This is a genomic window from Streptomyces sp. NPDC003327, assembly GCF_053589515.1.
The window spans coordinates 1-57,671 of the sequence record NZ_JBSFSA010000042.1 but is presented as its reverse complement, the minus strand read 5'-3'; the positions used below and the strand labels follow the sequence as shown (position 1 = coordinate 57,671).

Annotated in this window: 53 protein-coding genes and 1 pseudogene (1 of these 54 running past the window's edge); 27 read left to right on the top strand and 27 right to left on the bottom strand. The window is 67.9% G+C overall.

The genetic code is table 11. From position 1 onward, the window contains the following. A protein-coding gene (locus tag ACWDVG_RS25845; protein ID WP_451702331.1) for a hypothetical protein crosses the window boundary here: on the bottom strand, positions 1 to 2 show a 2-nt sliver of it. The gene continues 292 nt to the left of window position 1, outside the view; only 2 of the gene's 294 nt are visible here; only part of the start codon is in view: it crosses the left edge, with 2 bases visible at positions 1 to 2; the stop codon falls past the left edge of the window. Between the two features lie 879 nt (positions 3 to 881). Between ACWDVG_RS25845 and ACWDVG_RS25840 the strand changes: the two genes are divergently transcribed. After that, entirely contained in the window at positions 882 to 3,548 is a 2,667-nt protein-coding gene (locus tag ACWDVG_RS25840; RefSeq protein ID WP_451702329.1) for a Helicase associated domain protein, read from the top strand. A gap of 42 nt (positions 3,549 to 3,590) precedes the next feature. Here ACWDVG_RS25840 and ACWDVG_RS25835 read toward each other — a convergent pair whose 3' ends face one another. The 3 genes from ACWDVG_RS25835 to ACWDVG_RS25825 are packed head-to-tail and all read right to left on the bottom strand — an operon-like array spanning position 3,591 to position 5,712. Then, positions 3,591 to 5,084: a ThiF family adenylyltransferase gene (locus ACWDVG_RS25835; RefSeq protein ID WP_451702326.1), complete on the bottom strand. Its 1,494-nt coding sequence runs from the start codon at positions 5,082 to 5,084 to the stop codon at positions 3,591 to 3,593. Beyond that, a complete protein-coding gene (locus ACWDVG_RS25830; protein WP_451702324.1) occupies positions 5,081 to 5,452 on the bottom strand; it encodes a hypothetical protein in 372 nt (123 codons plus the stop codon). Before ACWDVG_RS25830 ends, ACWDVG_RS25835 begins: the two co-directional genes overlap by 4 nt. Then, entirely contained in the window at positions 5,449 to 5,712 is a 264-nt protein-coding gene (locus ACWDVG_RS25825; protein WP_451702321.1) for a hypothetical protein, read from the bottom strand. Before ACWDVG_RS25825 ends, ACWDVG_RS25830 begins: the two co-directional genes overlap by 4 nt. A gap of 328 nt (positions 5,713 to 6,040) precedes the next feature. Here ACWDVG_RS25825 and ACWDVG_RS25820 point away from each other — a divergent pair, with 328 nt between their 5' ends. Both ACWDVG_RS25820 and ACWDVG_RS25815 read left to right on the top strand, forming a co-directional pair. Then, positions 6,041 to 6,418: a hypothetical protein gene (locus ACWDVG_RS25820; RefSeq protein WP_451702318.1), complete on the top strand. Its 378-nt coding sequence runs from the start codon at positions 6,041 to 6,043 to the stop codon at positions 6,416 to 6,418. 59 nt (positions 6,419 to 6,477) lie between these two features. Then, complete coding sequence (locus ACWDVG_RS25815; protein ID WP_451702315.1) at positions 6,478 to 7,614, top strand: ImmA/IrrE family metallo-endopeptidase; 1,137 nt, start codon at positions 6,478 to 6,480, stop codon at positions 7,612 to 7,614. Positions 7,615 to 7,834: 220 nt separating this feature from the next. Here the strand turns inward: ACWDVG_RS25815 and ACWDVG_RS25810 are convergent, their stop codons facing one another. Genes ACWDVG_RS25810 through ACWDVG_RS25800 form a run of 3 tightly spaced genes read right to left on the bottom strand, consistent with a single transcriptional unit; the run spans position 7,835 to position 9,245 of the window. Then, the gene (locus tag ACWDVG_RS25810; protein ID WP_451702313.1) at positions 7,835 to 8,473 is read right to left on the bottom strand and encodes a hypothetical protein; all 639 of its coding nucleotides are present in this window, start codon (positions 8,471 to 8,473) and stop codon (positions 7,835 to 7,837) included. After that, positions 8,470 to 8,994, bottom strand: a complete 525-nt coding sequence (locus ACWDVG_RS25805; RefSeq protein WP_451702310.1) for an RNA polymerase sigma factor — start codon at positions 8,992 to 8,994, stop codon at positions 8,470 to 8,472. Before ACWDVG_RS25805 ends, ACWDVG_RS25810 begins: the two co-directional genes overlap by 4 nt. Then, positions 8,991 to 9,245, bottom strand: coding sequence for a hypothetical protein (locus tag ACWDVG_RS25800; protein ID WP_451702307.1), 255 nt, complete (start codon positions 9,243 to 9,245; stop codon positions 8,991 to 8,993). The genes ACWDVG_RS25805 and ACWDVG_RS25800 overlap by 4 nt, the downstream gene beginning before the upstream one ends. A gap of 426 nt (positions 9,246 to 9,671) precedes the next feature. Here ACWDVG_RS25800 and ACWDVG_RS25795 point away from each other — a divergent pair, with 426 nt between their 5' ends. The 4 genes from ACWDVG_RS25795 to ACWDVG_RS25780 all read left to right on the top strand — a co-directional run bounded on the left by ACWDVG_RS25795 (position 9,672) and on the right by ACWDVG_RS25780 (position 13,096). Then, on the top strand, positions 9,672 to 11,063 hold the full coding sequence (locus ACWDVG_RS25795) for a DNA-binding protein (protein WP_451702304.1): 1,392 nt from the start codon (positions 9,672 to 9,674) through the stop codon (positions 11,061 to 11,063). Positions 11,064 to 11,267: 204 nt separating this feature from the next. Continuing rightward, the gene (locus ACWDVG_RS25790) at positions 11,268 to 12,077 is read left to right on the top strand and encodes a TnsA-like heteromeric transposase endonuclease subunit (RefSeq protein ID WP_451702338.1); all 810 of its coding nucleotides are present in this window, start codon (positions 11,268 to 11,270) and stop codon (positions 12,075 to 12,077) included. 77 nt (positions 12,078 to 12,154) lie between these two features. Further along, the gene (locus ACWDVG_RS25785; RefSeq protein WP_451702301.1) at positions 12,155 to 12,490 is read left to right on the top strand and encodes a hypothetical protein; all 336 of its coding nucleotides are present in this window, start codon (positions 12,155 to 12,157) and stop codon (positions 12,488 to 12,490) included. Positions 12,491 to 12,622: 132 nt separating this feature from the next. Beyond that, the gene (locus ACWDVG_RS25780) at positions 12,623 to 13,096 is read left to right on the top strand and encodes a hypothetical protein (RefSeq protein ID WP_451702298.1); all 474 of its coding nucleotides are present in this window, start codon (positions 12,623 to 12,625) and stop codon (positions 13,094 to 13,096) included. A gap of 16 nt (positions 13,097 to 13,112) precedes the next feature. Here the strand turns inward: ACWDVG_RS25780 and istB are convergent, their stop codons facing one another. The 7 genes from istB to ACWDVG_RS25745 all read right to left on the bottom strand — a co-directional run bounded on the left by istB (position 13,113) and on the right by ACWDVG_RS25745 (position 25,482). Further along, a complete protein-coding gene (gene istB, locus ACWDVG_RS25775; RefSeq protein ID WP_451702296.1) occupies positions 13,113 to 13,904 on the bottom strand; it encodes an IS21-like element helper ATPase IstB in 792 nt (263 codons plus the stop codon). Between the two features lie 11 nt (positions 13,905 to 13,915). Then, positions 13,916 to 15,532 (bottom strand): IS21 family transposase, encoded by a 1,617-nt coding sequence (gene istA, locus ACWDVG_RS25770; protein WP_451702336.1) that lies wholly within the window; start codon positions 15,530 to 15,532, stop codon positions 13,916 to 13,918. A gap of 547 nt (positions 15,533 to 16,079) precedes the next feature. Continuing rightward, entirely contained in the window at positions 16,080 to 16,805 is a 726-nt protein-coding gene (locus ACWDVG_RS25765; protein WP_451702293.1) for a hypothetical protein, read from the bottom strand. Positions 16,806 to 17,073: 268 nt separating this feature from the next. Next, positions 17,074 to 18,642 carry a zinc-ribbon domain-containing protein gene (locus tag ACWDVG_RS25760; protein WP_451702291.1) on the bottom strand — a complete coding sequence of 523 codons (1,569 nt, stop codon included), beginning with the start codon at positions 18,640 to 18,642 and terminating at the stop codon, positions 17,074 to 17,076. Positions 18,643 to 18,846: 204 nt separating this feature from the next. Continuing rightward, a complete protein-coding gene (locus ACWDVG_RS25755; protein ID WP_451702289.1) occupies positions 18,847 to 24,249 on the bottom strand; it encodes a hypothetical protein in 5,403 nt (1,800 codons plus the stop codon). Between the two features lie 95 nt (positions 24,250 to 24,344). Then, positions 24,345 to 24,524, bottom strand: coding sequence for a hypothetical protein (locus ACWDVG_RS25750; protein ID WP_190216024.1), 180 nt, complete (start codon positions 24,522 to 24,524; stop codon positions 24,345 to 24,347). Positions 24,525 to 25,182: 658 nt separating this feature from the next. Next, a complete protein-coding gene (locus tag ACWDVG_RS25745) occupies positions 25,183 to 25,482 on the bottom strand; it encodes a hypothetical protein (RefSeq protein WP_451702286.1) in 300 nt (99 codons plus the stop codon). Here ACWDVG_RS25745 and ACWDVG_RS25740 point away from each other — a divergent pair. Further along, complete coding sequence (locus tag ACWDVG_RS25740; RefSeq protein ID WP_451702284.1) at positions 25,481 to 25,816, top strand: hypothetical protein; 336 nt, start codon at positions 25,481 to 25,483, stop codon at positions 25,814 to 25,816. The genes ACWDVG_RS25745 and ACWDVG_RS25740 overlap by 2 nt on opposite strands. Before the next feature lie 161 nt (positions 25,817 to 25,977). On the opposite strand, the pseudogene ACWDVG_RS25735 reads toward ACWDVG_RS25740, so the two are convergent. Both ACWDVG_RS25735 and ACWDVG_RS25730 read right to left on the bottom strand, forming a co-directional pair. Then, positions 25,978 to 26,752: pseudogene (locus ACWDVG_RS25735) on the bottom strand (transposase). 86 nt (positions 26,753 to 26,838) lie between these two features. Next, positions 26,839 to 27,222, bottom strand: a complete 384-nt coding sequence (locus tag ACWDVG_RS25730) for a hypothetical protein (protein ID WP_451702282.1) — start codon at positions 27,220 to 27,222, stop codon at positions 26,839 to 26,841. Positions 27,223 to 28,004: 782 nt separating this feature from the next. Here ACWDVG_RS25730 and ACWDVG_RS25725 point away from each other — a divergent pair. After that, positions 28,005 to 28,481, top strand: a complete 477-nt coding sequence (locus tag ACWDVG_RS25725) for a hypothetical protein (RefSeq protein WP_451702280.1) — start codon at positions 28,005 to 28,007, stop codon at positions 28,479 to 28,481. Positions 28,482 to 28,582: 101 nt separating this feature from the next. Here ACWDVG_RS25725 and ACWDVG_RS25720 read toward each other — a convergent pair whose 3' ends face one another. After that, positions 28,583 to 28,768: a hypothetical protein gene (locus ACWDVG_RS25720; RefSeq protein WP_451702279.1), complete on the bottom strand. Its 186-nt coding sequence runs from the start codon at positions 28,766 to 28,768 to the stop codon at positions 28,583 to 28,585. 806 nt (positions 28,769 to 29,574) lie between these two features. On the opposite strand from ACWDVG_RS25720, the gene ACWDVG_RS25715 reads away from it, so the two are divergent. Beyond that, positions 29,575 to 30,870, top strand: coding sequence for a PIN domain-containing protein (locus tag ACWDVG_RS25715; protein ID WP_451702277.1), 1,296 nt, complete (start codon positions 29,575 to 29,577; stop codon positions 30,868 to 30,870). Positions 30,871 to 32,042: 1,172 nt separating this feature from the next. Further along, positions 32,043 to 32,993, top strand: coding sequence for a hypothetical protein (locus ACWDVG_RS25710; protein ID WP_451702276.1), 951 nt, complete (start codon positions 32,043 to 32,045; stop codon positions 32,991 to 32,993). 57 nt (positions 32,994 to 33,050) lie between these two features. Here the strand turns inward: ACWDVG_RS25710 and ACWDVG_RS25705 are convergent, their stop codons facing one another. Together ACWDVG_RS25705 and ACWDVG_RS25700 are read right to left on the bottom strand one after the other, a co-directional pair. Continuing rightward, entirely contained in the window at positions 33,051 to 33,593 is a 543-nt protein-coding gene (locus ACWDVG_RS25705; protein ID WP_451702274.1) for a flavoprotein, read from the bottom strand. After that, positions 33,590 to 34,873, bottom strand: coding sequence for a helix-turn-helix domain-containing protein (locus ACWDVG_RS25700; protein WP_451702333.1), 1,284 nt, complete (start codon positions 34,871 to 34,873; stop codon positions 33,590 to 33,592). Before ACWDVG_RS25700 ends, ACWDVG_RS25705 begins: the two co-directional genes overlap by 4 nt. 251 nt (positions 34,874 to 35,124) lie before the next feature. Here ACWDVG_RS25700 and ACWDVG_RS25695 point away from each other — a divergent pair, with 251 nt between their 5' ends. From ACWDVG_RS25695 to ACWDVG_RS25665, 7 genes are read left to right on the top strand one after another with little or no spacing between them, the layout of a single operon-like run. Beyond that, on the top strand, positions 35,125 to 35,496 hold the full coding sequence (locus ACWDVG_RS25695) for an ATP-binding protein (protein WP_451702272.1): 372 nt from the start codon (positions 35,125 to 35,127) through the stop codon (positions 35,494 to 35,496). 29 nt (positions 35,497 to 35,525) lie between these two features. Then, complete coding sequence (locus tag ACWDVG_RS25690; RefSeq protein WP_451702270.1) at positions 35,526 to 36,806, top strand: UDP-N-acetylglucosamine 1-carboxyvinyltransferase; 1,281 nt, start codon at positions 35,526 to 35,528, stop codon at positions 36,804 to 36,806. After that, positions 36,803 to 38,017, top strand: coding sequence for a bifunctional metallophosphatase/5'-nucleotidase (locus ACWDVG_RS25685; RefSeq protein ID WP_451702267.1), 1,215 nt, complete (start codon positions 36,803 to 36,805; stop codon positions 38,015 to 38,017). The genes ACWDVG_RS25690 and ACWDVG_RS25685 overlap by 4 nt, the downstream gene beginning before the upstream one ends. After that, positions 38,014 to 38,553: a dCTP deaminase gene (gene dcd / locus ACWDVG_RS25680; RefSeq protein ID WP_451702265.1), complete on the top strand. Its 540-nt coding sequence runs from the start codon at positions 38,014 to 38,016 to the stop codon at positions 38,551 to 38,553. The genes ACWDVG_RS25685 and dcd overlap by 4 nt, the downstream gene beginning before the upstream one ends. Next, positions 38,550 to 39,086, top strand: coding sequence for a dCTP deaminase (locus ACWDVG_RS25675; RefSeq protein WP_451702263.1), 537 nt, complete (start codon positions 38,550 to 38,552; stop codon positions 39,084 to 39,086). The genes dcd and ACWDVG_RS25675 overlap by 4 nt, the downstream gene beginning before the upstream one ends. Further along, entirely contained in the window at positions 39,083 to 40,186 is a 1,104-nt protein-coding gene (locus ACWDVG_RS25670) for a glycosyltransferase family 4 protein (protein WP_451702262.1), read from the top strand. Before ACWDVG_RS25675 ends, ACWDVG_RS25670 begins: the two co-directional genes overlap by 4 nt. Before the next feature lie 54 nt (positions 40,187 to 40,240). Continuing rightward, on the top strand, positions 40,241 to 41,281 hold the full coding sequence (locus ACWDVG_RS25665) for a serine hydrolase domain-containing protein (RefSeq protein ID WP_451702260.1): 1,041 nt from the start codon (positions 40,241 to 40,243) through the stop codon (positions 41,279 to 41,281). Positions 41,282 to 42,055: 774 nt separating this feature from the next. On the opposite strand, the gene ACWDVG_RS25660 is transcribed toward ACWDVG_RS25665, so the two are convergent. The 3 genes from ACWDVG_RS25660 to ACWDVG_RS25650 all read right to left on the bottom strand — a co-directional run bounded on the left by ACWDVG_RS25660 (position 42,056) and on the right by ACWDVG_RS25650 (position 44,381). Next, complete coding sequence (locus ACWDVG_RS25660; protein WP_451702257.1) at positions 42,056 to 43,609, bottom strand: ATP-dependent nuclease; 1,554 nt, start codon at positions 43,607 to 43,609, stop codon at positions 42,056 to 42,058. 63 nt (positions 43,610 to 43,672) lie between these two features. Then, positions 43,673 to 43,936: a hypothetical protein gene (locus ACWDVG_RS25655; RefSeq protein WP_451702255.1), complete on the bottom strand. Its 264-nt coding sequence runs from the start codon at positions 43,934 to 43,936 to the stop codon at positions 43,673 to 43,675. Positions 43,937 to 44,174: 238 nt separating this feature from the next. Continuing rightward, positions 44,175 to 44,381, bottom strand: coding sequence for a KTSC domain-containing protein (locus ACWDVG_RS25650; RefSeq protein WP_451702252.1), 207 nt, complete (start codon positions 44,379 to 44,381; stop codon positions 44,175 to 44,177). 471 nt (positions 44,382 to 44,852) lie between these two features. Between ACWDVG_RS25650 and ACWDVG_RS25645 the strand changes: the two genes are divergently transcribed. The 4 genes from ACWDVG_RS25645 to ACWDVG_RS25630 all read left to right on the top strand — a co-directional run bounded on the left by ACWDVG_RS25645 (position 44,853) and on the right by ACWDVG_RS25630 (position 47,854). After that, positions 44,853 to 45,602: a transposase family protein gene (locus tag ACWDVG_RS25645; protein WP_451702250.1), complete on the top strand. Its 750-nt coding sequence runs from the start codon at positions 44,853 to 44,855 to the stop codon at positions 45,600 to 45,602. A 68-nt stretch (positions 45,603 to 45,670) separates the two neighbouring features. Further along, the gene (locus tag ACWDVG_RS25640) at positions 45,671 to 46,426 is read left to right on the top strand and encodes an HNH endonuclease (protein ID WP_451702249.1); all 756 of its coding nucleotides are present in this window, start codon (positions 45,671 to 45,673) and stop codon (positions 46,424 to 46,426) included. Between the two features lie 174 nt (positions 46,427 to 46,600). Beyond that, positions 46,601 to 46,831: a hypothetical protein gene (locus ACWDVG_RS25635; protein WP_451702247.1), complete on the top strand. Its 231-nt coding sequence runs from the start codon at positions 46,601 to 46,603 to the stop codon at positions 46,829 to 46,831. A gap of 348 nt (positions 46,832 to 47,179) precedes the next feature. Continuing rightward, positions 47,180 to 47,854, top strand: a complete 675-nt coding sequence (locus ACWDVG_RS25630) for an HNH endonuclease family protein (protein WP_451702245.1) — start codon at positions 47,180 to 47,182, stop codon at positions 47,852 to 47,854. 290 nt (positions 47,855 to 48,144) lie between these two features. Here the strand turns inward: ACWDVG_RS25630 and ACWDVG_RS25625 are convergent, their stop codons facing one another. From ACWDVG_RS25625 to ACWDVG_RS25610, 4 genes are all read right to left on the bottom strand, one after another. After that, positions 48,145 to 49,554, bottom strand: a complete 1,410-nt coding sequence (locus ACWDVG_RS25625; RefSeq protein ID WP_451702242.1) for a VanZ family protein — start codon at positions 49,552 to 49,554, stop codon at positions 48,145 to 48,147. Between the two features lie 79 nt (positions 49,555 to 49,633). Further along, positions 49,634 to 50,053, bottom strand: a complete 420-nt coding sequence (locus tag ACWDVG_RS25620; protein ID WP_451702239.1) for a hypothetical protein — start codon at positions 50,051 to 50,053, stop codon at positions 49,634 to 49,636. A gap of 506 nt (positions 50,054 to 50,559) precedes the next feature. Beyond that, the gene (locus tag ACWDVG_RS25615) at positions 50,560 to 50,943 is read right to left on the bottom strand and encodes a hypothetical protein (protein ID WP_451702238.1); all 384 of its coding nucleotides are present in this window, start codon (positions 50,941 to 50,943) and stop codon (positions 50,560 to 50,562) included. Between the two features lie 597 nt (positions 50,944 to 51,540). After that, positions 51,541 to 52,662, bottom strand: coding sequence for a hypothetical protein (locus tag ACWDVG_RS25610; protein WP_451702236.1), 1,122 nt, complete (start codon positions 52,660 to 52,662; stop codon positions 51,541 to 51,543). A 291-nt stretch (positions 52,663 to 52,953) separates the two neighbouring features. On the opposite strand from ACWDVG_RS25610, the gene ACWDVG_RS25605 reads away from it, so the two are divergent. Then, positions 52,954 to 53,412 carry a hypothetical protein gene (locus ACWDVG_RS25605; protein WP_451702234.1) on the top strand — a complete coding sequence of 153 codons (459 nt, stop codon included), beginning with the start codon at positions 52,954 to 52,956 and terminating at the stop codon, positions 53,410 to 53,412. A 135-nt stretch (positions 53,413 to 53,547) separates the two neighbouring features. Here ACWDVG_RS25605 and ACWDVG_RS25600 read toward each other — a convergent pair whose 3' ends face one another. Then, on the bottom strand, positions 53,548 to 54,522 hold the full coding sequence (locus ACWDVG_RS25600) for a hypothetical protein (RefSeq protein ID WP_451702232.1): 975 nt from the start codon (positions 54,520 to 54,522) through the stop codon (positions 53,548 to 53,550). 624 nt (positions 54,523 to 55,146) lie between these two features. Here ACWDVG_RS25600 and ACWDVG_RS25595 point away from each other — a divergent pair. From ACWDVG_RS25595 to ACWDVG_RS25580, 4 genes are all read left to right on the top strand, one after another. After that, positions 55,147 to 55,713 carry a hypothetical protein gene (locus ACWDVG_RS25595; RefSeq protein WP_451702230.1) on the top strand — a complete coding sequence of 189 codons (567 nt, stop codon included), beginning with the start codon at positions 55,147 to 55,149 and terminating at the stop codon, positions 55,711 to 55,713. Beyond that, on the top strand, positions 55,677 to 56,288 hold the full coding sequence (locus ACWDVG_RS25590) for a hypothetical protein (protein WP_451702228.1): 612 nt from the start codon (positions 55,677 to 55,679) through the stop codon (positions 56,286 to 56,288). The genes ACWDVG_RS25595 and ACWDVG_RS25590 overlap by 37 nt, the downstream gene beginning before the upstream one ends. 255 nt (positions 56,289 to 56,543) lie before the next feature. Next, entirely contained in the window at positions 56,544 to 56,921 is a 378-nt protein-coding gene (locus tag ACWDVG_RS25585; protein WP_451702226.1) for a hypothetical protein, read from the top strand. After that, a complete protein-coding gene (locus ACWDVG_RS25580; RefSeq protein WP_451702224.1) occupies positions 56,918 to 57,316 on the top strand; it encodes a GNAT family N-acetyltransferase in 399 nt (132 codons plus the stop codon). The genes ACWDVG_RS25585 and ACWDVG_RS25580 overlap by 4 nt, the downstream gene beginning before the upstream one ends. The last annotated feature ends 355 nt before the right edge of the window (positions 57,317 to 57,671 follow it).

Below are 57,671 nucleotides of genomic sequence, written 5' to 3'. Positions count from 1 at the left end.
ATGCCGGCCCGTGTACCCCCAAGCAGGCGATCCACCGGGGAGGGCTGGTGTGGTCTCTGGTCTGTTTGTCCGTCTGCCGTCCGGGCGCGCGGTTGTGGGGTGTGCGTGCCTGGCGACTCTCCTTGGGGGCGCCGCTGGCGCGGGTCTTCCGGCTGCGTCTGGGGTCGCTGACGCTGGATCAAGCTGGGCCGGGCTCGCCGGTCGTGTTTTCAGTGGTCGTGCCTTCTGTTCCTCGGGTGCTCTGGCGCCTGCCGAGCTGGGCGTGCGGGTGGTGTTCGGTCCGGGGCGAGCTTTCGGCGCGGGTTCTTGATGCTGGGTCGTGTTCGGTTCGGGGTGAGCTTTCGGCGCGGGTTCTTGATCATGGGTCGTGGCGGGGCTGTTTCAGTTTGATGCAGCATGTAGAGTTGGCAGAAGTACGTGACACCCTGCGGGTTTTTTAGACATCCTTCCATGTCTCCCAACGCATTCGAGGAGGGTCGCATTGTCCGGATTCGACAGCTTCCTCGATGGAATAGTTACCGAAATAGACGCAGTCTGCGTAGACCGGCCTCGTGGCGTACCAGCAGAGCGCGATCAGCGAGGCGAGCGCCAGGGCAGAGACAAGGTGCCTCCGTGCAGGAGGGCCTGAGACGGGGTGGATCATGCCGGTGAGCATACGACGGGTGTGAAATGCCCCTACTGTGGGGGCTGTCCTGTGGAGGGACCGTGGCCTTCCGGAGCAAGGCTGCCGTGAGGCCCCGGGCTTCTGCCCGCTGCGGACGAGAGCCGAGGCCGGTCCGCGACCCGGTCGGCGCACCCGGGATTTCTGCCCCGGTCCTTCAGCCGGCTGTCCCTCGCCTGCCTGTAATTCAGCGATTATATTGATGAATGAGGAGCGGGAGATGTTCGGGGTTCAGCTCAGGGAACACCAGGTCGACCAGAAGTCAGCGTTTCGTAAATGGGTGGGATTTCCTGCAAGATCACCTGTGCCCCCGGAGGGGGCGCGGGCCATGGGGGTGTCCGCGACCGGGTCCGGGAAGACGATCACTACAGCTGTGTGCGCGCTTGAGTGCTTCCCGGAGGGGCGGATCCTGGTCATGGTGCCCACCCTGGATCTGATCGTGCAGAGTGCGCAGTCCTGGCGGCGGGTCGGGCACCGGGCGCCGATGGTCGCGGTCTGCTCGGTGGACAGGGACGAGGTCCTGGAGCAGCTCGGGGTGCGCACGACGACCAATCCGATCCAGCTCGCGCTGTGGGCTGGGTCCGGGCCGGTGGTCGTGTTTGCTACGTACGCCTCTCTCGTGGACCGTGAGGACCCCGCTGATGTCTCTGGGCGTGGGGCGGTTCCTGGGCCGTTGGAGTCGGCTCTGGCGGGCGGGGAGCGGCTGTACGGCCAGCGGATGGCTCCGTTCGACCTGGCCATTCTGGACGAGGGGCACATGACGGCCGGGGACATGGGGCGGCCGTGGGCGGCGATCCACGACCAGTCGCGGATCCCTGTCGACTTCCGGCTCTACCTGACCGCCACCCCGCGGATCCTCGCCGCGCCCCGGCCGCAGCGCGGGCGGGACGGGCGGGAGCTGGTCATCGCGTCGATGGAGGACGACTCCAGCACGTACGGCACCCGGATTTTCGATCTTGGTCTGGCGGAGGCGGTGGAACGCTCGATCCTCGCCGGTTTCGAGATCGATGTGCTCGAGATCCGCGACCCGGACCCGATCCTGGGGCTGTCGGAGGACGCGCTGCGCGGCCGGCGCATGGCCCTGCTCCAGGCCGCGCTGCTGGAGCACGCGGCGCAGCGGAATCTGCACACCACCATGGTGTTCCACCAGCGGGTCGAAGAAGCCGCAGCATTTGCCGAGCAGATGCCGGCGACGGCCGCCGAGCTGTATGCCTCTGAGGCCTCCGCGGCGGCGCTGGCCGAGGCCGAGGAACTGCCCGCATCGTCGATCGACGCAGAGCTGTACGAGCTGGAGGAGGGCCGGCACGTGTCTGCGGACCGGGTCTGGGCGGACTGGCTGTGCGGGGACCATCCCATCGCCCACCGGCGTGAAGTAATCCACCGGTTCGCCAACGGCATCGACGCCGAGAATCGGCGGGTACACCGGGCTTTCCTCTCCTCCGTACGGGCCCTCGGGGTCGGCGTCGACATCACCGGGCTGCGCGGCGTGGAAGCGGTGTGCATCGTCGGCTCACGCAGCTCCCAGGTCGACATCGTCCAGAACATCGGGCGGGCGCTGCGTCCGAATCCGGACGGCACAGTGAAGACGGCGCGGATCATCATCCCGGTCTTCCTGCAGCCCGGCGAGGACCCGAAAGACATGCTCGCCTCCGCCAGCTACCAGCCCCTCGTCGACATCCTCCAGGCCCTGCGCTCACACTCGGAACGCATGGTCGACCAGCTCGCCTCCCACGCTCTGACCCGCGGTACCGAACGCCGGCGTATCCACGTCCACCCCTCCCCCGCAGCGGGAACCGACAGCGGGGAGGGTGAGGAGACGAGCGACGCGCAGCAGGAGGTCGACCGGATCACCTCGATCGTGGTCAACTTCGCCTCCCCCCGCGACGCCGCCGACATCGCCGCCCTCACCCGCTGCCGCGTCATCCGCCCCCAGTCCCTCGTCTGGCTCGAGGGCTACCAGGCCCTGGTCCGGTGGCGTGCCGAGAACGGCATCACCGGCCTGCACGCCGTCCCGTATGACGTCGAGACCGAAGTCGCAACGACGAAGACGTTCCCGCTTGGCCGATGGGTCCACCAACAGCGAAAAGTGCTGCGGGCCGGAGAACTCGACCCCCACCGCAAAACCCTCCTCGACGACGCCGGGATGGTCTGGGAGCCGGGCGAGGAGGCGTGGGAGAACAAACTCGCGGCGCTGCGGTCGTACCGGAGGGCCATGGGGCACCTCGCACCCCGACAAAACGCGATGTGGGGCGAAGGCGAGGGAGACGGCCTTGTGCCGGTTGGACAGCACATGGCCAACCTGCGCCGCAAGGGCGGCCTGGGCAAGGACCCGAAGCGGGCCGCCGTACGCGCGCAGCAGCTCACCGAGATCGACCCCGACTGGAACTGCCCCTGGCCGCTGGACTGGCAGCGGCACTACCGCGTATTGGCCGACCTCGCCGCCGACGAGGACGGTGGCGTACTGCCCGACATCCAGCCCGGCGTGCTCTTCGAGGGTGACGACATCGGACGATGGCTCACGCGGCAAAGAGAAGCGAGCACCTGGACACAACTCTCCGCCGAACAACAGGAACGACTGACCGCGCTGGGCGTGACGCCCGTCGAACGGCCCGCTCCAGCCCCGGCGGCCACGCGTTCAACGAAGGGACCGAGCAAGGCACAGCAGGCATTCCAGCGGGGCCTGGCGGCCCTCACGCAGTGGGTAGAACGGGAAGGCGCGGACCGGCCTGTACCACGCGGCCACGCCGAGGAGATCACGGTCGACGGCCAGACCGAGCCGGTGACGGTGAAGCTGGGCGTGTGGCTCTCGAACACCAAAGCCAGAAGGGAGAAGCTCAACCAGCAGCAGCGCGACGCACTACGAGAGCTCGGTGTCGGGTGGGTCTGACGGTCGTCGGACAGACCCATTCGTATCCCGTATTCCGCCAGATCATTGGAGGCGTAGCAGGAGGTCATCGATGGCACGTCGAGTTCGAAGCGGCCAGCGGTGTACGGCAAGGTCGCGTGCAGCGCGGATATGCTCGGCGGCCAGATGCTGTCCGGTGACGGTGACGGGGGCGTCGTCGCCGAGCCCTCGCAGCATGCTGTCGTAGGGGCAGCCCGTCTCGCAGCCGTCCTCGCGGCGCTCAAGGGTGCCAGTGGTCAGGTGGTATAGGTGGGCACCGGTGTCGGCGATCCCGCCCGGTGCAGTGGCCATGGTGATGAACTGGTTGAGCTGTGCTGCCGCAGCGCTGGTGGAGAAGACGAAGACGTTCTCCTTGAGGCGCAGCGGATGGTCGGCGGGCAGGCCGGTGATGTAGGCGGGGTCGTCGAGGGAGCCGTCGCGTTCGGCTTGGACGTGGGCGGGGTCGTACTGGCCCAGGCATTCCATACAGGCGCGGCCGGGCGCGGCGATGTGGGCGCGCCATTCGGCGCCGCGCAGGCGTCCGCCGCGGGCGTCGACCGCGATGCCGCCGTCGACGACGGGGATGAGATGGGCGTAGGCGAGGAAGTTGAGGACGGCGCGGGGCCAGGGCCGGTCGACGCAGGAGAAGATCACGTCGCAGTCGGCTGCGGCGGCGAATCCGGCAGGTTCGACCACGCTCAGCTCGTACGGCGTCGCGCGGAAGTTTGTGGCGGTGGCCGCGCGGTGGGCGGTTCGGGCGGCAAGGTGGGCCTTGGCCCGGTGCAGGCGCACGTCACGGATGGTGGAGTGCAGGAGCCGGTCGAGGTTGTGCTCTTCGACGGTATCGAAGTCGAACAGGCTCAGGCGCTCGATACCGGTACGGGCCAGGGCTTCGACAACGAGCATGCCGACTGAACCGCATCCGACGACACCGACGTGCAGACGGGCCAGGTCCTCCTGAGTTGCCTGCCCCCAGGCGGAGACGGTGCGCAGCTGCCGGTTCGTCGCCGCTGGCACAGGCAGAAGACGGTCGTTGAAGGTGACCGTCAGGCGGCCGCCGACCACACGGACGCTCTCTGCCTCGGTAGGGGCGTAGCGGCGGGGGGCCTGCTGCTGCCAGATGCGGGCACTGAATCCGGCGTCCGCAGCAGCGAAGGTCAGACCGACCAGCGGGCGGCCGGTGATCACCTGGGTCTGCGCGGCGAAGGACGCCTCGGCCGCGTGGTCGATGCCGTTCAGGCGCTGCCAGCCCCGGCCCTTGGGGTGGGCATGGATGAAGCCGAGTCCACAGCCGTGCTCAGCTGCGCGGGCGGCGGCGCGCAGGAAGTATGCGCTGGTGAAGTCCACCGTGCCGTGCACGATCCGCTCACCGTCCTGCGGCAGGACCACCTCGGTGAGCAGAGCGGTGGTGCGGCTGGCGCCGGTGCTCGGCCGCCACAGCACGAAGCAGCAGTCCTCCTGCCCGTCGGCACGGCGCAGGTGGCCGGTGAGGTGCTGGGCGACCTCGTTGGTCATCGCGACCGAGAAGCGGCTGATCATGCGGAGGGCCCGTTCTCCAGCTGCGCGAACAGGGTGCGCAGGTGTCTCAGGTAGCCGCGGACGGTGCGGTCCTGCGCCCAGTCGGCGGGCGGCCGGCTCCAGTGCTCCCACTCCGGGCCCAGCGGGGAATTGTGTACCGCGCCGTGGGGGTGTCCCAGGCGGGGGGTGATGTGCGGGCCGTGCGGGGCCGACAGCGGCCAGTCGGGCACCAGATCCAAACCGATGCGTACCGTCGTCCCGGCCTGGGGGCCGACCTCGACGCGGTAGTCGAAGACGGCGTAGTTGCCGGTCTGCTCCACCGTGTAGCCGGCGCGGCGCAGGCCCGCGAGCATTCCCGCGGGCCCCGCCTCCGGCATGACCGCGGTCATGCGGTCGGGGTCGGGCCGGTGGAGACCGACACGAACGTCTCCCGCTCGTGCACGTTGATCTCCTCCTGCCCGCGGCCGGCGAACGAGTGCTGGTGCCGGCCGGTGATCCGGACCAGGTAGTGCGTGCCCGCGTCGATACCGGCCAGGGCCAGGACCGCGTTCGGCGTCGTGCGCTTCGGCACCTCCACCGGCTCACCGTCCACCGTGACCGTCACCGTCTTGCCGCCGGTCTTCTCGTACTGGATGTCTGCCGTCGTCATGACGACCACCTCCCCTTCCCCCGGCCTGCGACGGCAGGCCGGGATATGCGAAAGGCGGGCTCGAGGCCCGCCTACTTGCTCTTCTTCGAGCCGCGCGACACGCGCTCATTCACCGTCGTCGACGGGCTCCGACGCACCGTCGACTGCTTCACGAACCGTCCCGTGACCGCACTCCGGCCACGCTTCCCACCAGCCCCACTCGCCATACCGGACTTGCCCGCCATGAGGACCTCTTCTTCCCGCGGTGTCGCCGTACGGCCAGCACCGCATCCAGGTTTCATGCACCCAACAGGTGCATGAAACTTGTTGACCTTGCTCGAAGAGTAGCATGGAAGCGACAGGTAAACGGAAAAAGATTCTGAGGCTGCCGGTGAAGATCGTCTTCGAGGACCCCGAACTCGCCCGGGTCTGCAACAGCGCAGCCGCCAGACGGTCTGCATTCGGGGAGGACATCTCCAACTCCCTGCTCCGGCGCCTTCTTCAGATAGAGGCGGCCGACCGGCTCGCCGACCTGCGCCACCTTGCCGCCGCGCGCCTGCGACAAGGCCCTCCCGGCACCGACCCGCTCACCCGGCTGATCTCGGTGGGGGCCTGCGGAGACCTGATCGTCCGGCCCCGGGACGACCCTCCCGCACTGCTCGCTGACGGCAGCCTGGACGAGCACTCGGTACACGCCCTGGTTGTCACCGCCCTGCAGTTCCCCTGAGCCGCCGGCCTCCTCGCCCTTCCCGCCCTTCCGCGCCTCGACGACCGAGAGGCACTCACGTGACTCCGCCCACCGCCCCACTTCACGACTTCGCCCCGGACTCCGCGCTCCCGCCCGGCGACACCCTCAAGGAACAGCTCGAAGTCCTCGGGATCCCGCAGGCCGACCTGGCCCGGCGCACCGGCCTGTCGACCAAGCACATCAATCAGATCGTCCAGGGCAGCGCTGTCCTCACGCCGGAAACCGCGCTCCTGCTCGAACGCGCAGTCGGCATCCCAGCCTCACTTTGGAACCAGCTCGAAGCCACCTGGCGCACCCATGTCAGCCGCGAGGAGAGCCGCAAGGCGCTGAGCGGACAAGTTGGTTGGCTCAACAACTTCCCTCTGTCCGAGCTGGTCAGACAGGGCATCCTGACCGGCAAGGAACACACCGTCGACAACCTCGAGCGTCTGCTGGCCTTCTTCGGAGTCGGCTCCCCTGACACCGCCGAAGAGCTGTGGCGCAGCTACCGCACCGCGTTCCGTCGCTCCACCGTCCTCGAACCCGACGACTACGCCACCGCCGTCTGGATGCGCCAGGCCGAGCTCAAAGCACGCGACCTTCACTGCGCCCCCTTCAACCGCGCAGCACTCACAGAGCTTCTCCCCCGCCTGCGGGCCCTGACGGTCGAGGAACCATCCGTCTGGCTGACCGAGCTGCCCCGCCTGTGCGCACAAGCCGGCGTGGCCGTGGTCTTCGTTCCCGCCCCGCCTAAAACGCACGTGTCCGGAGTCACCCGCTGGCTAACCCCGGACAAGGTGGGAGTCGCCCTCAGCGACCGCTTCAAGAGAGACGACCACTTCTGGTTCACCGTCTTTCACGAGCTAGGGCATGTACTTCTGCACGGCAAGCGCCTCACCTTCATCGACGACACCCGCCGCAACCCTGACACCACACCGGAAGGAGACCGCAGCGAAGCAGAAGCCGACGCCTTCGCCTCAGAAGTCCTCGTCCCCGCACAACATGCCGCCGCCTACCGGCAGCTCGTACAGCGCCCCATGCCCTTCACCAGGATCGAAGCATTCGCCCGGCAGGCAGGTATCGCCCCAGGCATCGTGGTCGGACGCCTGCAACACGACGGCGCTCTGGAGTGGAGCCACGGCAACAAGTACAAGAGGACGATCAACATCTCCCTGACCGAGAACGAAGCCGAGTAGCCGGCACGAGCCAGCCCGTTCCTGGTCATGGCGGTCGTCAGGCTCCAGATGCGCAAAACGATTAGCGGACGTGCTGGGCTCAACGCAGTGGCGGCCCATCCCCGCGTATGCAGGGGTGGGCCGCCACCTCAACGAGTCGTCTGGCCTTGCAGCGTGAAGGCCTCATGGAAGCTGATCTACAAACGCTCTCCTGTGTGCGGGCGCGTCAGGCGCTGTCGTGTCAGCACCGCGGTCCGCCGGTCGTGTGGTCCAAGTGGGTCAGGAAGTCCTCGATCTCGCGGACCAGGTTCTGTGATCCGTCGGGCATTCGGACGCCGGCTTCTCCCAAGGCGGAATCAAGCCTGTCCGCAATGAGAAGAGGTGAGCATGCGAATGACCTCACGAATGAGCGGAATGATTGATCACCTTTGCTCTTCTCTCGCCAGCAGTACGAAGATGAATCTCCATCATTCTCGGCATCAAGGACATGGAGATAGTCCAATGCATCCTGATCACCCTTGAGAGCTGCCCTGTTCCACCAGCTTCGCGCTTCATCATCCCTGTCCAGGAACTCAAGGATCTCTGCTACGCGACGTGTTTCCTGCGGTGTGGCTGAATCATCGATCTCCTTTTTCAGAAGAGCGTGCAGTTCACGGTGTGAACCGAGTCGACGATTCTTGCTTCCACCGGTTTCCGGGCCGGGGGCGGGGGCCGGGGGCCAGCCCGAAGGCTGGCCCCCCTCCGCCTGAACACGGTTCTCACTGATCCGAGAACCCTTGGAAATTGCCTGCTCAGCGCCTTCGAGCAGGAGCCACAGGGCGAGGAGCCGGATGGCTCCCCGCTCCTCGGGGTGGTGCGTCCAGGCGGACAGGTGCGTCATACGGTTACCTCCTCGCTGCGTTCGTTGATGGACTTCTTCAGGTTTTTGGCGGCGGCTTTGATGTAGCGCTTCACCGACTCCTCCTTGATCTGGAGGCGCTGTGCAACCACGCCAGGGCTGAGGTCCTGCAGAATGCACAGGGTGATTACCTCGCGCTGCCGTTCAGGGAGGCTCTCGACGAGCTCGACGATGCCTTCCTTGATCATTTCATAGGCGGCTTCGGGAACTCCGATGCCTGATTCCTTTTCGGGCAGTTCATGAACGGGAACCGTGACCATCCGCTTGTTCCGGCGGAACTGGTCGATGGCCGCCCGCTTCACGGCAGTGCGGCCGTAGGCGGTCAGGGAACCCTGCCCGGCGGTGAGGGAATCCCACCGCCGGTACATGTTCAGGTAGACGTCCTGCACAGCGTCCTGGGCGCTGTGCAAGTCGCCTGCCTGGGCCCGGGCCAGTCGGGAGAACGCCTCGATGGTCTCGAGGACGAAAGGCTCGAAGTCCGCTCCCGGGGCGGCCTCGCTCACGCAGCCTCCCGCGTGACGATGGCCCGGTGGCCTTCCGGCTCGGCTGAGTCCTTGCGGAACAGCCATGCCGGCCGTCCCTGCTCGAAGCGGGCCGCAGCGCCGCCGTCGGGTAGGGACTGCGCCATCGCGACCATGGTGGCGCGCTGCTCGCGCTCCGCCCGGGTCTCGATATGCGCCTTCACAAGCATCTCCACGACACCCTTGGCGCGGCGCATCGCGAAGAACAGCAGGACCAGTACGGGAAGTGACACCCCGCCCGCTCCTACCCAGTACGACCAAGTCATCGACCAGGCCTTCCAGTAGTGACGAACTCGTTGATGAAGGCACAAGGCCCTCATCCCCTACACGCAGCAGAAGGGCCAGATCCGGATGCCGAACGGAAGAAACTTTTCCCAACTCCCGCTCCCGACGCATGCGAAGCACTGTTTCCCCAGGTCACGCGGCTGCGTTGGGCTGGAAAACTGATGCAGACAGGAAGGACCCGCGTGTCGCATCCGGGTCCCTGATGGGCGCGCGGGCTGGGCGGGCGTCCGACGCTGTGGGACGAGTCGGCACCGGGGCGGCCGCCTGAGGCTTGATCGCGACGAATGCGGTCGGCTGAGGTGAGGTGGTCTCGGTCTGCTGAGCGTCTTTTGCGAAAACGCCCGCCAAGACGGTGAGCACGAGACCGTGGTGGAGTGACCCCTTACCCCGGCCTCCTGCGGTTCGCGCCCCTGCAGGGGGAGACGACCTCGTCGCTGATCTGCCGCATCGCCAGCCGCTACGGGTTGGAGGCGAAGGGGCTGCGGTCGTACTGGCAGTGGCTTAACCAGCAGCCCAAGCACGAGGGCGGCGCCTGCCGGGCTGACGCCGAGGTAGTGCTGAACGCTGCCGGACGGCGACTTCTGGCGAGCCTGTGCGGCATCGGGGAGGACGTGGCGTCACGGGCGTTGCCGTCCTGGGAACAGCAAGACGCCAAGCTGCCTGCCGGAAGGGACAAAGCGCCAGCTGCGGTGTGGCGGATCGGCGGCATGATTGTTGGGCCAGTGGCGTTCGGCTGCGGGCTGTGTACGGCGCAGCGCACAGGGACGGCCGTGCGTGCGGTGCGGTACGTCCCGCGGTGGGAACGGGTGTGTGTGCGGCACGGGCGGTGGCTCCTGGACGCGGACGCCGACCAGCCCCGTGAGTACCTGGACGTGCGGCATCTGCCGGAGGTGGTGGCGGCGCAGCGGCGGTGGGCGTCGGTGGGGCGTCGGGCGGTGCGGGCCGGTGCGGAGCCGGCGCGGGTGTTCGCGCTGGCGCGGGCGGTGGTCGCCCGGTGGTGGGAGGGGGCCTATGGCTGGGAGCGGGAGACGGTCTGGCCGCGGCGGCTGCATCTGGTCGCGGGCGGGGATGCTGGGGGTGATCTGGAGTGGTGGCGGATCGTGGGGCGGGACGCGGTCGTTTTCCCGGAGGTGGTGGCGGTCGCCGAGGTGCTGCTGGATCCGGGCATGGCCGAGCTGGTGTGGGCGGACAGTGGTGCCGGGCGGCCGCGGGCGCTGCCCGTCGACGGGTTGTTCTGCCGTCGGCTCGGTGAGCGGGTGGGGCGGCCGTGGCTGGGGCCATTGGTGGCGTCGGATCACGGTGGTCCGCTGATTGCGTGGATGGGCGGTGTCATCCGCCGGCGTCGCGGCGTCGGCGGGCCGCCCGGTTACGACAACGACCCGTGGTGGCTGCGGCAGGAACACCAGGCCGTCACCATGGCCGGCCAGCTGCGGGTCCTGGGCAAGGAGAAGGCACCTGGCTCGGGGACGATGTGGCGGGCGGTGGTGCCCGCTGAACAGCGCGCCCAGATCAGCAGCCTCGTCGACGGCGCTCAGGAGCAGCTGATCCAGCTGCGTGGGGCGCAGGCCGGTTCGAGTGCGGACGTGGCCCAGCGTCTGCTGCGCGTCCTCGGTCACAGTGCCGACCTGATCGAGAAGGCTCTGCAGCACACTGTTGTGGCGGCTGTGAATGCGGGGGTGCCGCCGCAGGATGTGGCCCGGTGGGCGAAGCTGCCCCCTGGTCCGTTGGCCGACGCGCTCAAGGCGTACCAGGGTGCGGGCGACTGATAGGCGCTGGCTCGCCGGGAAACGGGCGGTTCGCGCCAGGTCGCTTGGGCGTGCATGGCGTTTGGTCCGCTGCTACCGCATCACGTGGCGCCATGTGATCGAAATGCGTAAATGGCTCCGGCGGGCAGCCGGGCCGGTTTGGCTGGGCGGGTGAGCGGCGAGAATGCGGCGGTCAGGCCTGGTAGCAGGCCCGGGCCGGTGGACGTGAACATCGGGGCAGGGTTCGAAGCGGTCTTCCTCGACCCCGTCGGACGGGCAGTGCAGCAGAGGTGGGCGGATGCCGCCGTGGCAGTGGCATTCGAAGACCTTGATCCGGTGTCGGCGTTCCCGGTGGTCCCCGGGCGGCGGTGGGGGCCGGGCCTGTGGTGGTCGGCGACCACTGGGCGGCACGTGGCCGCGGGGTCGAACGCGATGCGTATCCAGCTGATGGTCCTGGACCGGGCCCCGGACGTGACCGGACTCGCGGGGCGGCCGGTGCGGCTGTTGTGGCGTACCTCCCGTGGGCTGGTGCGGTCCTGGGTGCCGCAGCTGTTCGCCCGTTACCGCGACGGCACTGCCCTGCTGGCCGACTGCCCCAGCCGCCCCGATGCCGGCGGTGAACGCGCCCTGGCCGCCGCCGAAGCGGTGGGCGCGGCCTGTGAGGAGATCGGCTGGAGCTACCGGCGACTGGCGCCGCTGGACGAGGTGCCGGCAGCGAATCTGAAGTGGCTGGCCGGCTACCGCCACCCGCGGCATCGGGGAAGAACGGGGCTGCTGGAGGCGGTGGTGGACGAATTCGCCCGGCCGCGGCCGCTCGTTGAAGGGGTGGCAGCGGTCGGTGATCCGATCGAGGTGCTGCCCGTCGCCTTCCACGCCCTGTGGGCGGGACTGCTGGAGGCGGCGATCGATGTGCCGCTGCACGAACGCGTCCTGGTCCATGCCCCTGCGTCCGGGGGCGGATCCGGATTGCCGGGCGCCAGGGACAGCAGCAGAGACGGCCTCAGGGCTGGTGCGGGAATCTGGGAGGCCGGGTGAGTGGGGTGCGGCGCCGTGGCCGGCCGGTGGTGGAGGTCGGGGCGCAGGTCCGTTTCGGCGGAGTGCGGTGGCAGGTCGTGGCCCTCTCCCGGCAAGGCTTCCACCTGATCGATGAGGGCGGCGCGGACCAGGTGGTGCTCGCCGGACACCTGTTCGCCGACCCGGACTTCGCGGTCCTGGGTGCGGAGCCGGTGCAGGCGGTGCCGCAGTGGGGGCTGTTCGAGACCGCCCCTGTGGTTGCGCGGGAGAAAGCGATGGCCTGGCTGCGGCACATCAGGGAGGTCGAGTGCGGCTTGCCCGGCGGACCGGACAGCGGCGGGGTAATGCGGGCCGAGTACGACCCGCAGAGGTGGACGCTGGCCGAGCGCGAACGAGCCAATGGCTGCGTAGGTGAGACCGGAGAGCGCTTGTAGGCGGTTCCGGAGAGCGGTCTGGGTCTCCCCCCCTGCGGAATGTTGCTGAGAACTGGCAACAGGCAGTTGCGTCGGAACCTGGGTGACGTCAAGCAGATGTTGACCGTAGGCTCTCGGCGAAGGGCAGGTGCGGTGGACATCACGGTGCAGTGGATCAAGACGTCCTGGACGAAGCAGTCTCGGGGCGGGGAGGCCGCTGCCCGCAGGAACGCGGCGCCGGTCGGCTTCTCGTTGCCCCAGGTGCCCCCCGGGTTTGCCCACTTCGTCCAGATGTCCGAGCGTGACGGCTTCGAGCCACGTTCGAGCCAGAAAGACTTCCGCGAGGTCGGTGTCAGCCTGCGGGACGAAGGTGATCGGCTCCGAGTGCTCGCTCGTGTGGAGCCGCTCTTCGGGTTGCCTCCTAGGCCGCGCAGGCCGCCGGCAGTTCGACTGCTTCCCGGGCAGTGGGTTCGCTGGCAGTTGAACTACCGGTTCACCAGCGCCCTGGGGATCCGCGGTTGGTCGTACTGGCTGGACACGTTCAACATCGCTTATGACCCCATCGACCGGGATGTCTTCCTGTCAGAGCCGACCGTGATCGTCGATGAGTGCGGGCCAGTTCGATAGAGCAGGCGGACTGCGCTCAGACGGCTGCTCGTTCCGCTTGGGCTCGGGTGGTGGCGAGGCGGTAGGAGTCGGTGCCGGTTTCGATGATGTTGCCGCCGAAGGTGAGGCGGTCGACGATGGCCGCGCAGAGGCGAGGGTCGGTGAAGGTCTTGGTCCAGCCGGAGAATGACTCGTTGGAGGCGATGGCGACGCTGTTCTTCTCCTCGCGTTCGGTCAGGACCTGGAAGAGAAGTTCGGCGCCGCGGCGGTCGAGTTCCATGTAGCCGAGCTCGTCGATGCAGAGAAGGTCGACGCGGCCGTAGCGGGCGATGGTCTTGGTCAGCTGCTTCTCGTCAGCGGCTTCGACGAGCTCGTTGACCAGCTTCGTCGCCAGGACGTACTTGACCCGGTGGCCGGCCATCGCGGCCTCGGTACCGAGCGCGATCAGGAGGTGTGACTTGCCGGTGCCGGAGTCGCCGATGAGGCAGAGCGGCAGGCCCTTCTTGATCCATTCGCACTTGGCGAGGGTGTGGACCATCGCCGGGTCGATGTTGGGGTTGGCGTCGAAGTCGAACTTGCGCAGCGACTTGTCGCGGGGGAAGCCGGCGGCCTTGATACGACGTTCGGACCGGCGGCGGGCCCGGTCGTCGCATTCGGCCAGCAGGAGCTCGGAGAGGAAGCCGAGGTAGGACATCTGCTCTCGGCTCGCGGTTTCGGCGAGCTCGGGGAACTGGGACCGGATGGTGGGCAGCCTCAGCATCCGGCATGCCTGGTCGATCGCTGCCGTGGCGGCCTGCTCGGTGAGTCCTCGCTGGCGGGGGATGGACACGCTGTTCTCCTTCAGGGGGTGGGGCGGTCGCGGCGGAGCCGCAGAAGCTGGTCGTAGTGAGCGACCGACGGAAGAGGCCGTTTGTCAGGTGGCAGGCGTGCCCGGACGGCAGCCGGCAGCGGGGCGATGCTGGTTCGGCTTCCTGCCGAGGGCTCTGGCTCCTCGGCAGTGGTGGTGTCGGCGTCTGCTGCCTTGCGGGCTTCAAGAGCGACGGCGTCCGCCGTCAACGCCCCGGTCTTGAGGGCGGCGGCAAGTCCGGTGACCAGGTGCTCGTGCGGCAGGTGCCGGCCGAGGAGGAGGACCTCGATGAGCGCGCGGTTGCCGTCCCGCTCGCCATGGGCCTTGACCGCGGCGTCCCACCAGGCGTCATGGACAGGAGTGAACCGGCCCGCGGACCGTGCCTGGTCGAGCGCGGTCGCTCCGGGGAGGGCGCCGGGCTTGCGCACGAGAGCTTCCAGGTAGTGGTCCAGTTCGAGGCGGGTGCCGCCTTTGGCGATCAGCCGCTCATGCCGGGCAACCTCGTCCCGCCCGTCGTAGACCACCAGCTCAGAGGCGTGCAGCATCGCTCGGACGTTCCGGCCGATCAGCCGGACCGGCACCGAGTAGCGGTTGGTGCGGACACTGATCTGGCTGTAGCGGTCGACCCGCAGGGTGAAGAGCCGGCCCGTCTCGAAGGGCTCCTGCGGTAGCGGCGCCAGCAGCGGCTGCTCGGCTGCGAAGTACTCGCCGATCGTGCGAGGACGGGACCGGATCCGGCGGTTCTCGTCCTCCTGGTCCCACTGGTCGATCATCACGTTGAGCTCGGCGAGGGTCGCGACCTCGGGCACCGGGACGAGGTGGTTGCGGCGGAACCAGCCGATCTGCCCCTCGACCCCGCCCTTCTCGTGGGCGCCGCGGATTCCGGGCTGGCAGTAGAGAGCTTCCAGGCCGTAGTGGGAGCGGAACGCCGTCCAGCGCTCGGCCTCGACGCGATGCCGGGAGAAGCCCAGCACCTGGGCGACCGCGGCCCTAAGGTTGTCGTAGCGGACCTTCCCGGTCGGCACCCCGCCCAACGTGTTGAGAGCGTGGACGTGGCCCTCGAAGAACGCCTCCTGACCTGCCGAGGCGAAGATCCGGTGGACGGCCTTGCCCGAGTAGGACAGCCGGAACGCGAACAGGTAGCAGGTCACCAGCTCGCCAGCCAGCCGCACCGTCACGTCGCCGAAGTCGACCTCCGCCTCCGCTCCGGGCTTATGAGTTTGAGGGACGAAGGCTTCGACAACGCCCCGTCCGGCCTGGACCCGGATCTCCTCACGCCGGTCAGCGACGTATCCACGGACCATCTGGTACGAGATCTCGTCCGCACCGTGCTCGTCCAGCAGCCGCTCGAAAATCCGCTTCACCGTGTGCCGCTGCTTGCGCGGCGCATCCAGGTCGGCCCGCAGCATCTCGTCGATCAACGGCTTGTAGGGATCCAGCCGTGTCGGCCGCGGCGGAAGCTTCTTCCGCGGCTCCGGCCAGGCCGACGTCAACGCCTTCTGCACGGTCAGGAACCCGACACCGTACTTCCGCTGAAGAGCACGGCTCGACAGACCAGCCTTCGCATCACGGCGGATCGCCGCGTACAGATCGACCTTGGACTTCGGCAGCACCCCGGCCCCCTCGTCGTGCAGAGCACAACCATGGTCCCGAAGCAAGCACCCAGGCGCTCTCAAAACTCGGCGACATCACTCTCCCGTGGAAGAGCACGCTCTCCACGCTGAGCGACAGGCGCTCTCGTAACTCACCAACAAAGCCACCCACCCGCAAACACCCACTGACCAGCCCCGCAACACCCATCCCCGGACCAGCACGACCGACTCTCACCACCACCGACACCAAACCGAGAGATCGCACCTGGACACCTGGTGGAACCCGCCCTGGCCACTGGACTGGCAGCGGTACTACTGGACCGCCCGCCATCATCTCCATGGCCTGCCCGAAGGTGTGGTGTGGTGGACCGGCGCACCGGACGAAGACCAGGCCCGGCAGTGGTTGCACGCGCAGCAGGCATCATGGCATCTCCTCCAACCCGGGCAACAGGAGCTGGTGAGCGGCGCTGCCCGCGGCGGGGTGGCGCGCTGTCGCTTCAGCAGCGGTGCCTCCGCGCACGAACGCGACACCTGAGCCCGTGTACCGGGCTCATCCGAGGAGGCCTCAGAGATCCCGGTCGAGCACGGGGTTCCAGGCAAACCAGTCCAACGCTTCGGCTCCCAGCTCGTACGGTGCGTTCAGGAGCGCTCGTTCCACCTCAGGCAGATCGTCATGAACGATGGCAGGGGCCCGTTGCAGGACCTCGGAGAAGTCGATCTTGTAGACGGCCCTGAGGCGTTCCACGAACGCGGGATCCTGTCCGCGAAGTCGGTCCATGGCGGCACGTACCCGTGGCTCCCATGCAGGCATCCCGAAGTGGTCAGAGGCACCGAAGCCCTGAAGCGCGGCAAGGAGGAGGAACTCCTCAGAAGAGAACGTCTCCCGCAGGTACATCAGGTAGTCGATGGACTTCTTGACGTGCTTCTTGATCTCGCCGAGCGCGCCGTATCCGAACTGGGTCAGCGTGCCGGATGTGCCGGGCCAGACGAGCTCGCGGTCGAGGATGCGCTTCTCGAACCGCAGCAGCGCGTACTGCTTGGGACTGTTCACCGCTTCGAGGGCCTGGTGGTAGACCCAGGTATTGCGGGCGAACATGACGCCATCGTGCAGCTTGTTGCGCCGTCCCCTCGCTCCCGCATGAGCGTCTTCGATGGGTCCGTTGCGCCAGACGAACTCGGTGATACCGACCGCGGCGGCGTTGGCGAGGTTTCCGCTCTCTGCGGTCACGCCCAGTGCGCTCAAGCGCTCCCGTGCATACGTCATCGCGGCTGCGTAGTCGTAGTCCCCCACCAGCTCTCCCATCCGCTCCGGCAGGCTCCGCCCACCGCCCTACTCCATCTTCTCGGAGGAACGGGCTCCCAGTGCCGCCTTTCAGCGGTCTGCACACCGCGTTAGTGCCAGTCCGAGAGGGGTTCTCGGCTCAATGAGGCAAGGAGAAGGTGGATGGGGCCTGTTGCAGTCCTCATGGTGGTGCCAGCGGCCGAGGTGGACGGCGACGTGACGCGCTGATGCGGTATCACCGGCATCACGGGGAGAAGGCGCGATACACAGGCCGGGCTCACGGCTGGGTGCGGCTTTTGCGCAGCGGATGGCATGCTGGGCAGCGTTTACCGGTCCCGCCACGGCGGGACCGCTGATCAGGCGTGGCTTTCCACCGTCCCGGACAGCCAGGCTTCGAGCAGGCCCACCGGCACAGTTTGGTGGAGCTCGGTCTGAGCTCCTTCGCGGTCAGGTTCGGCTCGTCGATCACTTCGACAAGCTCGTCGGCGAGGGCAGGGTGCACGTCCTGCAGGGATTTGCCGGGCTTGGGGCGGACCCTGGCTGCGATGGTGCGTCGGCGGGCGCATCGGGGGCATCCGCTCGACTGACCTGTGCGGCGGTTTGGAGGGGCGGGGTACTCGAAGCGGCAGTGTGGTTCGGGGCACCGCCACTGGCATGTCTTGTTCGACGTGGGGAGCAGATCGAACGCGGTCCAGCCGGGGTGGCCGACGATCTCGATGAGTTCTTCGGCCATCGTCGGGTTGACCTCGGCGAGTGATTCACCAGGGCCGGGCCTGCTGTTGGCCGCGCCGACCCGTGCGTGACCGCACCGGCTGCAGCCGCGGCCAGCAAGTGCCCGGCTGTGCAGTACGGCCTTCCATTCGTAGCCGCACTCCGGCTTCCCGCACCGCCACAGGCACACGTCGTTGCAGCCGGGCGGCATCCGATCAGGCGCCTTGCCCGGGTTGGTGAGGTTCGCGATGAACTCCTCCTCAAGGTGGGGCGCCACGTCCACCGCCGACACCTCTGGGCCGGCCACGGCCTTCTGCCACAGCTGCGCACCCCTCGTGAGCGCCGCGGTGACCTCGGCCGGTGTGAGCTGCCGCCAGGAAAGGCCGCGGCCCCGCAGTACGGCACCCACCGCCTCCGCCCAGCCCTCGGGGTTCACCCCCGGCCCGGCCTCATGGTGGACCAGGCCGGGCACCGGGACGGGCGGCAAACCGCGGCTTCGGATGCGTTCCACGTCGAGTCCAGCGGCGATCGCTGCCGCGGTCTTGGCGGTGTCACGCTCCAGACTTCCTGGCCTGTTGTGGGTCCATTCCGGGTCCAGGTCGATGAGCAGGGCCGGCTCGGGTAGGTACAGGTCGAAGCGGTCCTGACGGCGCCCGGGCAGGCGGAGCCGGTGGTCCAGCTCCACGTCAAGCCCGCAGGCGGCCTGGACGAGCATGGCGACGTTGCATTCGAACGGGGAGCGGCCATGCCCGGTGCAGTCCGAACAGTCACGCCCATTGGTGCGATTGGCGAGCCTCGCCGGCCAGAAATGCCCCTGAGCGCACTCCCACACGCACAGGTCATGGGACTGCGGGCGCAGGGTGTCCGGCCCACGGTTGGGGCGGCTGAGATTCCGGCGGAACTGGCGTGCCAGCGCAGGATTCAGATCGGCCAGCGATTCTCCCGGGCCAGGAGCCCGGTTGCGGCGCTTCCAGCACTCAGGGCACCCCGAGGGTTTGACGGTTCGGGTGCGAAACTGCAACCGGGCGGGCCACTGGTGACCGCATCCTTCCGCCGAGCAGCGCCACTGGCACCGGTCCGTAGAAGACAGCGGTATGGCCTCCAGCGCCATATCCGGGCTGGACAGGTTGGACACGAACTCGGCCTTCAGCCGAGCCCGAACCGCAGCCAACTCGGTAGCACTTCGCCGTTTACCCATGACGGCAGATCCTGACAGCCGCCTCTGACAACGGCCCTTCATGGGGCCAGGCTTGCCAGACCAGCTCCCCCGTCATCACCGACGCCGTGCCCGGTGACACCACAGCGGCGCACCCCATACGGGCGCCCGCGCTCCCGGCGGTTACTCAGAGTATGGTGCGAGTCGGGACACCCCGGCAACGACGAGGGCATCAACTACCCGTTGCCAATCGTCAGCCAGGCCCGCGTCGGCGACAACTTGGCGCAGTTCGATCAGCCATGGTGTCAGGAGATAGGTACGGTTCGCGATATGGCTGGGATCGGCGAGGACAAGGCTCGCCACCCACGGAAGGCCGACGCATGCCTGTTCCTCGGCTGGCAGGGGCTTGATGAAGGCGATGAGCTGATCCACGCATGTGACGTGGCCCTGAGCATGGGGCAGCCAGTGGGCGACTGTGTCCTGCCAGGCCAGCGGATCCCACCAGATGATGGGCTTCCCCTGAACTTCCCGGTAGAGGTAGGCGGTTTCGGGGACAGGGTTGGGCAAGAGCGAAGCCAGAGCAGAGTGGTAGTCGCTCCGTCCGGCGAAGGGCGTGTGCCCGGAAGTCTGCAGGGCGATGACGTGGGCGACCACCGTCGGCCACATCCGCCGTGCCGTGGCTGCTCTGTCCGCTGACTCCTCGGCAGCCGAGGACAGCGCGCACAAGAAGCTTTCCAGGCGCGTCGCGTCGTCGGCGTAGGCGTCTAGGTGCTGGAAGACGGGCGCGTCGTCGCCCGTGCCTGCCACCATAAGCAATGCCCGCGCCGCGATCAGGGCGTGGGTGCCGCGACTGTCCATGTCTTGTTCGGCAGCGAGCAGCGCGCGGCGGTGCGCGGCCAGGAGTACCGCGAGGAGTTCGCGGGCCGGGGTCGACACGCAGATCGACGCCGTCGCTGCCGCGCCGAGGGCCCTGATCGCTGCGTCGAGGCGGTCTACGTAGATGGAGTCGTCGGTGGCTTCGTCGAGTGAGTGCGCGACGGGATCGTCGAGCGCGACGACCCTCCGCCGACTGGTCTGCGGATCCCAGTTACCGAGGATGCAGTCGCGCATCGTCTCAGCTGTCAGCTGGAAGGCCGTTTCGTGATGGCAGGCGATGTTTCCGGCTGGGCACGCCGCATGCCAGACAGGGTCGAGGCCGCGGGCCAAGTGCACACGAACCTCGTTGGGGAGGGAACGCGCCAGCTTGCCTGCCGCGGCAGCAGCCTGGCGGTACGTCGTGGAGCCGTCCGTGCCGTCGATCTGGGCGCGGAGCTTCGCGGCGGCGGGCAGAAGAAGGAGCGGCAGTACCTCTGCGGCAATGCGGTCAGCCCCCTGTTCGAAGTAGGAGTCCTCGGCTTCGAATCGGCGTGGCGATGCCGCGCCCTCCCCGATGCGCAGGAGTGTGTCGACGGCGAAGCGCAATGCGTCGGCGGGCAGTTCAACGCCGTCCACGATCTCCGCGGTGAGTGCCGTCGCGGCCACGACGGCAGGTACGTCCCACTGGCTGGCGGGATCAGGGTCTGGCGGGTTCGCAAGGAGTTCTCGGGCCGAAGCCAGGTCGGAGACCAAGTCGTCCGCGCTGATGTGTTTGTCTGTGCCGTTTCGGGGATCGATGTAGTAGCGGACGCTCAGCCGGATGGCTTCCTGGGCGCGTGCCATTTCCACGTTCCTGACCTGCAACGCTTCGACGACGTCGCTGGGAGGCGAGCTCTTGATCTCCAGGCCACCTTCCACTTGCTGTGCTTGGTAGGTGCTGCGGTCGAGGCTGCTAGCCCAGGCACGCACAGCCGCGAGTTGTTCTTGGACGGCCGGCTCATCGAGTTCGCCAGGTTCTTCCTCAGCCAGTCGCCTAGCCGTTGCGACAAGTTGTTGCCCGATCAGTCGCAACTCGTCGCTGCGCTGGTTGTCAGCGCGTAGCACCATCATCATGGCTGCCTCCCGCAGCGACCAGCGTCGACGCTCGGGAGCCGCCAGTCCGTCGGCGGATGCCCTCAAGCCGCTCGCTTCTTGGACGACACGCGCGAACTCCAGATGCCAGATCACCGGCTCGGCGAGATAGCGGTCCAGCAGGCGGTCGGCGTGCTCCAGATGGCGAACGAGCAGGCCGACGACCAGGCCGACCATCGCCAGGTTCTCGCAGTCCTCAAGCAAGGTGGCGACCAGTCTGTCCAACGGGACGCCTGCCTCGACCAGTTGGTCACACACCCGTTCCAGAGCTTGCAAGGCGCTCATACAAGGATATGGACCGACGCCGGTTCCGCGGTACCAGAGCCAGACGTGCTCGTCTCCGATGTAGGTCCGGCGAGCCCCTGCGACGTCAAGTTCTGTCCGGTGGGCGTCGAGGTCGTGGTCCTCGATCCGGACACCGTAGGGACGGTGATGGCCTGTGAGGGTGCGTGCGCGCGCCAGTGCGGCGTGGTTGAGCATACGGTTCAGCACCGAGACGCCGTTGCGGAAGTCCGATTGGAACAGCGGCATGAACGGGCCGCGGTACCAGGCCGCAAGGGGAGTCACGCCGAGCCCGCGAGCACCATGGCGCCGGATGCCCTCCTCGTGGAATCCTGACCCGTTTTCGTCCTCGTTGAGGTAGTAGGCCTCGGTCAGCTCGGCAAGGAAACCACGCCGATACATGGCCAGAGCCCGGCCGGTCAGCACTTCCTCGACGGCGGGACCAGCCCATGCTGGCGCGTCGCGCGCAACGCGGCGCAGAATAGCCTCGCCGTCCTCACCGAGATCCGGGCCGAGCAGTGCCAGCAGTTCGACCATGAGCTCATCGGTGATCTCACGGGGGAGCTCAAGACGCCTGCGACGGCGCTCGCGCCTACGGCTGTCTCCCATGAAGACCAGCCGCTGCCTCTCCAGGAACTGGCGCTCGGCTTCGGCTTCCTCAGCTGGCTGGGCTGCCTTGGCCGCAGCCGCGGCTGCCTGCTCGTCGTTGAACCGGCGCTCGGCAGCGGCGCAGGCGGCAAGCAGGCGGTCGTGCAGCCTGACCCGGAGCGGATACCCAGCGGGTGTTTCCGTGATGATGACGGCGTGGAGCCAGTCCCGCAGCATGTCCTGCACGTGCTTGCCCTGTTGCCAGGGTTCGTCTTCATCGAGGAGCAGGGCGATGAGGGGCTCGGCTGCGGCGATCCGCACCAGGCCCGCTTCGTTGTGTAGCCGCTGGTGCACGAGACGGATCAGTCGCCGCAGGCCGGTGCCAGGCTCAGCGCGCAGCATGGGCCAGGCCTCGCGCAGGACCGGGTCGGGCGCTCCGAGCGTCAGGAGCGCTTCGCCGGGCACGTCGGCCCAGCGGTCCCCGTGGCCTGCCGTGACCAGGTCGTCGAAGGCCTGCTGCAGGCGGGCGAACCTGCCGCGCAGAGGGGCTTTCGGGGTGTCGGGAGCGGCAAGCAGTGCCTGGCAGGCAAGACGTGCGGCACCGAGCGCCCAGCGCGGCACGCCGGCCTCGACCAATTTCGCCGTGAGGTGGCCGGCTGAGAGGAAGAGCCGGGCGATCGCATACCGGCGCACTTCGTCGTGGGCGAACTGCGGGCCGATGGCGAACGGGTCGTCCATGTCCGTGCGCAGCACCCCGTCCTGGCGCAGTCCCGCAAGCGCCGTGGGATCGATTGCTCCGACGACCTCCAGAGGGTCTCCTTGGCCGAGTTCCAGGGCGGCCAGGCGGAGAAGGGCAATGTTTCGGGCGTCCGGGGTCCCGCGTTCAGGACGCCGGCGGAGCACCAGTCCCGACCACACCTGCTGCATGGCATCGGCGTCGCTGAGAGGGGTGCTCTTCACGCCTCCTCGGACGAGCAGGTCCACCACCACAGGTCGGCGCAGCAGCTCACGTGAGCGCGGGTCTGCCGCGAGAGCCGACAACTCGTTAAAGACTGCAACGATTTCGGCTACCTGGGCATCGGTCAACGGTGGTACCTCGAAGCTGGCGACCTCCCCGACGCAGCGATCGTTGATCGTGTCACGGACCACTTGCTGGGCGTCGTTCGCTGTGACGGCGACAACTTTGACGTCGACCTGACCAGCCGCGTCCATCAGATAGAGGAAGGGGTCCAGCATGCCCTCGGCGAGCGCATCCGCGCCGTCGATGACAAGGAGGCGCCGGGGGGCGCTCAACTCGCCGAGTAGCGCGGTGAGCGAGGTGCCGAGTACGGACTCCAATTCTACTGTGGTCGGGGGAAGGTGCCGCAGGTTGATGCAGGCCACCTGCGTGGAATCGGGGTCCTGTGCGGCTTCGGTGAGCGTGCGGACGACGAGGGCGCTCTTGCCCACGCCGGAGTCACCGTGCGCGACGACCGCCGCCGCTGGGGACTCCACGAGCTGGAGCAGCTGACTGGCCGTATCGCTCCGGTCAAGATGCACCGTGCGACTGTCCTCGGTGGCGATCTCGTTGCGCACCGAGGCAAGCGCCCGTTCGTGAAGGTGGCTGAGGGCCTTCCATCCCTGCCGGTGGCGGCGTGTGGTCGAGTCGAGGACCTGGTGCGCGTCGCGCCGCAGAAGACTCAGGTCGACGGTGGCTGCCTTCGGTGGGTACTCGTCAGCCAGGGCAACGAGCCGTTCCAGCAACCGTGTTGCCCCGTAGAGGTCAGTGCCGCGGGCCACAGGGATCAAGGAGTTCGTTACTCGGGCCCAGTCCGATTCGTCCGGTGTCTCGAGTCGAGGCATGAGTACCGTCAGCCGTGACAGCAGTTCCCAGGTGCGCTGTTCGACGAGCTGCGGGCTGGGATCGGCGGTCCCGAGCGTGGCCAGGGCGAGTTTGACGAGTTCTTCGATGTGCGTGAGCCGTGTTCGAACGCCGGCCAGGAACTTTTGGTGCGTCCGAATGAGGCCGAAGAAGCTGGGCGCATCCTTTTGCGCGACGGCCTCGGCGGCGAGTGCTGCCAGCTGCTCCGCGTGCTCTTGCGGACCGGCGACAACCAGAGCGGCTCGGTATTCAGGCCCCTCGGCGGGTGCGTTGACGACCTCCTGCACGAACGTGCAGATGAGCTTGGCGCTCGACTCGTTGCTCTTGACGAGATTGGGTGCGCGGCGCATGGCGAGGGCGAGCACCAGGGACGGCTCCGGCTCGTCGGCACGGGCCGCGCGGATGACGAGGTCGTCAACCGAGTGTTCCGGTGCTTGCTGAAAAGCCACGCTGACGACCGACCGACTGTCGCCCAGCTCGGCCGCACCCTCTCCGAGGAGCAGATGGGCAAGGTATTGGACGGCGACTTTGCGCTCGAAGGTGACGCCGCCGCCACCGGTCGCGTACGGGCTCATCCCGGTGGGAGCCGGAGCGTCCGCGGCGCTCACCCGGGTCTCCTCCAGCCACGTGCGCAGCACGTCCTTGTCGGTGTTGAGGCGCCACTGCTTGGCACGCCCGACCTGGCTTGAGGTGGCGAACCCGGCCTCTCTGAGCTTGCCCAGCGCCGCTGTCGCCGTGGTCGGAGACACGTCCAGAGCCCTCGCGACCATCCGGCCGGACATGGGCGTGGCCGTGCTGGCCAATGCCTCCAAGGCCCTGTACGCGCTCTCGCCCAGCATGCCGCGGAGCAGGTCGGCGGTTGAAGTCACACCACCACCATAAGCCTTGATGTCCAGAGCAGTTGGACATCAAGAGGGTTTGCGCGGTTGTAAAATCCGGCGAGCGGGCGAGACCCCGCATGGTCTCAGCCCTGGCCGCAAGCCGTGAAGATCTCAGCGGCCAGGCGCACGACCGCCAGTTCCCGCTTGACGCCAAGTCGTATGCCGGTGCCCTGTTCGCCGGTTCGATGCGACACCGCTGCGCGGGACAGCAGACCGCCGGATACCTGCCGCTCGACTGCAGCGACACCTGCGGCATCAACCACACTGGCCTCTACCTCTCCCGACCCGGCATCCCGATCGCGTGGCCAGTCCTGAGTTTCTCAACGCCCTCGGCGCTGACACACCGCTCCCCTAACGATGCACCATCGCCGTCGGGCGAAGCACTCGCCGCAGTCGCCGACGGTGTGGAGGACGCTGAGAGCCAGGGATCCAGGAAGGCGGCATCACGAGGGCCAGGGCGGATGGGACAGCCATCACGGCAAGGTGCAGCTCGCGCGGTTGGAGCGGCGCCCATCGCCCACCAGTTGTGCTCAAGCCACGTACCGAACAGGCAGCCTCACGGGCTGGTCAGAGGAGAGAGCTTCGGTGACGCTCCAAGACCCGTCAGCAGACTGATCCTGGGCACGGCCTTTCCGGCGCGCAGACGTCCCCGGCGTTCTTCGGTGAGCGCTTCAATGGTCGTGTCTGCCCACTGCGTTTTGGCGGTGGCCATGATGAGACCGGACGCGCCGACAGCTGCGCACCCCTCCATGAGCTTGCTGGCCTCGTTTCGCCGCTGGCCAGGGCTCCTGCCGAGAGAGTCGTTGCTCTTGGCCTCCCCCAGCCACAGTTCCTCCGTGATGGCAAGAGCGAAGTCCAGCCCGTCGTGTCTCTAGAACCCGTCGCGATGTATGTGCGGTACCGCAGGTCAACGACAGACGGTCACAGCAACATCAATGAGACCTCACAGGAGTCAGGGTGTGTCGCCGGACAGTCCCAGCGGTTCCGCTCGCCGGGGCGTGGGTCGTACAGGGCCCGGCCGCCTGGGCCGAACTGTCCGAGCTCGGTCGTCAGCGCGACGCCGGTCTGGATCTCGTCCGCTGTCCAGCTGGTGATGTCGAGTAGCAGGCCGTCGAGCGGGCCGCCGACCAGTTCGGCGTAGGCCCGGTCGGGACGCGGGCCTGGGTGGTCGTGGTCGGCGCCGTAGACCTGGCCGCGCAGCAGCTCCTCATCCCTGTCCATGGGTCTCAGCCTCCCAGCCACCACCGACAGCCGGGCCCGGTACGTGTACCCATCGCGCCTGCCCGCCGCCGGCGGCGGCCTCGACCTCTCCTCCCTCGCCACCGCAGCCACCTCCAAAACCGGCCAGGACGAGGTCTACGGAACCGGCGGCTGGGCAGCAGCCAGCATGCCCTTCATCACCGGCACCACCGACGTCAACAACGACGCCATCCCCGACCTGTGGGCAGTCATGAACGACGGCAACCTCTACTTCTACCTCGGCGGCCGCACCACCCACGGAACCCGGTTCATCGCCAGCGGCCCCGGCTGGACCACCAACCTCGCCATCAGCTGAACCACACCACCCCACCCACCAGAGCCCGCCGCACCCCACGGCGGGCTCCCCCACACCCCCACCACCCCCTCCCAACGAAAATCCACACCCGCCAAACCGATCGCCTAAGCGTTGTCCCGTAAATGATCTACGGCGTATTGGATGGTCTGCGCCTTCCTCCGTCACCCGGCGAGGGCGAGGTTGTGCAGTCGGGCGATGCCGAGCATGGCGTGGTGGACGCCGTCGCCTTTGAGGCGGCAGTCGCGGAGAATCTTCCAGGTCTTCATGTGGGCGAAGGTGTGCTCGACGCGCGCTCGAACCTTGCGGTGGGAGGCGTTGTGTTCCTCTTTCCAGGCCAGGAGCTCGGCCTGGCCGGGTTCGCGGCGGTGTGGGATGACCAGGCCGGTGCCCCGGTAGCCGCCGTCCGCGATCACTGTCGTCATGCCCACGGCGCCCTTCGCACCGGACTACTCCCACGCCTTGCAGTTGTTGCGGTTGCCCGGCAGCGGCCGGCTGCCGACCACGACGACGAACCGCGTGTCCGCGTCGATCACGACTTGGCGGTTGGTGGAGTACCGGTAGTTCTTCGACTGCTCGGCGACGCTGTGGTCGCGGGTACCGGACCAGAGTGCCGTCCACGATCAGGACGGTGTCCTTGCGGAACCGCCGGCGCTGTTGCAGCGCGAGCAACGGCCCGAGATGGTCGATGGTGCGGTCGGCAGCCGATTTCGACACCCCGAACAGCAGGGCGAGCTGGCGCAGGGTGAGGTTGGTGCGCCAGTACGCGGCGACCAGCAAGACCCGGTCCTGAAGGGGCAGGCTCCAGGGCCGGCCCTTGCGGACCGGATCAGCACCCTCGCGCCGCAGCGCGGTGATCAGCTTGCCGAACTGCCGCGCGCTCAGCCCGGTGAACGGGGCTATCCAGGACGGCTGCGACGCCGTGATCACACCAGTCACGGCGAGATCCTCACACGGTTCCCGCCGGTACCGCCGCGCTGATCACTTCCTAGCCAGGCACAGATCCTTGACTGCGGGTCAGGGGATCAACGCTCTTCCCACTGGGTGCGGGCGAGCTCCGTGTTCGTCCGGACCAGGTCCTCGTCGTCCTCGATCATGAACAGCGAGTACCGGCCCATTGCGTCCAGGGCGTCGAAGACCCGGTGTGCCCAGGCGTCCGAGTCCGGCTGATTGGCAGTGACCCGGGCCGGGTGAGAATGGTATGGCTCGTCCAGGTCTGGCGGCACGGCGACCCAGCAGCTCAGCCAGTGCTCGTTGTCCCCCCAGGTGAAGGAGGGGGACCGCCCGTCGGTGTCACAGAAGAACTCGATGCCGAAGGCCGCTTCGAGGTCGGCCCGCACGGCCTCCGCGAGGGTGGCCCCAGGGGCCTGCGGCCCCCGGAAGCCGGCGTAGATGTCGTATTCGATCAAGATGATCAGCCTCAGCCCACGTCGAAGGTCTCGTCGTAGCAGTATCCGATCAGTCACACCTGGGTGAACTCACGCGACGCTCCCGCGGTGCACAAGAACGTGTCGAGCCCCTTCTTGGCTTCCGCCCACGACCCACGCGCATCCGCACCGCCTCAGAGATCGTTTACGGGACAAGCCCCAGGAAGGCCCCCAAGGACAGCTGGGCCACACAACACGCCCCGCACATTGCTCCAGACCGCGTAGACCACGGGAAGCCGCTTCCGTCCACAGCGTCATCCGGAGATGAACGGCCCTGTGGTCTTCTTCGGATCGCGTCACGATGGCGTTCGCGCGGGTGAGGCGGCTGGTCACGAGGCCTGGCCACAGCCAGGTTGATCGGGGCTTGGGAGCGGGTGGGCAAGGTCTCGCAGTCGCGGTCCAGGCGGCAGTTCAGCATGAGCCGGCCAAAGGTCCACTCCACCTCCCAGCATTTCGGGATCGGGGTGAACCCCTGGTCCCGGGCCTGCGGATGGTGATCTCAAGCCGACGATGACCCCCGCCGACGGTGGCCTTGCAGATGCCTGGGTCGACGGCCTCGACCAGGTCCAGGAGGTGAGCGCCGCCGGTAACACATCCCGCATCGTCCTTAGCCCACATTTCGCCCGCTCGAGTCCCCGCCACCGTCCAGGCCTCCCGCCCCGCACACCACAAGACAGGAACCCAAACCCCGCCGTACTGGATGAACACGCAGCCACAGCACCAACGACGCCCAAGAGGTCCGGCCCACCGGGCAAGATGAGGACATGGTCAATGAGGGAAACACGGGCTTCACGCTACCGCGGGGCGCGACAGGCTTCTTCCTGCCGAAGGACGGCCCCCTTCCGGAAACCGACCTGCGGCCGTTCCGGACCGCCGTGCATGCAGCTGCCCGAATCGCCGGAGGCCAAGTGGGCGAGATCGAGACCCAGGAACACCCCCGGACCTTCCACACCGCTTCGGTCATCGATCGCACGAGCGAGAGCGTCATCCTGTGCCACGCCCATCACCCCTGGATCGCCTTCGCACAAGAACGCCGGAACTGGTACACCGATGAGTTTCTTCCCTCTCCGCTGTGGGCCTGTGCCTTCACTGACGCAGGCTTCATGGTTCTGAGCAGCGCGCAGCTCGCCACACCTCTCTCCGACCTGGACACCTCGGCGCTGACAAAGGACGAGTGGCGCCACATGCGCTCCTACGGCATCACCACATTGGGCGGAACGCTCTTCAACGCATGGGCCTGATGAGCACGCATCTTCGTCTGTCAGGTGCTCCAGACCGCAGCGGGCGCCAGCCACATGCCGACCGCCGCCCACGAGCCGTCCCGTCCCGCCCCAGACCACACTCACGAACTCGCCGACGCCCGCCCGCATACGGGCTGTTCGCCGCCGAGGCAGACGGCGCACAGGTCCGTGTCGGGCAGGGCGAAGCGGGGGCACATGCCCTCGTCCCCGGCGCAGGGGCGGTGTCGGCCGGTACCGGCGACCTCCGCTTCGAGGCGCATGCGCTTGTCCGCCCACGACTCTGGCACCGGTGTCTCCTCCCGGTCTGCCGTCTCCTGGCGCAGCAGGTCGTACTCACCGACTTGCTGGGCGGGGATGGGCCGGACACCGGCGGCCAGGCCGACCGCGATAAGGTCCCGCTGCCTGCCGCCGACACCCCGCCGACCGCAGTGCGCAACGGCTGGGGCAGGGGTCGGGCGAGGAGGGCGTGGCGGATCTCCTGCGGGGTGAACCCTCTCCAGTATCCCCGTGGCCACCAGGCCCTGGTCCCGCAGTGTCTCGGCGTGCGTGATCTTCCACTGCGGCGCCTCCGCCGCGATCGCCTTCAGCACCTCCCTCCGGGGGTCAGTTCCACCGGCCGTACGAGCGGGGCCGGAGCGGACGCGGCACCGCGCCCCTCGTTGCCGCTGCCGTTTTCCGGCGCGGCGTCAGCCGTCGCCGACTCCCCACCGGCCGTCACCGGCCCGTGCTCCTGGTCCTCGATGACGCCGCCGCCCCCATCCGTCCCTCCGTCCGGGTCTGTCAAGTGCGCGTCTTCTACCAGCACGGACGGACGGAGGCCGGTTCGGGGGATGAGCGGGGTGGGACGCGATCTTGCAGGTCAGCCCCAGAGTCCGGGTTGGATTTCCAACCCGCCGTCTCCGCCGCCTTCTGGGCCCGCCTCTCCTCTTCCTGCGCGGCCTCCCGCGCGATAGCCTGCCGGGCCGCCTCCGCTGCCGGAGCCTTCACCGCCTCCAGGGCCGTACCGGCCGGTGGGAGCCGGCAACTCGCGTGCACGATGCCGTCTCGGGGTGCTACTCGTTGCTGGTCGGACCGCGAGAGTTAAGGCGAGAACTTGATCATTCTGGACAGCTGTGTCATACGCGGCATGGGCCTCGAGGACAGCAAGGCGGAGCTCCTGCGGGCCATCGCCAGGACCAAGACGGAGCGGGTCGGCGCCCCGTGGATGGTTGTCGAGGAGCTCGTGGCTCAGAAGGCTCTTGAGTACACCGACGCGCACGAGTCGGCGGCGTCCGCGCTGGCCCAGTTGCAACGCAAGAGCCACAAGGCGGAGCCGGAGCTCGGCGTGGCCGACCCGGAGGGCGTGCGCGCTCTCTGGCGCGTGAAGTACGGCGAGATCCTGAAGGTGCTCCCGACGAGCGAGAATGCGCTCCGTGAAGGCATGTACCGCGAGGCCAACGCCCTCCTGCCGGCCCGGCGTAAAGGCGACCGCAGCAAGAGCGTGAAGGTCGGCGCACGGGATGTAGCGATCTGGCTGAGCGCCGTCGAGTACGCGCGAAAGCACCCCACCGAGACGGTCTACTTCGTCAGCGAGAACCACACCGATTTCACGAAGGGCACCGGGGTGTACCCCTCGCCGATGGACGCTGACGTCGAGGGCCTGGGTGACCGGTTCAGGCACCTGACGAACCTCGACGAAGTCCTCGCCCTCGTCGCCCCTCAGGTCGAGGTCGAGGCGTCTGACGAGCCTGACGTCCGCTCGCTGCTGGCAAAGCGGGGCGCCGATTTCGTGCAGTGGATGCTCACCAAGTACTGGGGTGTCACGCCTCACCGGGGGGAGTTCCAGGCCATGACCCAGGCCGGCACGGTCGAACTGGCTAAGGGCTGGGTGGACGGGAGGGCCTCGCTGGTCGAGCTCGCGGACGTGACCGACTTGAAGGCATACCAGCTCGGGTCGGATTTCTACTTCGTCGCCACGGTCAGATGGCAGATCGCCGGACCTGTGGTCACTGGGAACCGTCTCAACCTGGGCGCGTGCTACTGGGACACCCGGCTCATCGTGCCGCGAGGCCCGGACGGAAAGCTGATCCACATCCTCCGCGAGGCGACGCCCGTGCCTGTGGAGGACGCAGCAAAGGTGACCTGGCCGCCGCGCCTCGTCCCGGTGGAGAAGAGCAGCGCCCTCGAGCTCCTCCAGAACAAGCACTCCATGAGCCGCAAGGAGCAATGGGGCCTGACTGTCCTGGCGGTTCTCGAGGCGATGACGATGTCGCCCGCCGACCGGCAGGAGCTCATCGACAGCATGCAGTCGAATCGCGACTGGACAGATCCCAACGGCCTGGAGATTGAGGCGCAAGACCTCCACGCCCCTGCGCCCCTCGAGACCACTTCAGATGACGACGAGGAGTGACAAGACGTCTGGCCGGTGCCGGCCACCGGCCAGGCCATCCCCCAGGACCCCCACGGCCTCGCCCCCCCGGACTCGAGACCCTGCTCCGGGCGCCGCACGGTGCTCGTGACGGCCGTGGACGCCTCCTCGACGCCGACGGGGCGCAGCGGGCCGCCGCGCGGACGGGACTGATCGGCTGCTGATCGGCGCCCGCGGGGCGCGTGGAAGGGGGTCGTGGTCACGGCGTGGGCTCCTTGTACTGGTCGGGGACGATCGCGTACGCGTCCGTCGGGAGAGCCAGGGGTGGCCGAGTTCGGCGCCGGTCCCAGCGGCGAGGATCTCCGCGACCTCGGCGCTGTAGCGCTTCCAGTGCTCGGCATCAGTGCAGCTCATGTGACAGGTCGTGTTACACAGGTGCGGGTCCGTCCCCGACGGTGGCAGGGCCAGCCGGGGACGGGCGCGCCCTCGGGGTCCCCGCGCGAGCAGGGGTGTTCCGCCGATCTCGTCGGTGGCGGGCGCCCAGCACGGCTGGTCCCCGCGCGAACGGGGGTGTTCCCCTGCCGACTACGAGGTCAGTAACGGCTTCGTGCTGGTCCCCGCGCGAGCGGGGGTGTTCCGTCGGGCCGTCTCGCGATCCGGCAGGAGCGGTACTGGTCCCCGCGCGAGCGGGGGTGTTCCGGACGCGCAGGAGAATCCCACCGCCCCCGACACCGACGACTGGCCAGACATCCCCCGCCTTCTGCCGCCTACCAGCGAGCTTGCGATCAGGACCGCTGAGCGTCCCACAGCATGTGAGCTGACAAGCCCATAGCAGCCATGTCTCTCCTGTGACGGACATCTGACGGTGGCGTCTATGCCCCCGACCTCTGCCAGAATGAGCCCGTGCACACCAAGCCGTCTCATCGCAAAGAACAGCCAAAGCCCTCCTGAAAGCGCAGGTCAGACAGTCTGGTTCCGCGCGAGCGGGGGTGTTCCGTGGGCCATGAAGGTCGACTCCGGCACCCAGTCCTGGTCCCCGCGCGAGCGGGGGTGTTCCGCTCGCCGAGGCGATCGCCGCCCGCCAGGCGCACTGGTCCCCGCGCGAGCGGGGCTTCCTCGGTCTCACCGACGAGGGCCACCGCATCGCGGACCACTACAAGTCGCTGCAGTCCGGCGAGCTCGGCATCGGCTTCGCGCTGACCCTCGCGGAGCACGTGCTGCGCAGCCGCTTCCCCGACCATTCGGTGACGTTCGTCCCCGCCGACACGGTGTTACGCGCGGGCTGGGCCCTCACGAGCAGGGACAAGGGCGAGAAGGTGAAGTACCGCTACCGCCCGCAGTACTTCGCGGAGGTCTGGCGGCCGGGCGAGCCGTCCCTCGCCACCCCCCTCGCCTGCAAGGGCAACCACGGCGACGCCGCCACTTCCGCCGACCAGCTGGCCTCCGCCTCGGCCCACGCCGAGGCGGTCCACATCGGCGCGTGGAACGAGACCCCCGGCCTGCTGTTCAGCACGCAGCTCCCGACGGACGGCGGCACGATGACCGTCCACACCCTCCAGGCACCCGGCAGCGGCGGACGGCTGTCCCCCGCGGAAGGTCGTGAGCCGAACCTGAACGCACCGCCGTTCCAGGCGAACGTGATGCCGGACATCCACCCGCCCACCGAGGGCCTGATAACGCCGGAGCCCGTACGGGGCTGCCACGTCCAGCCGAAGGACTACGCCTGGTTCCAGGAGTCCCTGGCCCACACCACCGCGGCGGGCCTCATGGCGTTCACCGGCTCCGGCCACGCCACCGCCCGCCACCTCACCGACCGGCAGGGTCGCAAACGCTTCACCGGTCTCGAACACGCGGCCGCCATGAGCATCCAGGACGCCGCCCACACTCTCTTCGGCACCGCGTACGTCGGCACCGACCACGTCTTCCGCCTGAACGGCCCCCGTGTCGAGGCGTTCTCCGGCGTGGACGAGGAGGTCTTCCGACTCCTCGCCAGGGGCGACGTAGAGGAGTACCGAGCCCTCGTCCACGCTGGCCGCCACGCCCGCCCGCACCTCAGCTACGACAAGGACTGGGGAGGCCCGGTCTCCGTCCACGCCGACGGCTCGGTCCTCGCTCTGCGACTGCTGCCGGGACAGGAGGAGCCGCGTCCGGGCTCCGCCCGCTGACGAAGGACCCGCCCGGTCCTGTCCGCCCGACGACAGGAGCGCGGGCCTCGATCCGGATCACCGTCCGAAGAGACCTGCGCCCCTGCCGTCCAGGAGCTCCAGCGCCTCCTCCCACCGAAAGCGGTCCGCTCCCCCGCCCTCCTTCGGCCGGTGCGGCTCGTACGATCCGACCAGCACGCCCATCTCCCGCAGCCGGTCCAGGCTCCGCCCGTACGCCGGGTGTGCGGCCATGGCCGCGTTCACGTACGGCAGGACGACCGTCGGGGTGCCCATCCCGTACGCCTCGCACAGGACGCCCAGCGCGAGGGTGTCGGCGATGCCGGCGGCCCACTTGTTGATCGTGTTGAACGTGGCGGGCGCGACGGCGATGGCGTCGGCGGGCGGGAGGGGGCGCGGGTCGCCGGGGCTGCGCCACGCCGAGCGGATCGGGTAACCGGTCTGGGCCTCGATCGCCTCGGTGTCGAGGAAACCGAGGCCCTGTGGCGTGGCTATGACGCCGACGCCCCAACCCTGCTCCTGCGCAGCGGTAATCAGCTTGTGGGCGTCGCCCGCGATGCCGGCGGCGCAGACGACGACGTACAGGAACGGCTGTGCGGTCACGCGGGTACTCCCAGTCGACGGCTGAAGTGGTGGAGTTCGGGCAGCGTACGTCTCCGATCGCGGGCAGCCATGTCGGCGACCAGGTCGCGGACGGCGGGACGGCGTACGTCCTGGGCGGCGCAGGTCTCGGCGATGCGGAGAGCCTGGTAGCCCTCGGCGAGGCGGCCCTGCTGGTTGTAGGCGCGGGCGGCCTCGACCCACAGCGCCGCCCGGCGTTCGGGGACGGGAATGTGGCGGCGCATGAGGGGCGCGGCGGTGCTCAGGGCGATGCCGGCGTCGCCGAAGGCGACTGAAGCGCTTACCGCATGGAGGGCAACGTTCGTGGGGCTGAAGTTGGCCCAGGCATCGGGGCGGTCGAGTGCGACGTAGCGGGCGATGTCCCGGGCCTCGTCGAGGAATTCGCGGGTGGCGGCACGATCGCCGGCCGTGCTGGCGGCAGTCACGCCTCGCAGGAGAAGGAGTCCTACGGCCGCGAGGTAGCGCGGGGAGCGCTGGTCGTATGAGCCTGCAAGGTGGCCCGCGGTGTGCCGGACCAGGGTGACGGCCTGGGCGGTGTGCTTCTCGCGGGTCAGGACGTGGGCGTGGACGCGGACGCTGGAGGCGAGAACGATCGGGTCGCCGCAGCGTTCTGCTTCGGCCGTGGCACGGCCCACGGCGAGCCAGGCGTTGCCATGGTCTCCCTGCTTGAGCAGCAGGCTCGTGGAGGTCTGATAGGCCGTGGCCAGAAGCCCGGCCATCACACCATCGCCGTGGTGATCGCCGGCGGCTTCGCGCAGGTCGGCGATGAGGCTGGGGAGAGTCGCCTCCAGCGCTGCGTAGTCGCAGGTGTGGAAGAGGCGCCGGGCCTCGGCGACCCGTGACGCCAGGGGCTCCTGATCCATACCATCCGCTCGGGCGGAAGCCGTGCGTGGGCCCGGGAGAAGAGCCCGGACAAGGTCGTCGTGGGCAGCCGTGGCAGGTGCGGTGGGAGCCGCGAGGGACGCGATGCTCGCGGCGAGGAAGGTGCGGCGGCGCATGTCTTCTGTCTCAGGGTCGTCGGTCGGTTCTACGGACGGGTCGGATTCACTCAGGCCGAGGAGACGGAGAGGAATGCCGAGTTCGGCCGCGACGGCGCGTAAAACCCGGGTGTCCTCCGTGCCCCGCCCGCTCTCCAGGCGGCTGAGCTTCGACTGGTGATAACCCAGTGCGGTGGCGACATCCGCCTGCGAGCGACCGGTGCGCTGCCGGGCCCGTTTGATCGTCTCGCCGATCCTCTCGGCCTCGGCCCTCACGTCTGCCATCCATGCCCTTCCGTCCTCGTCGAGCATGCCCTCCGGTCGCAGCGTAGGCGAGCGGTACGGGGGCGTCATGCAGCTTCTGCATAGACGATGCGGTGCAGGCACAGAGCATCGCGAACGACGAGCCCTGCGCGGTTCCTTGGGGTGGTCGATCCGAATCCCGGAGGCCGCTCGTGGAAGTGCACTAGCTCACCTTCACTCTCCTGCCGACACCGGTCGCCGTGCCCACGGCACGACGCCAAGTGCGGCAGGCCATGGCCACCTGGTCGACCATGCCTGCGGCGCAGGAAGCCGTCCACACGGCCGAGCTGGTCGTCAGCGAGCTCGTCACCAACGCAGTCCGTTACGCAGGCCATCAGCCGATCAGCGTCGTGGCCCAGTTCTCCGACGCGGTTCTGCGGGTGGAGGTCAGCGACGGGAGCCGCACTCCGCCGAAACCCGCGCTGCCGGACGAGGACAGCGAGGGCGGACGCGGTCTCTTCCTCATCGGCGTGCTCGCTGACCGCTTCGGCACAGCGCTGACGGAGTCCGGCAAATGCTGCTGGGCCGAGATCGACATGGCTGCCCCACCTCAGGCCGAGGTCGCTGCCGCCTTGTCCCTTCCTACGCAGAGGAGTGGTACGTGAGTACCCGAGTACCCGCCGTCACGTCCCAGGTGATCGCGATCCGGCCCGGCCGACCCCTTACCGGTGCGGTGGCAGTCGACGGTTCGAAGAACGCCGCGCTCCCGCTCATCGCGGCTGCGGCAGCGCTCCTTCGCCCCGTCCGCCTCGACAATGTGCCCGCCAGCTCCGACGTCCAGACGCTGCTCGATCTGTTGTGGCAGGCGGGCTGGAACACCGCCCACCCGGTCAGTGACAGCCGCACCGTCCTCCCCAGCGAGGCGACCGCGACGCCCGACGGCCTGGGTGAGGCCGCGTCCAGCATCCGGGCCTCGTACTACCTCGTCCCCGCTCTGATCGCCCTGTGCGGTCGGGCCCGACTTCCCTGGCCGGGTGGATGCCTGATCGGCGACCGCGGGATGGAGCAGCACTTCAAGGTGTACGAAGCCTTCGGCGACCGTGTCCACGTGGACGATCGTGGGTACGTGGTCGAAGCCGGCAAGGCAGCCCGTGGCACGGTGTCGCTGGTCCTGCCGTTCCGGTCCCGCGGGGCGACGATCGCCGCTGTGCTGCGCGCCGTGGTCGCAGGTGTGCCGCTGCGGCTCGGGCAGCCGAACCTCTCCCCGGAGGTCCTCTGCGTGCTGAGCGCGCTGGCGGCTGTCGGGTACGAGTATCGTGCCGGCGAACGCGTCCTCACTCTCGCCCCTCCGTCTTCTGCTTCAGAGGACGCACCCGTCTGGAAGGTACCGGGCGACAAGATCGAGGCCGGGACCCTGGCCTGTGCCGTGGCAGCCACCGGCGGCACAGCGCGGATCGAAGGCGTCCACGGATCCGACGTCGCACCGCTGATCGCAGCGCTGAACCGGATGGGCATCCCCACGTCCGAGGAGCCCGAGGCACTGATCGTCCAGGGTCAGGCCACCCAGCCGACCGGCCGCCCCCTCCGGGCCATGGCCACCCTCGCCCCCAACGGCCTCGACGCCGACTTCGAACCGCCGCTGCTCGGGCTCGCTCTGAGCTTCCCCGGTACTCACCTGTTCTCGGACCCGATCAACCCTGGGCGCCACAGCAACCTCATCCCCCAACTCGTCCGCATGGGCGGGGTGATCACCGAACTGTCCTCGACCGAATGCCGCTTCACCGGGCCCCAGAGACTGACGGGGGCCGGAGTGGAGGCGACCGACATCCGCACGGGGTCAGCGCTGATGGTCGCAGGGCTCACCGCCCGTGGCGTCACGACGCTCGGCGGGGTCGACCAGATCCGCCGCGGCCACGCCGACCTGCCTGGCAAGCTCCTCGCCCTCGGTGCCGACATCTGCGAGGTCACCCCATGACCACCGCCAGACATCTCCAGCGGATCATCGCCACCACAGACTTCCACTCGGCCTTCGACAACGCCGTACCGATGCTCGCGTACCTGCACGCCAGGAGGCACGACAGCTTCGTCGTCGACTGCGGGGACTTCTTCGAGGGCACCGGCTACTACCGTCTCGGTCAGGGCCGCATCGAGCGAGACGTCCTGGTCGGTCTCTACGACGCCGTCGCCCCGGGCAACCACGGATGGGCCCACTACTTCGAACCCGACCTCCACGACATCACGGTGTGCGCCAACGCCGTCGACGCCAAGGCCGGCGACCCGCTCTTCCGTCCGACTCGCCTCGTACGCGTCGGTGCCCGCCGCGTCGCCGTCACGGGTGTCATCGGGCCCCAGGCGTTCAACGCCATCCCTGCCGAACAGCGCGCCGGACACCGGGTCACCGAACCCGTCCAGGCCCTGCGCGAGCTGATGCTGACCCATCACCACCGGGTCGACTCCTGGGTGGTGCTCAGCCACTCCGGGTTCGACGAGGATCTCAAGTTGGCTGCTGCCTGCCCGTTCCTGAACGTTGTCTTCGCCGGGCACTGTCACAGCGAGCGGCCGGAACCCGTGCCCGTGGGAGACACGTTCGTCCTCAAGGGGGGTGAACTCGCGGCAGGGTACGCGCTGGCCGAGCCCGTGGGCACGGGCTGGTCCGCCCAGGTGGGATCGTTCCCGCCGGCAGCCGGCCTCCCCCGCGAGCTGTCCCCCGTACGGGAGGCCGTCGACGCCCTCCATGGGGGACTACTCACCCCGATCGGTCCGCTCCGGTCCCCGTACGCGAGGGGCCTGCTTGACCGTCACGCACTGCTCACTGACATCGCAGGCCGCCTCCACAGCGGTCTAGGCGTCGAAGCCGTCCTGTTGAACGAGACCGCACTTCGATCTCCCCGGTTGGAGACCGTACTCACGCAGGGCGACCTCCTGGCCATCGAGCCCTTCGACAACCAGCTCGTCCACGCCCACGTGCCGGAGCGCTTCCTCACAGACCCGGCGGCCCTGCTCGCCCACCTCACCACACAGACGGGCCTGGTCGTGTCCGCGCCCTGTCCCCTGCCCGACCGCCTGCCGACCGTACTGACCACCGGCTATCTCGCCGACGCGTACCTCGGAGGCCGTACCCGGCAGGCCGGCATCCGTCTCAGCCAGGCCGTGCAGCACACGCTCACTGATGGAGACTCCCGATGATCCTCACCGGCCCCGAGATCACCCAGGCCGCGGCCGACGGCCGCATCCGCCTCTCCCCGTTCGAGCCGACGCAGGTGAACCCGAACAGCTACAACGTCCGTCTCGGCGGGACCCTGCTCACGTACACCGGACACGCCCTGGACGCCCACCGGCCGAACGCCACCGAGTCGATCGAGATCGCTCCGGACGGCTTCGAGCTCCAGCCCGGCCAGCTCTACCTCGGCCACACCATCGAGGAGGTCGGCTCGGACACCTTCGTACCTCTGCTCTTCGGCCGCTCCTCGGTCGGCCGCCTCGGCCTGTTCGTCGAGATCACCGCTCCCATCGGGGACATCGGCTTCCACGGCCAGTGGACGCTCATGCTCTCCCCGATCCGGCCGCTGCGCGTGTACCCGGGCATGCGGATCGGCCAGATCATGTTCTTCGTGTCGGTCGGCCCGGTGGCGCTCTACGCGGGCAAGTACCAGTCGTCCGCCGGCCCGCAGCCCTCCGCGTACTGGCGGGACCTCGCCGCTCTCGGGGCGGTGGCCTCATGATCCTCACCGGCCCCGCCATCGCCGCCGCCAGGGCCGCCGGTGAGATCACCATCGAGCCGTACGAGCCGCGGAGGATCTCCCCCAACGCCTACGACTGGCGTCTCGGCGACACCCTCCGCTTCCACGACGGCTCCTTGGACGCGGCGAGGCCGACCGAGTTCCAGGAAGTGCCGATCCCCGAGTCCGGGTACGTGCTACGGCCGGAGGTCCTCTACCTGGGGACGACGTACGAGCGGACCGGCTCCGAGGCGTACGCGCAGTTCCTTAACGGCGACCGGACAATCGGCGCGCTCGGCATCTGGGTCCACGTGTCCGCTCCCCTCGGGCACCAGGGCCACGCCATCCGATGGACTCTGGAGATCCGGGCGAGCCGACCGGTCCGGGTCTACCCGCGCATGACGTTCGGCAAGTTGGTCTTCCTCCAGGCCCTCGGCGCCACGGCCAGCTACCAGAATCACGGCCTCAAATACAGGGCCAGCCAAGGCATCGAAACGTCCCGCCTCTACGAGGAGAACCCGGGAGACCCCGCGTGAACCCCACCGTCGTCACCGCCCTCGACCTGCCGTTCCCGAGCCCCGGCGGAAGCGTCGAGCTCTTCCTGGACCTCTACACCGGCCGCGTTCCCCTCCTGCCCGCCCGGGCCTTCATGCTCACGCCCGAGCACAGGGGCCCGCGGCCGCCCATACCGGCGGGGCTGGAGCTGGTACAGGCGCCGGGAAAGTGCCTGACGGGGTACGCCTTCCGCCGCTACGTCGCCACCCTCCAGCGAACCCTGGCCGAGGCGGTGGATCCGGGCGACACCGCAGTCCTGCATCTGCAGCACCTGGCCTTCGGCGCCACACCGGCCCTGCTCAGAGCATTCCCGAAGCTCCCACGGATCGCCCTGGTCCACGGGACAGACCTTCTCTTCGCCGAAACGCACCCCGAACAGTTGGCCACCCTGCGCGAGGCAGCCTGGGCCGCCGACGCGATCGTGGTGCCGACCGGTGCGGTGGCGGACCGACTGCTCCTCCTCGCCCCCGACACCCGACGCCGCAAGATCGAGAAGATCCCCTGGGGCATCCCCGACCACCTCATCTCCGCCCCTCCCCCGCGGCACCGGAACCAGCCCTCCAGCCACCTGCGGATCCTGTACGCCGGCCGTCTCACCCCCGAGAAGGGCTTCGACGCCCTACTCTCAGCCCTCCCCCTCACCCACTCCGCCGAGCTGTCCATCGCCGCGCCCCGCGCCGAATTCCACGCCCTGCGCCCCCGTCTCCACCAGGGCGGAGTACACGTCCACTACCTCGGCTGGCTACGCAGGCCACAGCTCTGGAGGACCTTCGCCGACCACGACGTGCTGGTGATGCCCTCTACGACGCTGGAGGCCATGGGTCTCGTGGCACTCGAGGCCCAGGCATGCGGCCTCCCCGTCCTCTACCAACCCGTTCCCGGTCTCACCGAGGCACTGGGCGGCACCGGTCTCGCCACCGACTTCGCCGACCCGCATGCCGTCGCCCGCGAACTCGACCGCCTCCGCACCAGCCCCGACCTCCTGCCGGCGCTCCGCGCGGCCGGCGCCACCAACGCGGCCCGCTTCCCCCTGGGCGCCACCGCCGAAGCCCTCGCCGCGCTCGGCAGGCGGCTCGCCTGATCACCCGTGGCGCACCCCCATCAGGACCGGCCGTCTCACTACGATCGGAACACCATGACGCTCGACATCCCGCGCATTGAACAGCTCCTCCAGGACGGCGTCCGCGACCGGGTCTACCCGGGAGCCGTCTGGGCCGTCGGCAACGCCTCCGGTACTACGGCAAGCGGGGCGGTCGGCCTCGTCGACCCGACCCGCCCCGACGAGCCGATGCGGCTCGACACCGTCTTCGACATCGCCAGCCTCACCAAGATCGTCGCTGTGTGGGCCGTCATCGGCACTCTCGTCGAAGAGGGCAAGCTCCAGCTCCACACCCCGCTCGGCACCTTCTGGCCCGAGGTCACCGGCCACCCACTCGGCCAGGTCACGACCCATGAGCTCCTGACCCACACCGCCGGTCTGCCCCTGCGCGCCAACCTCAAGAACCTGTACGGCACCGACCCCCAGGACATCCGCGACGGCGTCCTCCACGAGACCCTCCACCGCGCGCCCAGCGAGGCCGTCGAGTACACCGACCGAGCCGCCCTGATCCTCGGCTACCTCGCCGAATACCTCGCCGGTCAGCCCCTCGACGTCCTGGCGGCCAGCCGCATCTGGGAACCCCTCGGCATGACCGAGACCCGCTTCGGCCCCTTGCCCGCGGACATGATTGCCCGCTGCGCCCCCACCGAACTCGACGAGGCAACCGGCACCCACCTCAAGGGCACCGCCCACGACTTCTCCGCCCGTCTCCTCGGCGGCACCTGCGGCATCGCCGGCACCTTCTCCACCCTCGCCGACCTCAGCCGCTTCCTCCAGCACATGCTGGCCCCGATACAAGCCGCCTTCAGCCAGTCCTGGACCACCGACTCCCTCCGCATCCGCACCGGCGATCTCACCCCCGCCCGCGGCCTCTTCTGGCACCCCGCGCCTGGCACGGAGCTATGTGAGGACGTCTGGGTCCACTACGGCTTCACCGGCACCGGCATGTGGATCAGCCCGAAGCAGCAGCGCTGGGCAATCCTCCTCACCAACAAGCTCTACTTCACCCGCGACCGCGAACCGCTTACCGCCGTACGGGGCAGGTTCCGCGAACTTGCCTTCCCTATCGCGGACTAGCCATCCTCGAACACCCCAGGCCGTGGGGCCGGGGGAGCCACTGTTTGGTGACCATTACTGCAACGACGCTCGCCACAAGGATCGTTGCAGTAGTGATCAGTCATGAGTGTGCCAGCCACCATGCGCCAAGCCACCGATCACGCTGCACGGCTCCCGAAACGCCTTGCCAGCTCCAGCAGGAACAGCAGAATCCGCGCCTTCGGGCCTGCGGTAAGGGAGCGCATCGGTGACGGTCCCGCGTCCCGCACGGCACACGACAGCCCGCCTGCAACTTGTGCCTGGACCGCATGCGCTCCACTCTCTCCAGACCGAACGGGCTGGACCCGTCTACTGCCACTCCGCAGAAACTCCGATCCGAGCGCAGCCGGTACGCCCAAAACCCCTGCTCAAGCCGACTTACCTCTACGTGCGGAGTCGCGGCTACGGAAGACCTGCCGCAGAGTGGAGTATCCGCGCTCGTCGCCTCGACCGAGATGGAGAACCACTTCGCCTGGGCATTCCCGGGGACGGGATGTTGTCAGTGGTGTTGGGCAGAATGTGGTCAGGGGGAAGGAGTGGAGATGTCCACCGAAGGGTCTGACCTGCGCATACCTACGCCGAGCGGCTGCCGCTGGTGTGGGATCGAAGAGCGCGAGCACATGCAGCGGTGGAAGCCGCCTGTGGGCTGGCATGAGTGGGTGGCTCCCACTCTGGAGCAACGTAAGGAGCGCATGCTAGCCCGCCGCCGGCAGGATCGAACCAACACCGGTGATGGGCTAGCGACAAAAGGACGACTCAGGAAGCTGCCTTCCTGAGCTCCTTGAAGACGTTCCGCAGCTGCTCCGGCACATCCTGCGGATCATCCAGGGCCATGGCCAGATCCGACATCATCTGGGGCTTGCCGCCGGGACCGCTAGCGCTGCCGGCCTGCAGCATCTGCTGCACCTCGGCGCTGAACTTTCCCTGGCCGCGGAGGGCAGCGAAGTCAGCAGGCTGCCAGGTGGCGTCATCCTTCGGCCAGATCTTGTTGGCGACACGAGCCCATACGCCGTCCTTGAAAAGCTCCTCAAGCTCGTTGAACTTCTCCGCCTGCGGATTGTTACCCTCGGGCTCTCCGAGGAATTTCACGTAGCGGGAGGCGTCAGTACCGAAGAATTGCGTGAGCTTGGGGGTTTTGAAGATGCTTTTACTCACGTTGCGACTGTCGGCATCAACTACCAGCATGACCTCGCGGCCCTGCTTGACGAGGTAGCGGGCCAGGTGCAGAGCGCCTTCATTGTTGAAGCACGCCCACAGGGCGATACCGGCCGCCTGCAGCGACAGCGCCTCGCACAGCCGGAACAACAGAGGGAAAGCTTGCTGCTCGGTTTCACCTTCCACCGCCAGGAAGCAGCGCTCGTGCAGCAGTACCGAGTTCCTCAGACCTACCGCAGCAGCGATCTTGCCCAGGTGGTCGTCAATCTCCTGCCCGAGAACTCCGGCCCCGAGCCGCTCGACGACCGTCCGATGATTCTCCAGCTTGAGATGGACCACGTCGGAGATGTCGACCCCATCGATGAGGTTCATCGAATGGGTTGCCACCACTACATTGACATCACGGACGTCGCTTTGCGCCCGAATCAACTGCATGATCTTGCGCTGATGCGTGTAATCGAGGTGAGTGTCCGGCTCGTCATACACCACGATCGTCTGTACGGCCGGAGGCTCGAGCGGCTCACCCTCACCTTGGACGACGGTAGGGGCGGTGTCCTCCTCCGCCGCCAGCAGTTCCTGGGTCCACTCCCAGATCGCCAGCGATATGCGGCGGTTGCTGCCCAGCCCGGTGCGGTCCAGCCCCACCGTCTCCCCTGCACGTCGTGCGATGCGCAGCGGCGCACCCTTGAAGCCTTGCTGGCAGGACACGTCAGGGTCGACAGAGACCTTCTGCAGGTCCGGGCAGCGCGTCTGGATGTGATCACACAGCGACTTCGCGTCGAGACGAAGCCGATCCTGGACCTCGTCCTCGATGGCAGAGAGCTTGCCCTTGAGCTCAGGATCAGCCATGTGGCTGGTGAAGCGGCCAATCAGCGCAGTCCGGACGGCGTCATCAGGCTTGGCAGCCTTACCGTCGAACGAGAGATAGCGTGGCATGCGCTTGTCGAGACCAGCCGGTGCGGAAACCCAGCCATCCGAACTGGCGTGCTGACGCCCGTACGCGCGCAGGGCCCTCAGCAGGTCTGGCTTGCGCGTTGAGCGAGGTGCAAGCCCCAGCTCCTTCACCAAAGCTTTCGCTTCAGCCACCTGATACTGCGACAGATCGCGCAGCCGCTCATCATCCGGAACCGGCTCCCAAAGCTCCAGCGCCGCCACGAGGTCCTCCCCAGCGCAACGGCGCAGCTGAACCCGTTCAGGAAGGCCGAACTCGCTCTGCTCTCAAGCGTCCAGGGTGAACCATCCGACAACGCTGGTCTCCGCACACCGCAGCGGCGGAGCGGACTCGTCGCCCTGGATGGCGTCCAGATAGGTGCGATCGTCGAGTGTCAGCTCATGCTTGCCGAGCAGGAAGGCAAGAGCACCCAGTACCGCGCTCTTACCCCCGTCATTGTGACCGGCGAGGATCGTGGGCTTCCCGATCGGGATGTCCGTGATATCGGTCAACGAACGGAAACCGCTCACGCCAAAGTTGTTCAGGTGCACTGCGCGACCGCTCCAACTTCCGCGCCGGCACTCCCTTCGCGCGACCGCAGCCCGCGTTGGCAGAGAGTCCTGGCGCTTCTCCCAACCCCAGACGGCTCATCCTAGAGTGTCCATCGCAGTGCCATCCTCTGTCCCTGCAACCTCCGGCCGCACCCCGCAAGCAGGCACCCCCGCGAACCAGGGCGCCCAGGCGTACCTCGACGTAGCAACACCGGAACAGGGCCACCAAGCAGGCCGCCTAAATCCGACGGTAGGGGTAGTGGCCCTTGATGAACCGGGCCAGGAAGGTCCCCTTGCTGGGAGCGGCCATCAGAGCCGCGTGCACCTGCGCAGGAACTCTGTCGTAGCGGTACAGCCGACCCCCATGAAAGGCAACCTCAAGCACACACTCCACCTCGTCATAGGCAACTGACCGGAGATTGGAGGAGTGAACGGGCTGATGCAACTACATGCCTCCTCTGACGGACGTGCCAGATATTGCGTGATCGACTGATCATAGCGTTGCGCGCGAGCCTAGGACGAGACCGGCGAGAAGCCCCCAACACATCGGCTGGACGCTCACGGAGGAGAGCAGGCGCATGACCACCTACCTGCGGCACTGCATGCCAACCAGGCGTCGCGGAAGCGGCTCACCTCCAACGCCGGAGGCTTCGGGGGCCGACAGCATGCCCCTCCCAAGGACGATGCGGCAGCCGGGGAATCACCAGGGCTGGAAACCCGCCATCGCCAAACACCAGGCGCACGCCACCTCAAGGCCGACTCGACCTCCCAATACGAAAGTAGTTAAGCGAGCACTCATTGAGGTCTTTCAGAGTGGCCACTGATCGGGTGACCGGTCGGCGTCCCGCAACGCACGAGGCTCCTGTGCCGTTGAGAGAGGTGTTCGACGTCTCAACTCATCAGCGCAGGAGCCTCGTTGGTTCCCTATCCTGCCTCACTCGACCTGCCTCACGCCCTGGTCGAGTGGGTAACCATGCTCATCGTCACCCGTGAGGGTGACCGCCGCTGCAAGCTCCGGCCGCACCAGCGTGCTCTCGTCGCCCTAATCTACCTCCGTCGGCACGACCCGCTCACGCAGATCGCCGCCGGCTTCGGAATATCCGTCGGCACCGCCCACGCCTACGTCACCACCGTCGTCGGCCACCTCGCCCGCCGGGCTCCCGGCCTGCTGCGGGTCCTGCGGGAAGCCGATCCCGATCACGTCCTGCTCGACGGAACGCTCGCCGAGTGCGACCGGGTCGGCGACAGCCGGGCCGACTTCTCCCAGAAGCACCGCCGCCACGGCGTGAACGTGCAGGTCATCGCCGATCCAACGGGCAACCTGCTGTGGATCTCGCCCGCCCTGCCCGGCCGCACCCACGACCTCACCGCGGCCCGCACCCACCGCATCATCCGGATCTGCGAACGCCAGGGCGTGCCCGTCCTCGCCGACCGCGCCTACATCGGCGCCGGCCCCTGGGTGACCACACCGATCAGACGGCTCCCGCACCAGGACCTCAACCCGACCCAGCGGACAATCAACCGGGCCCTGTCAGCGGCACGAGCACCCGTTGAACGAAGCGTCGCGCGACTGAAGTCCTGGCGCATCTTTCGCCGAGCCCGCTGCAGTCCCAACCGCATGACCGCCATCGCCGCCGCCGTCCTCACGCTGGAGAGGCAACGCTGAAAGAGCTCATTGTCAGTGGCGCCGAGTAGCGTGCCGTCCCTCGCACCGAGCAACGCAAGGAGAAGGCGATGGCGGACGCCACCGTGCCCAGGGGCAGCCGGACGAAGCAGGCCACGTATGTCTGGCTGATGAGCCTCACCGCGAACGAGGGCTTGTGCACCTATTGCACTGTCAGGCCGTCGACGACTCTCGATCACGAGCAGCCCGTGGCCGGCAATGGCGCCGACGTGTGGTGGAACTTCCTCCCGGCATGCAAGCCCTGCAACGACTGGAAGCGTGGGCGCAGCACGATGGAGTGGCTCATCGACCAGAAGCTCCACCGGCAGCACACCCGCGACGGGTTCGACACGCGCAAGATGCCTCTCCGCATGTTCGCCGGGTTCGAGACACGTATCGAGCGAGTGCGCCGCGAAATCGCCGACCCCGATCGCCGAGACTGGTTCCGGCACCACTTCGGGGAGGCCCGTTACAAGAACAAGGACGACATCTGGCGCCACCTCGAAGCATGTAGGAAGACACTGGCTCGGTACCCTCACCTGCCTTGGACGACGCCGACTGTCGATCCCTCTGAGTCCGATGTCTGCACCCGGCGCATCTGCTGCGGATGGCGGCACCCGGACTCGCGGACCGTAAGCGGCGTGATCATCGGCCGCAGCGAGTACGCCGCGATCAGTCAGGCCGCGTTCGAGTCCGACATGTCCATTGGAGACCTCACGGCGACCCTCCTCCTCCGCCACCTCCGGGACCGCCACAACGGGATGCTGAGCAACAGCCATACGGCCTCGAACACCAACCCGAGCATCCCACCACCGCAGCGTAGCTGAGGCCTGGAATCCATCGCCCCTGGGCGCGCACACCCTCACCGCCGTCCCGAAAACAGCGGAAGTTTTCGTTACGCATCAGCCAGGCAGGACGTTCGCGCAGGTCAGAGCCACCTCACCCTTCCATACGCTAAATGCCTTCTAAGCGCCTGCTCTCAGCGCTCGCCCACCCCGACCATGATCATTAGCAGGTGGCCCGCCAGCCGTCAGCCGAGCAGCGCACCCTCCTGGTTCTGGCCCGTGATCATCACCGTCGCCGTCACCATCCTCCTCGGCCTGGTCCTCGGCGTCCTCATGTACGTCACTTGGAGGCACCCCTCTACCGCCGGACCGATCGGAATCGCCATCGCCGCCGTGACCGCCTTCGCCGCCCTGATTGCCGTCCTCGTCACCCTGCACAGGCGGTAAAACCAGTCTTCCCAGCGGCACGCCAACCTGAGAGCACGTTCCGTCCAACCCCAGGAACCGACGAACGGCTCCCGGATGCACCCTTGCCGGGCCCCCACCCGGGCAGTTAAAGGGCCCGAGACCGAGTCTCGGGCCCCTGCCTTACCGAGGACCCCACCCCGCCCTCAGGCTTCCCAACTCAGTGCAGTACGCCACCAGGTACCGCGAACTGCGGAACAGAAGGTGCACTGACGGGCCACCCCACCGGTAATGCCGCACCGTTTCTCCGGTGAACTTGTTACCCCGGACGGCTGACGACGCGCCAGAAAACGCGCGGTGGCCGGACCGGGGCCGTTATCTCTGTCGCACGTGATCAAGAACGTGCTGCGCGTCGCCGCGCTCTCCCTTGCCCTGCTGCCCATCGCTCTGTCTTCGGCCCCGGCCGCGTTCGCCGCGCCGGCAGGGGCCGAGGTGCTGAACATCGCCGACGCCGTCGGGCAGATCGCGGTCGCGGAGGAGTCCCGCACTGGGTACACCCGCGACAAGTTCAGGCACTGGAACACCGGGCTCGACCCGGCCGACGGCTGCAACACCCGCGCGGAGGTGCTGCTGGCCGAGGCGACCGAGGCACCCGCGGTCGCGGCCGGCTGCAAGCTCACTGGGGGCGCCTGGGTGTCGTACTACGACGGCCAGACAGTCCTCGACCCGGCGAAGCTGGACATCGACCACATGGTGCCGCTGGCCGAGGCGTGGGATTCCGGCGCCTCCGCCTGGGACGCGAAGCGCCGGGAGGCGTACGCCAACGACCAGGACGCCGCCGCCAGCCTGGTTGCCGTCACGGCGCGCACGAACCGCAGCAAGGCCGACCAGGACCCGCGCGAGTGGATGCCGCCGCTGCCCGACTCCCACTGCCGCTATGTCTCCGAGTGGGTCGCGACGAAGCTCCGCTGGGGCCTGAGCGCGGACCAGGCGGAAGCGGACGCGCTGAGCGTGTACGCGGAGGCCTGCGAGACCACCGTCGTCCACTACACCCCGGCGCCGTAGCCGCGGCTGGCCCGGGAACGCAATGTGCCCCCGCCGAAGCGGGGGCACAAGGAAGGCGTTCCAACGACCAGTCGGCTCGCCTCCCGCACTGCCCACGGTAGCGGGCTACCTGCGGCGCACAGTGTCGTCCGGTTACAGACAACCCAGACGAGCTACACGTCGCGGCGGATGCTGATCCGGGTGTTGACGAGCGGGAGTTCAAGGGGGCGGGCTTCTGGTGCTGACGGGCCCAGGCAGGCCGACCGCGCGCCGCTGACGCGCAGCGGCCGCAGGGCCGGCCCCGTGCCTGCCTACTTCTTCCTGACGGGTTGGTCGGCGCTGTCGTACAGATCCCCGTTCAGAGCATCCACGCGCCAGACATCTGATGTTCCTTGCTGGCCTGGTTCGGACCCTGACGGGTGAGTATGAGTACCTGCGGAGATGCTGACGAACCAGGTCGGGCGCCAAGTGCCTTTCCTCTCAACCGCTTTGAGAGTGAACGCCTTCAGCTGCAGGTCATCTGGAACGGGGCCCTGGCCGGCGAATTGACTGCCAATGGCGTCCCTCACGAGCGATTCCGCTTGCTTGGCGTCCAGCTTCGCCGTTTCGATGTTCAGGCGCTTCGGGCCGAGCGTCACGTTTACCTGTGACACCTGCCCGAGCTTGTCGACCTGAACATCAAGCATCCTGGGCATAAGGACGCCCTTGTCAATCCATCGCCATCCCGTAATCCATCCGAGTTGAGCCTTGTCACCCACTGGATGGGTCTCGTGGGCGATGGCATCTCCACCCCAAGGGTAGTGCTTCCCCATGTACGCTCGCGCGATCTGGAAGGCATCCTCTTTGGTCGTCGGCTTCTGGGAGCCGGAAACGGGGTATCCCATCACACTGGGGCGGTCACTGTCTTTCAGAAGCACGTTGAATCGGTTCTTATCCGGCCATGAAAGCGTGCCGTTCGCGAAAGCCTCGGGGTGTTTCTTGTCACGGCTCAGGAGAGTGAAGACGACGTTCCTGCACGGCGCCCCAACACATGGCTGGTCATGCACCGAACCCAGCTCGTAGTGCTCGCCGAAAGCTTCTCGAACCGCCTCCTGCACAGCCTGACGTTGCCCTTGGTCGGCTGCGGAGAGACCCGTACCGTCTAGATGCGTGAAAGCCACTGCGGGCTTTGCGACGCCCGTCCCCAGAAGCAGAATGGCCAGCGCGGCAATGAGGGACTCCTTGGCCGCGCCGTTCCATTGGATTGAGTCACGTTGCCGGAGCACCAGGGCGGCAAGCCCTAGTCCGACCAATCCGCCCAGAATGTTCATCTGCGCGTCAGCGCTGTCACATACGCGGCCCAGCCCGTTCACCTCAGCCTGGGTGAACTCGATAGCCAGAGGAAACGTGACGACCCCGACGATGGCGGGAAGGGGTCGTTTGACTGCCATAAGAGCGAAGAAACCCAGTGGCACCGTCATGGCCAAGTTCAAAAGCCCCTGGGAAGTCCGGAAGGGCTCAGCGATGTCATGGTTGATAATGCATTGGCCGCTGGCGGGGCCGCTGCCCATGAACGTGACTCCCAGGACCCCCGCGGCTGTCGCAGAAAGCCCGGCAAACCACATGCCATCAGGATTTCCCACGCGGCGGCAGAGCAGCCATACAACAGCTCCCAGAACGAGGGAGGTGAGTATGCAAGCACCCAGGTAGACATAGCGGTCTTGGAAAATCGCGGTAAACACTAGTGGTTCCTTGCCGGAGACAGAACAGCATAAAGGTGCAGGGCCCCGGCCTTACGGACGGGGCCCATTACTTGACGGTTCAGCAGGTGGCGGCGGGGGTCTGGAAGGTTCCGCCACTGTAGGTGAGGATTCCAACGCTGGAGTAGCAGGTGTAATCGCCGATCTGCTGCCACGTTCTAGTTACAGTCTGGCCGGCGCTGATCGTGAAGGCGGTGGAGTACGTGGTGGCACCGCGCGTGCTGTAGCCGAGGCGAACGCTGACGGCGGAACCGCCGGACTTGTAGTACTTGGTGTCCCACTTCGTGTACGGCAGGGAGAGCCGCTGCCAGTGCGTCAGGACCCCGTTGGACAGAGAGGTGCAGCGCTCACGGGGCGTGTTGCTGCCGGTGTAGCCCGACGAGCTGCAGTAGGTGTTGGCCGAAGCCGCGGGCGCCCCGGCCAGGACAGATCCCACCACGAGGGAGGCGGCCAGAAGGGCACTGCTGGTCTTGGTACGCACTCTGTTTCCTTTTTCCGGATGCATCAGGGTCCTCCGGGTGCATCCGGAGGGGAGATCCGTGTTCGATCCAGCCTGATGAAGCCCGCGTGCGGGGCTCGAACGACAATCGAACACGCAGGGCGCACGGTTCTCTACTGACAGTGGCCATCGTGGCCGGAACCACCCGCCCAACACGGCACATCTGTCCTGAACATGATCACCACGTAGGAGAGGTGCAGACGATGACGGTGGCGGCAGAGTCGGCGGCCTGGGCCTCCAGCGGTGGCTGCCGCCGGCCGCGTATGCGCTGTGCCGGTACGCGACGAAGTGGACGGCGACCAAGCTCCGCTGGGGCCTGATTACGGGCAGCGCGTAAGTAAATGCCCTGCGGAAGCTCGCCGTGCAGGTGCCCGGTCGCCGTCTTCGAGGCGGGTGGACCGCAGGAAGATGCCCGCCAGGACGAGACCGGCACGCGAGACCCGGACTTCGCTGGTCACCGTTTCAGGTCTTGTGATGGGGCCGACCGGCTACGGGGCCGCCTCGCGGAAGAGGGCCAGGAGGGCGTGCGCCTGGGGGGCGCCTGCGTCGAAGAACTGCGTGGCCAGTGCGGGTGGCACGGCGGTTCCATGCATGCGTACTTCGTGGCATCTGAAGCAGAACGCCGCCTCGAACAGCGCCAGGTCGAGAGTGTCCGCGTACGCCCGTACGCTCCAGCCCGGCGAGAAGCCGCAGCGGTGCTGCTCGCTGCCGGGCAAGCTCTCGATCAAGGCCAGGACGCCGGCTGCCTCGCTCCCGATCCAGTGGGCGCCCGCCCTGCCGAGATACGGGTCGCCCCGCTTTGTCGGGAGTTCGGAGATCCTTATGACCTCCAGCAGCACAGTGGTGGCTACGGCTTCGGCGGGGAACTGCATGTGCGTAGTCTGCCCGCGTCCAGTACCGGGGCGGTGCACCTGCCCCTGCTGACAGTGATGTCTGTGCGTCGGCCTGTGCGGAGGCGCCGATCGTCCTACGCCGCCACCAGTGCCAGAAACGGTGCTCAACAGGGGCGCGACTCTCGCACTCACGGGCCGGCTGAAGCGCTCAGTCACAGGTCTGTGGCCAGCGGGTTTGTCCTATATCGGTGTCAAGGAAGTCGAGGCCTGTGAGGCCGCGCCCCTGACGCAGGACCTGTCGGCGCCATGGACACCCCGCAGCCGGACGTTCGTTCTCGGTGGCTGCCTCTTCCGGAACCAGCAGGGAAGCTGCTTCGAGCAGCTCAGGGACGTCCATGCCCTCATTGTCGACCACATGAACGTGCCACCCGGCCTGCATCGTCAGCCCCTGCACTAGAGTGCGGCGAGATGGAGCCGGTCCCGAGACCGCCATCACCGGAACACGGCAGCCTCCCTGGTCGGCTCGGGGGTGGTTTCGACCACCCACTGCTCGTCCGTAAGAACTCCCTGTCGGCGTACTCGAGAATGTGCTCAGTGAAGTACGGACGAACGGGCTCTGTCGCTGATCCTGTGATGTCAGCCGTCGAAGCGGATCCAGTCGACGGGCAGATCGGCTAGCGGTGCCAGGGCGCTTCGGTGGCTGGCGCCGGCCCAGACATCGAATTCTTCGCCGTCCTCGCTGCTGACATGCACGACGAGGCCAGGGGCCACGTAGAAGTGAGTGGGTGCCCACGGCCAGAAGGGACGCAGAGGCACAAGGTGCAGCGCTTCAGTGAGCTGAGCGACCTGTGCTGCCATGAGTCTGCGCGGCAGCGCCACGTAGTCGGCACTCATGGAAGCCTCGAAGAGGGAGAACTGGATCAGGAAGCCGCTCAGCGGTTCTTGTTCGGCGATCGGTTCCTCGTCGAATTCACGCAACCAGACAGTCGGATCGGCCTCAGATCCGTCGAGGGTCCACAGGAGTGACCAGAAGAAGCCTCCTTGGTTCTCGACGCCGAAGACAAGCATCTCCCCCAGGTGGTCGGTGTGCAGGTCTGGCTCGGGCAGGATGCTGTTCTGGGTTCCGAGGGCGCCCGGCCGCTGCCTCGCGAGCCGGTACAGCTGCATCAGTCCAGCAGGCAGGCACGACGGAGAACGGGGGGCAGGTGGTTCGGTGGCGTCTGCGTCCGGATACCAGCCGGTGATGAACTGTTCCAGCGCTGCCGCACGATCACCCTTCATGTTCCTAAGCCACTCCAGGCCCGGCAGGTCTTCGGCGGGAAGCGGGGGGCGTACCAGGTTGAGAAGCTGTCGACTCAGAGGTGCTGCAAAGCGCAGTTCGCAGTCGGTGAGAACCCCATCGGTCATACTGGCCCGGCACACCTTGGCAGTGCCGAGGTACAGGGCCTGCTCTCCAAGGCGGACCGCAATGTGGATCTGCAACGAGCTCTCGTCCCCGGCCCAGGGCGATCCCATCAGCCGCTGTGTGACCGAAGCCGGTGCGGGCCCGATCAGACGGACCTTCTCTGCACTCCTCACACCACTCCTGGCGGGCGACTCACCCGCCTCCACGGTGATCACCGTCCCCACCCGGCCTATGAGAATGCTGGCATCCCCCACCATGAAGCGCTCCGCGCTCGCTGAGCCACCGACGAGCACGGACACGTGCTCCTCATCGAGTACCAGCGCCGGAATTGCAGCGGAGCCCTGATCAGTCATCCCCGCATCATCCTCGCCACCACTGGGCATCCCCAATGTCTGCTGACTGTAGCCATCACAAGATCAGCGCCAGAGCCCGTTCACGTCTGCGCGGTGGATCGAGGACGAAGCCACTGTCCGCAGACGGAGGCGAAACCTCGTGCTTGCCCGCCGCGCCCGCCTTCAGAGCTGAGTGGCCTGACCTGCAGCGGCCGCCACCTCGTCCGGCATCCTGGAGCGGTGAGCACAACTACAACGCCTGCACTCAGTTTCGTTCCCAGCCCCAGGGACGAGTCATGGGGCCCCGAGTGGGTGCCACTCGACGCCTTCCGCGAGCCCACGGTGGTTGAAGAGCTCACCCAGGCTGCCTTCATTGGGGACAACTTCAAGGTCGACGTCAGCCTGAGGATCGGCAATGGCGACTTCTCCGACGCCGCGACCTCCGTCTGCGTTCTGGACTTTGTCCTGATGCTTCAAGCCGCAAGGGTCGCGCTCCGTGAGGACAGGCTCGCAGTGTCAGAACTGTCCAACCGACAGGGCCAATGGCACTTCACGCGGGACGAAGAACTGATCGGATTGCGCACTCGATACGCCACCCGGAAGGGCTGGCACTTCCGCCCAGCAGAAGGGCACTGCCTGGCAGGTGAGTTCGACAGCCTGGTGGAGCAGTCCCTGAGGGACGCTCTCGCTCTGATCTTCTCGAGGCAACCTGTGACACGACAGAACCCCTACCTACAGGCCCTCGCGAGCAACAGCTTCGATGCTGCCTGAACAAGCCTGACTCGTGCCGCTGCCTGGGGCACTTCCTCCGTACCTGACCGCCGGCCGCTTCCTCTCAGCTGTCCATTCTCGTCAGACCGACAGCGACTCCGGGCTTCCTGCCCCTCCGGAGCGGACTAGCTGTTCTCAGACCTTCCGAGGATCCTGCCGGTCGAGCGCAGCCAGCACGCAATTCGGATCGTCCATCAGACCGAACAGGCCGCTGGTCCGTCGCGCCCACTGCTCTGATTCCTCACCCTCCGCGAACTCTGCAGCCGACACGAACTGGTCCCGGAGGTTGACCGGCAGTCTGCCAGCCAGGGAGGCACTAAACTCTCTACCGAGGACGGCTCGCCGCGATGACGGCCGTTTGAAGCTGGCCAGCTTGCCGGTTGCCGGGACGACGGCGCCGCTTACGCCCTTGAGAGCTGTGACGGCATCGCGCACCCAGCCACCATCCCAGGCGTCGGGGGGCGGAACTGCGATCCGCTGAACAGTAGCGATCGCGTCCCTCCCCAGCGCGAGCGAGAGCCCTCCCGGATCCTCGTGGTAGTTCAGGTAGCGGGCGACATCGACGCCTGGCGGGCAGACCTCGTCAAGCACGACGTCGCCAGCGAAGTTACTGGGGTCGACAAGCCACCCCTTCCTCACCACGACGGATGGCTTCAGACGGACCCGATAAAGATAGAACTGGCTATGCTGGTCGCCCTGGTCACGGATCCGACGCAACATATTGTGGACAGCGGACTCGAACGTTCCGACGTGCAGGGCCTTCGCCCGCTGGCACGCGGTCCACGCGGAAACCCGCTGCTCTCCGCCCATCATCATGCGGGTCTCGGGCGTGAGGAAGGCGGCCGGATCGAAGTCCCTCGTCGGCCAGTCCGGCTGCGTGCTCGTGTGGTACCAGAAGAGGGTCGCAACCCGGTCGTCGTCGAGCGCCGGGTCGTCGGGATCGACCGTCACCCGGGGCGCGTCCTCCTGCTCGCAGGTAACACCGCAGCCGGGGCAGGTCTCCTGCGCCTGCTCCCATCGATCGATCCAGTCCAGTTCGACGCGCCATCGATGATCGCAGCGCCCACAGAGCATCTGCCGCTCACGCGTGAAGTCGATCCGCCGTTCCACGGCACCATTCTCCGGATGCGTCCAATGGAAAACCAGCCTCAGCCGAGGACTCGAAGCGGCTGGAGCTCCGCTTCCGCGGCATCTGCTTCGTCGCGGAACGCCGGCAACGACACGCAGCTGCAACACGTCGCCTAACGGCGCTCCTCTCACCCGCCAGGTACTGAGGTCCGTGGCGGCCTCGAACATGACCGCGCCTGCCAGGCCCTGCTGCTTGCCGCGATCGACTACGCCCACCACACCTTCGGGTGCACGGGAGTCAGCGCCTTGATCCACGAACTGACCGAAGGTCCCGTGCGACCTTCGAGCCGCCCGCTCTGACCGCGCTTCTGGATCCAGGCGGCTCACCGGGTGGAGCACGGCCACGCCGGTCACAGCCGCTTCCCCGACGCGGTGACGTGGCCGCACACCGCCGCTTCCTCGATGCCCGAACTCATCCCACGCTGACTCGCTGCGGCACGGGGCCGGGCACGAGGCGAGTCGACTTCGCGGATTACGCCCCGCCCGGGCCCGGGTGCGCCATACGGTCGTTCCACGGATGGCGACCAGGCGGTTACGCCAGGTCAGAGGTGGGGGGTTCAGAGGATGGTCAACGCCCGTACGTACCCGCTGTGGCGGGAGCTCGCGATGAGCGAGGACCTCCCCAAGGAAGCGCTCAAGACAGTGATCGAGGCTCTGTGTACCCCGGCGATGACGCCGATCGGCTTCGACGCGCGGGCCGACCAATGGCGGGAGGAAGCCCTCAAGGCCGCACTGCCTGCGCTGCTGGCCCGGACGTCGGCCAAGCGGCTGCGCGGCCGGCTCCTGTTGCACGCCGACGAGAAGACGCTGGCCGCCCTGGCCGCCGCGGGCATGGTGACCGCCGCCGACGTGCCCACCATCCTGCGGCACCGCCGGGCCTGGGCCGGGCTGGTCTCCGCACTGGCCCGACACCCCGGGCAGGTCGAGGCCGCCATCGCCCTCCTGCCGCTGCTCTCCAGCCATGAGGTGGAGCAGGTCGTCCGGTTCTGGGATCCCGACCACTTCACCCGCACCGAAACTGACGCACCGGCCCCGTCCGTGCCGCAGGAACTGTTCGACGCGGTCCTGGAAGCGTGCCTGGCTCCGCTCGCCGCGTTCCTGCTCCAGCCGGAGCCCGAAGAAGCCTGGGAGGGGCCGTGTCCGACTTCTCGAAGGACTGGTCGCTGGATCTGACCGGCCACAGCGGCGGCTGGGCGATGCTGGCCCGGTGTCCCGATCGGTGGGCGGAACTCGCCGCCCACCCCACGCTCGGGCCGGCCGTCCAGCACCTGCTGCTGGACCAGGCCGAGACCCAGGCCCTCGAGGACGCCCGCCTCCGCGCCGCTGGCGCCGACCCGGACAGCGAGGAACCCCCTGCCGATCCGGCGCCCGCCCTGAGCGAAGAGCTGCTGCTCGCCTGCCTCCCGGCCCTGTGCCTGCCCGAGCTGGCCGAGCTGCCCAACCCGCAGGTCACGGCCCGCAGGACCCTGCACCACATCGCCAACCGTGTCCACAACAACCCCCGCCTCGCCACCCTGGCCACCGGCCAGCTGCACGCGGCTGCCGACGCCCTCGTGACCCACGGCCGCCTGCTCAGCCCATCCGAGAAGCAACACGGCGACTACGACTTCGACGGCCGCGTCCTGCGCCTCGCCGAGGACCTGGCCCTCCTCAGCGCCAACCCCGACCATCTCGCCGCGGCCTGCGCCCAGCTCGCCAGCCTGGAGAGCAGCCGGCCGTCGTCTCCCCCAAAGCGAGCCGGACCCTGATCCGCGTCCTCGGCAACGCCGACCCCGACCACGACCGCCCGGCCCGGCTCCTGGAACGCCACAACGAGCACCGCCGCGTCCAGAACCCTGGCCGTCCTCGCCGCCAACCCGAAGACCCCGCACGCCGCCGTCACCAACGCCCTGGGCGGCCTGCACCCCGCGGAGCTGGCCTGGATCATCGAGAGGGCCGACGGCCCCGACTGGCTCCAGGAAGCGGCAGCGGCCGTCCCGGCCCACGAGGACGAAGACAACGGCGTGGTGCGCCTGCTGAGCGACGATGAACTCGACAAGCACACCGACCCCGCCGTCGTCCTACAGTCCTGGCTCGACTCCCCCGCCACCGGCGCCAACCTCTCCCGCTCCGAGATCTACCGGCCCGTCGTCAACTCCCGCCACCACACCCTGCAGCACCTGCTCCAGATCCCCGCCGACGACATCCTCTCCCGCAGCGAACCCGAGATCGCGGCGAAGATCCTGCTGGACCGCTGCGGACGAAGCACCGACCGGTGGGCAGCGCTCGCCGCCGCGATGCCCTCCGAGTACGACGAAGAGAAGATCAGCTTCGGAGACCTCCTCGACTCCCTGGACCCCGCACCCGCCGACGCGCAGACCCCCGAAAGCAGCGCCACGTGACGGACCCAGCAGGATCATGGGCCGAGGCCCTGGCCGAAGAGGTACGGGCGACCTACCCGGGTGTGCGCCTTGAGCTGGGAATGGATCACGGCCTATACCTCGTGCTCTTCTGGATCGTCCTCCCGGAGAACCAGCGAGGGAACGGGATCGGCAGCCGCGTCATGCAGCACATCACCACCGCAGCCGACCTCCGCGGCGTGCCGGTGACAATCAGCCAGAGCGACGCCTTCGGCGGAGACCCGGTCCGGCTGGAGGCGTTCTACCGGCGTCTCGGCTTCACCACCAACACCTGGCGCGGCGAGCTCGGAGCCCCACGGGAGAGCTTGGTCCGCGTGCCGCCCGGCTCCACCGCAGCCGGCGAAGCCCCGCCGGTGTATCCGTGGCACACCCGCTGACGTTCTCGCCCCTGAGGAAGCCGCGCGCCGCGCGGGCCGAAGGCCGGCGTCTGAGCGCTGGTCAGTCCGCGGCCTGGCAGGCGTCGTCGAGGTGGGCCATGGCGTAGACGCGTTCGTCAATGTGCCGGGCAAGGCGGGCCATCACCCACGCGGTCCGGGCGTCCATCCCTTCGCCGAAATCGGCGGCCAGGCGGCGTGCCTGCCACGTCGTGCGCGGAGCCAGGACCCACCGCGCGAGCGAGAAGCGGACGGGGCCGGTGCCGGGCCATCAGGTCGTTGGCGGCGAACACGGCGTCGGTGCCCGGCTGTTCCCTCAGGAGCCGCTCCATCGCCTCCCGGCCGCTCTCCGCCGTGA

Excerpts from the sequence above, each read along its gene's own strand:
- ACWDVG_RS25825 (WP_451702321.1), bottom strand. The coding sequence starts at position 5,712 with ATGACGACGGCAGACATCCAGTACGAGAAGACCGGCGGCAAGACGGTG.
- ACWDVG_RS25820 (WP_451702318.1), top strand. The coding sequence starts at position 6,041 with ATGGAAGCGACAGGTAAACGGAAAAAGATTCTGAGGCTGCCGGTGAAG.
- ACWDVG_RS25675 (WP_451702263.1), top strand. The coding sequence starts at position 38,550 with ATGATCCTCACCGGCCCCGCCATCGCCGCCGCCAGGGCCGCCGGTGAG.
- dcd (WP_451702265.1), top strand. The coding sequence starts at position 38,014 with ATGATCCTCACCGGCCCCGAGATCACCCAGGCCGCGGCCGACGGCCGC.
- ACWDVG_RS25685 (WP_451702267.1), top strand. The coding sequence starts at position 36,803 with ATGACCACCGCCAGACATCTCCAGCGGATCATCGCCACCACAGACTTC.
- ACWDVG_RS25745 (WP_451702286.1), bottom strand. The coding sequence starts at position 25,482 with ATGGACAGGGATGAGGAGCTGCTGCGCGGCCAGGTCTACGGCGCCGAC.
- ACWDVG_RS25835 (WP_451702326.1), bottom strand. The coding sequence starts at position 5,084 with ATGATCAGCCGCTTCTCGGTCGCGATGACCAACGAGGTCGCCCAGCAC.
- ACWDVG_RS25615 (WP_451702238.1), bottom strand. The coding sequence starts at position 50,943 with ATGCAGTTCCCCGCCGAAGCCGTAGCCACCACTGTGCTGCTGGAGGTC.
- ACWDVG_RS25830 (WP_451702324.1), bottom strand. The coding sequence starts at position 5,452 with ATGACCGCGGTCATGCCGGAGGCGGGGCCCGCGGGAATGCTCGCGGGC.
- ACWDVG_RS25595 (WP_451702230.1), top strand. The coding sequence starts at position 55,147 with ATGAGCGAGGACCTCCCCAAGGAAGCGCTCAAGACAGTGATCGAGGCT.
- ACWDVG_RS25695 (WP_451702272.1), top strand. The coding sequence starts at position 35,125 with ATGGCCACCTGGTCGACCATGCCTGCGGCGCAGGAAGCCGTCCACACG.
- ACWDVG_RS25810 (WP_451702313.1), bottom strand. The coding sequence starts at position 8,473 with ATGACGCACCTGTCCGCCTGGACGCACCACCCCGAGGAGCGGGGAGCC.
- ACWDVG_RS25635 (WP_451702247.1), top strand. The coding sequence starts at position 46,601 with ATGATCATTAGCAGGTGGCCCGCCAGCCGTCAGCCGAGCAGCGCACCC.
- ACWDVG_RS25640 (WP_451702249.1), top strand. The coding sequence starts at position 45,671 with ATGGCGGACGCCACCGTGCCCAGGGGCAGCCGGACGAAGCAGGCCACG.
- ACWDVG_RS25610 (WP_451702236.1), bottom strand. The coding sequence starts at position 52,662 with ATGACTGATCAGGGCTCCGCTGCAATTCCGGCGCTGGTACTCGATGAG.
- ACWDVG_RS25740 (WP_451702284.1), top strand. The coding sequence starts at position 25,481 with ATGGGTCTCAGCCTCCCAGCCACCACCGACAGCCGGGCCCGGTACGTG.
- ACWDVG_RS25840 (WP_451702329.1), top strand. The coding sequence starts at position 882 with ATGTTCGGGGTTCAGCTCAGGGAACACCAGGTCGACCAGAAGTCAGCG.
- ACWDVG_RS25725 (WP_451702280.1), top strand. The coding sequence starts at position 28,005 with ATGGTCAATGAGGGAAACACGGGCTTCACGCTACCGCGGGGCGCGACA.
- ACWDVG_RS25700 (WP_451702333.1), bottom strand. The coding sequence starts at position 34,873 with ATGGCAGACGTGAGGGCCGAGGCCGAGAGGATCGGCGAGACGATCAAA.
- ACWDVG_RS25665 (WP_451702260.1), top strand. The coding sequence starts at position 40,241 with ATGACGCTCGACATCCCGCGCATTGAACAGCTCCTCCAGGACGGCGTC.